The 57,671-nt window shown below is 30.2% G+C and carries 32 protein-coding genes, 2 tRNA genes and 2 pseudogenes (1 of these 36 running past the window's edge); 15 read left to right on the forward strand and 21 right to left on the reverse strand.

The window, feature by feature from the left end:
• Positions 1–42: 42 nt before the first annotated feature.
• The 14 genes from glyS to ERCISPPA3004_RS00755 form a co-directional block, all read right to left on the reverse strand.
• Positions 43–2,112: a glycine--tRNA ligase subunit beta gene (glyS, locus tag ERCISPPA3004_RS00690; RefSeq protein ID WP_157990224.1), complete on the reverse strand. Its 2,070-nt coding sequence runs from the start codon at positions 2,110–2,112 to the stop codon at positions 43–45.
• Positions 2,105–3,031: a glycine--tRNA ligase subunit alpha gene (gene glyQ, locus ERCISPPA3004_RS00695; RefSeq protein WP_157990225.1), complete on the reverse strand. Its 927-nt coding sequence runs from the start codon at positions 3,029–3,031 to the stop codon at positions 2,105–2,107. Before glyQ ends, glyS begins: the two co-directional genes overlap by 8 nt.
• Positions 3,032–3,620: 589 nt before the next feature.
• Complete coding sequence (locus tag ERCISPPA3004_RS00700) at positions 3,621–4,133, reverse strand: ClpXP protease specificity-enhancing factor (RefSeq protein ID WP_157990226.1); 513 nt, start codon at positions 4,131–4,133, stop codon at positions 3,621–3,623.
• A 948-nt stretch (positions 4,134–5,081) separates the two neighbouring features.
• Complete coding sequence (gene rpsI / locus ERCISPPA3004_RS00705; RefSeq protein ID WP_157990227.1) at positions 5,082–5,474, reverse strand: 30S ribosomal protein S9; 393 nt, start codon at positions 5,472–5,474, stop codon at positions 5,082–5,084.
• A gap of 15 nt (positions 5,475–5,489) precedes the next feature.
• Positions 5,490–5,918: a 50S ribosomal protein L13 gene (rplM, locus tag ERCISPPA3004_RS00710; RefSeq protein WP_157990228.1), complete on the reverse strand. Its 429-nt coding sequence runs from the start codon at positions 5,916–5,918 to the stop codon at positions 5,490–5,492.
• Between the two features lie 3,234 nt (positions 5,919–9,152).
• Positions 9,153–9,461 carry a thiazole biosynthesis protein gene (gene thiI, locus ERCISPPA3004_RS00715; RefSeq protein WP_157990229.1) on the reverse strand — a complete coding sequence of 103 codons (309 nt, stop codon included), beginning with the start codon at positions 9,459–9,461 and terminating at the stop codon, positions 9,153–9,155.
• 444 nt (positions 9,462–9,905) lie between these two features.
• On the reverse strand, positions 9,906–10,205 hold the full coding sequence (yfaE, locus tag ERCISPPA3004_RS00720; RefSeq protein WP_415017140.1) for a class I ribonucleotide reductase maintenance protein YfaE: 300 nt from the start codon (positions 10,203–10,205) through the stop codon (positions 9,906–9,908).
• On the reverse strand, positions 10,180–11,313 hold the full coding sequence (gene nrdB, locus ERCISPPA3004_RS00725) for a class Ia ribonucleoside-diphosphate reductase subunit beta (RefSeq protein WP_157990230.1): 1,134 nt from the start codon (positions 11,311–11,313) through the stop codon (positions 10,180–10,182). The genes yfaE and nrdB overlap by 26 nt, the downstream gene beginning before the upstream one ends.
• A gap of 66 nt (positions 11,314–11,379) precedes the next feature.
• Entirely contained in the window at positions 11,380–13,665 is a 2,286-nt protein-coding gene (gene nrdA, locus ERCISPPA3004_RS00730; RefSeq protein ID WP_157990231.1) for a class 1a ribonucleoside-diphosphate reductase subunit alpha, read from the reverse strand.
• A gap of 1,927 nt (positions 13,666–15,592) precedes the next feature.
• Positions 15,593–16,999, reverse strand: a complete 1,407-nt coding sequence (gene gndA, locus ERCISPPA3004_RS00735; RefSeq protein ID WP_157990232.1) for an NADP-dependent phosphogluconate dehydrogenase — start codon at positions 16,997–16,999, stop codon at positions 15,593–15,595.
• Between the two features lie 1,594 nt (positions 17,000–18,593).
• Positions 18,594–19,088: a pantetheine-phosphate adenylyltransferase gene (coaD, locus tag ERCISPPA3004_RS00740; protein WP_157990233.1), complete on the reverse strand. Its 495-nt coding sequence runs from the start codon at positions 19,086–19,088 to the stop codon at positions 18,594–18,596.
• Positions 19,088–19,861: a glycosyltransferase family 2 protein gene (locus tag ERCISPPA3004_RS00745; protein WP_157990234.1), complete on the reverse strand. Its 774-nt coding sequence runs from the start codon at positions 19,859–19,861 to the stop codon at positions 19,088–19,090. The genes coaD and ERCISPPA3004_RS00745 overlap by 1 nt, the downstream gene beginning before the upstream one ends.
• On the reverse strand, positions 19,862–21,139 hold the full coding sequence (waaA, locus tag ERCISPPA3004_RS00750) for a lipid IV(A) 3-deoxy-D-manno-octulosonic acid transferase (RefSeq protein ID WP_157990235.1): 1,278 nt from the start codon (positions 21,137–21,139) through the stop codon (positions 19,862–19,864).
• A gap of 2,087 nt (positions 21,140–23,226) precedes the next feature.
• A tRNA-Pro gene (locus tag ERCISPPA3004_RS00755) sits at positions 23,227–23,300 on the reverse strand.
• A 1,278-nt stretch (positions 23,301–24,578) separates the two neighbouring features.
• On the opposite strand from ERCISPPA3004_RS00755, the gene dnaK reads away from it, so the two are divergent.
• The 4 genes from dnaK (at position 24,579) to ERCISPPA3004_RS00775 (ending at position 29,663) form a co-directional block, all read left to right on the forward strand.
• Positions 24,579–26,495, forward strand: a complete 1,917-nt coding sequence (gene dnaK, locus ERCISPPA3004_RS00760; protein WP_157990236.1) for a molecular chaperone DnaK — start codon at positions 24,579–24,581, stop codon at positions 26,493–26,495.
• Between the two features lie 106 nt (positions 26,496–26,601).
• A complete protein-coding gene (dnaJ, locus tag ERCISPPA3004_RS00765) occupies positions 26,602–27,744 on the forward strand; it encodes a molecular chaperone DnaJ (protein ID WP_157990237.1) in 1,143 nt (380 codons plus the stop codon).
• An 820-nt stretch (positions 27,745–28,564) separates the two neighbouring features.
• Positions 28,565–29,305 (forward strand): bifunctional 2-polyprenyl-6-hydroxyphenol methylase/3-demethylubiquinol 3-O-methyltransferase UbiG, encoded by a 741-nt coding sequence (ubiG, locus tag ERCISPPA3004_RS00770; protein WP_157990238.1) that lies wholly within the window; start codon positions 28,565–28,567, stop codon positions 29,303–29,305.
• A gap of 282 nt (positions 29,306–29,587) precedes the next feature.
• Positions 29,588–29,663 (forward strand) — tRNA-Asn (locus ERCISPPA3004_RS00775).
• Between the two features lie 647 nt (positions 29,664–30,310).
• On the opposite strand, the gene ispB is transcribed toward ERCISPPA3004_RS00775, so the two are convergent.
• Positions 30,311–31,285 carry an octaprenyl diphosphate synthase gene (gene ispB / locus ERCISPPA3004_RS00780; RefSeq protein WP_157990239.1) on the reverse strand — a complete coding sequence of 325 codons (975 nt, stop codon included), beginning with the start codon at positions 31,283–31,285 and terminating at the stop codon, positions 30,311–30,313.
• A gap of 257 nt (positions 31,286–31,542) precedes the next feature.
• Here ispB and rplU point away from each other — a divergent pair, with 257 nt between their 5' ends.
• The 7 genes and pseudogenes from rplU (at position 31,543) to ERCISPPA3004_RS00815 (ending at position 42,561) form a co-directional block, all read left to right on the forward strand.
• The gene (gene rplU / locus ERCISPPA3004_RS00785) at positions 31,543–31,893 is read left to right on the forward strand and encodes a 50S ribosomal protein L21 (RefSeq protein ID WP_157990668.1); all 351 of its coding nucleotides are present in this window, start codon (positions 31,543–31,545) and stop codon (positions 31,891–31,893) included.
• A complete protein-coding gene (gene rpmA / locus ERCISPPA3004_RS00790; RefSeq protein ID WP_157990240.1) occupies positions 31,883–32,149 on the forward strand; it encodes a 50S ribosomal protein L27 in 267 nt (88 codons plus the stop codon). The genes rplU and rpmA overlap by 11 nt, the downstream gene beginning before the upstream one ends.
• Positions 32,150–33,364: 1,215 nt before the next feature.
• Positions 33,365–34,399, forward strand: a pseudogene (cgtA, locus tag ERCISPPA3004_RS00795) (Obg family GTPase CgtA); the annotation flags it as partial.
• Between the two features lie 530 nt (positions 34,400–34,929).
• Positions 34,930–36,486 (forward strand): TerC family protein, encoded by a 1,557-nt coding sequence (locus ERCISPPA3004_RS00800; protein WP_157990242.1) that lies wholly within the window; start codon positions 34,930–34,932, stop codon positions 36,484–36,486.
• Between the two features lie 913 nt (positions 36,487–37,399).
• Positions 37,400–38,944, forward strand: a complete 1,545-nt coding sequence (murJ, locus tag ERCISPPA3004_RS00805) for a murein biosynthesis integral membrane protein MurJ (RefSeq protein ID WP_157990243.1) — start codon at positions 37,400–37,402, stop codon at positions 38,942–38,944.
• Positions 38,945–39,527: 583 nt separating this feature from the next.
• A complete protein-coding gene (gene lolA / locus ERCISPPA3004_RS00810; RefSeq protein WP_157990244.1) occupies positions 39,528–40,145 on the forward strand; it encodes an outer membrane lipoprotein periplasmic chaperone LolA in 618 nt (205 codons plus the stop codon).
• Between the two features lie 679 nt (positions 40,146–40,824).
• Entirely contained in the window at positions 40,825–42,561 is a 1,737-nt protein-coding gene (locus ERCISPPA3004_RS00815; protein ID WP_157990245.1) for a proline--tRNA ligase, read from the forward strand.
• Positions 42,562–42,901: 340 nt separating this feature from the next.
• Here ERCISPPA3004_RS00815 and ERCISPPA3004_RS00820 read toward each other — a convergent pair whose 3' ends face one another.
• The 3 genes and pseudogenes from ERCISPPA3004_RS00820 to clpP all read right to left on the reverse strand — a co-directional run bounded on the left by ERCISPPA3004_RS00820 (position 42,902) and on the right by clpP (position 46,436).
• Positions 42,902–43,576, reverse strand: coding sequence for a DedA family protein (locus ERCISPPA3004_RS00820; RefSeq protein ID WP_157990246.1), 675 nt, complete (start codon positions 43,574–43,576; stop codon positions 42,902–42,904).
• Between the two features lie 817 nt (positions 43,577–44,393).
• Positions 44,394–45,659: pseudogene (clpX, locus tag ERCISPPA3004_RS00825) on the reverse strand (ATP-dependent protease ATP-binding subunit ClpX); the annotation flags it as partial.
• Between the two features lie 153 nt (positions 45,660–45,812).
• On the reverse strand, positions 45,813–46,436 hold the full coding sequence (gene clpP / locus ERCISPPA3004_RS00830) for an ATP-dependent Clp endopeptidase proteolytic subunit ClpP (RefSeq protein ID WP_157990248.1): 624 nt from the start codon (positions 46,434–46,436) through the stop codon (positions 45,813–45,815).
• A 1,233-nt stretch (positions 46,437–47,669) separates the two neighbouring features.
• Here clpP and ubiA point away from each other — a divergent pair.
• A complete protein-coding gene (gene ubiA, locus ERCISPPA3004_RS00835; protein ID WP_157990249.1) occupies positions 47,670–48,542 on the forward strand; it encodes a 4-hydroxybenzoate octaprenyltransferase in 873 nt (290 codons plus the stop codon).
• 537 nt (positions 48,543–49,079) lie between these two features.
• On the opposite strand, the gene ERCISPPA3004_RS00840 is transcribed toward ubiA, so the two are convergent.
• Positions 49,080–50,189 (reverse strand): glycosyltransferase, encoded by a 1,110-nt coding sequence (locus ERCISPPA3004_RS00840; protein WP_157990250.1) that lies wholly within the window; start codon positions 50,187–50,189, stop codon positions 49,080–49,082.
• A 13-nt stretch (positions 50,190–50,202) separates the two neighbouring features.
• Positions 50,203–51,333, reverse strand: a complete 1,131-nt coding sequence (locus tag ERCISPPA3004_RS00845; protein WP_157990251.1) for a glycosyltransferase family 4 protein — start codon at positions 51,331–51,333, stop codon at positions 50,203–50,205.
• A gap of 1,304 nt (positions 51,334–52,637) precedes the next feature.
• On the opposite strand from ERCISPPA3004_RS00845, the gene pgm reads away from it, so the two are divergent.
• Positions 52,638–54,281 (forward strand): phosphoglucomutase (alpha-D-glucose-1,6-bisphosphate-dependent), encoded by a 1,644-nt coding sequence (pgm, locus tag ERCISPPA3004_RS00850; RefSeq protein ID WP_157990252.1) that lies wholly within the window; start codon positions 52,638–52,640, stop codon positions 54,279–54,281.
• 1,160 nt (positions 54,282–55,441) lie between these two features.
• On the opposite strand, the gene galU is transcribed toward pgm, so the two are convergent.
• Positions 55,442–56,353, reverse strand: a complete 912-nt coding sequence (gene galU, locus ERCISPPA3004_RS00855; protein ID WP_157990253.1) for a UTP--glucose-1-phosphate uridylyltransferase GalU — start codon at positions 56,351–56,353, stop codon at positions 55,442–55,444.
• A gap of 326 nt (positions 56,354–56,679) precedes the next feature.
• Here galU and ERCISPPA3004_RS00860 point away from each other — a divergent pair, with 326 nt between their 5' ends.
• On the forward strand, positions 56,680–57,039 hold the full coding sequence (locus tag ERCISPPA3004_RS00860; RefSeq protein WP_157990254.1) for a Grx4 family monothiol glutaredoxin: 360 nt from the start codon (positions 56,680–56,682) through the stop codon (positions 57,037–57,039).
• Between the two features lie 550 nt (positions 57,040–57,589).
• On the forward strand, positions 57,590–57,671 hold the start of the coding sequence (gene yfhb, locus ERCISPPA3004_RS00865) for a phosphatidylglycerophosphatase C (RefSeq protein WP_157990669.1). Its footprint extends 557 nt past the window's final position; the window shows 82 of its 639 coding nt (coding positions 1–82); the start codon lies at positions 57,590–57,592; its stop codon lies beyond the right edge, outside the window.

Below are 57,671 nucleotides of genomic sequence, written 5' to 3' on the forward strand. Positions count from 1 at the left end.
AATTAAATAAATATTACAATAATAATGATAGAAAATTTTAGTTTACTTTAATAAAGAGAGATCAGCAATCTGTAGAAATAAATTTTTTAACTGATTTAATAAAGTAAGGCGGTTTATACGTAACTCTTTTCTTTTTGTGTTTACCAGCACTTTAGAAAAAAATTGTTCGATGTCTTTATGAAGTGGCGTGAGAGCAATCAATGCATCCTGGTAACGCTCTTCAATTAAGAATAAGTTTAAGCTGGTTTTGATAGTTTGAATACGAGTGTCTAACTGAATTTCTTCTTTTTCATACAGTAAAGAATGATATACATTATGATTCAATATTTCTTTAGATTGATTGAGAATACTAGAGATACGTCTGTGAGCTGCTGATAGTCTCATTGAGTGCTTCATAGAACAGAAGTATGTTACAGCTTCTATGCGTGTATGAAAATCTATTGGTCTAGTAGGGTGACATGCCAGAACCGCTTTAATGACGTCATTTTTGTAACCGATTTCTTGATACCAGGAACTTAAACGACCAAAGAAAAAATTTATTATATCTTCTGCTGTATTGGCATTTGACAGTCTTTTATCATATAGCTTTATAGATTCTTCAGTTAGAGATTGTAAATCTATAGGTAGTTTTTTTTCAATAATAATACGTAAAACGCCAAGTGCAGAACGACGTAATGCAAATGGATCTTTATCTCCTGTCGGGTGTTTAGAAATTCCAAATATCCCTACTATTGTATCTATTTTATCGGCTATTGCTAGCGCACAGGATGTAGGGTTCGAAGGAATAGAATCACCGGAAAAACGTGGTTTATATTGCTCCATTAGAGCAATAGCTACTTCTTCTGTTTCACCTTGACGTCGAGCATAGTGCATACCCATAATACCTTGAGTTTCTGTAAATTCACGCACCATATGAGTCATGAGATCACATTTAGCAAGCAATCCAGCACGTGTTGCGTTCTGAATATTACTATTTATCTGTTTTGCCACCCATCCTGATAGTTTCTTAATTCGATAAGTTTTATCGAGTAGATTACCTAGATTTTTCTGAAATAATACGCTCTTGAGACGTGGAAGATAATCATCTAGATGATGTTGACAGTCTTTGTGAAAAAAAAAGGCAGCGTCTTCTAATCGGGCTTGGATAACTTTTTCATTACCTAATATAATATTCTGGGGATTACTAGACTCAATATTACTCACAAAGATAAAATAAGGTAATAACGTTCCTTTTTTGTTATAAACTGGAAAGTATTTTTGATGATCCACCATGGTGTGTACTAATGCTTCAGTTGGTATTTTAAGAAATTTTTTGTTAAATTTAGCCATTAAAATCACTGGCCACTCTACCAAAGAAGTGACTTCTTCTAGAAGGTCCTCTTGTAAGTCAGCAAAACCTTCAATGCGTTCTGCTATAGCGGTCGCATTGGCGATAATGATTTTTTTACGCAAGGAATAATCTGCTTGGACTTTTCCTTTTTCTGACAGAACTTTCAGATAATTGTCAGCATGATTAATAGTAAGACTCGATTCTCCCATAAATCGATGGCCTTGAATAATACGAGAAGAGAAAATACCAAAAATATTAACAGGAAGTAATGTATCGCCCAAGATTAGCGTCACAGTATGCACAGGGCGTATAAACTGAAGATTAGATTCTCCCCATCGCATTTGTTTAAGATTTGTTAGCTTTTTGATAGATGTAGAAATGATTTCTGGCAGTAGGAGGGCCGTCTTTTGTCCGCTTTGTTTGGCGCAGAACACAAGCCGCTGACCTTTGTGAGTTTCCAAGTAATTAGCATTCTCAACATTAATATCGCAACTACGAGCCCAGCTTATAGCAGCTTGCGTAGGAGTTCCGTTTTTATTAAAAGCTGCTCTTATTGTTGGTCCGTATTTAATTATCTTGCGATCAGGCTGAATGAGGGTAAGCTGGCGAACGAATAAAGCTAAACGCCTGGGTGTTGCAAACCAACGTATCTCTTGATACGTCAAAGATGCATTTTTTAACTCAGAAATAAAGTTTTTTTCAAACGTTTCAGCTAAGTAACGTAGTATTTTTGGAGGTAATTCCTCCGTACCAATTTCTACTAGAAAATTTTCTTTAGTCATTTTTATGGATTAAATATTTTTTACAGCGAGGAAATCCTAGTATCTCTCTAGAGTTTAAATAGGCCTGAGCTACATTTTTAGTAAGCGCCCGAATACGCAATATACAGCTCTGACGCTCAGTAGTTGACATGGCTTTACGTGAATCCAATAGATTAAAATTATGTACTGCCTTCAGAATACGTTCATATGCTGGGATTGGTAGAGGCTGATCCAGTGTTAAGAGATATTTAACTTCTTTTTCATGTTGTTGCAAGCAAGTCATTAGAAAATTTATATCAGCGTGTTCAAAGTTATATATAGATTGCTCTACTTCATTTTGATGAAATATATCACCATAGGTGATTGTACTTGCCAGACCTTGATTCCAGACTAAATCATAAATGCTATCTTCATCCTGAAGGTGCATAGCCAGTCGCTCTAAGCCGTACGTGATCTCCCCGCTCACTGGTTTACACTCTAATCCACAAATTTGTTGAAAGTAAGTAAATTGCGTTATTTCCATACCATTAAGCCACACTTCCCAACCTAGGCCCCATGCACCTAGGGTTGGATTTTCCCAATTATCCTCAACGAATCGGATATCGTTTATCGTTAAGTCTATATCTAATGCTTTTAAAGATTCCAAATAGAGCATCTGCATATTAGGAGGAGATGGTTTAATAAGGACTTGAAATTGATAGTAATGCTGTAAACGATTAGGGTTTTTACCATAACGACCATCACTGGGTCGTCGTGATGGTTGTACATAGGCTATGGAAATTGGTTCTGGACCAATAGCGCATAAACAAGTCATCGGGTGAGATGTCCCGGCGCCAACTTCTAGATCTAAGGGTTGTATAATACTACAACCTTTTTTTGACCAGTAAGCCTGTAAACTCAAAATTAACCCTTGAAAGGTTTTAGAATTAAATTCTGTCATATCACTCTATTGATATTACCAGTCACAATCTATGGTTTATAAGTTATATTGGTTTGTTTAGTGACTTTTATTTTAAAATATTAGCATATATTGCGGTTTGTATAAAACATATAGTCTACAATACTTACAAGTATTATACTATAAAACATTATGAAGCTAACAAGTGGACATTAAATATAATATCTCTAATTTTTAAAAGAGATATATATGCAATTAATATTTTTTATTAAAAATTATCTTAGTTAATTTTTAATTTCTATAGAATATTGTATTATTTTTAGTAACATGTGAAAAAGTAATCTATGTTTGTTAATTGTATATGAATTATTATTTTGTGCAACACATGCATTTTAAATGAATAGTAATTATCAGTAGAGTATTTTTAAAGTGAATTGGACAGGATATCAATTTTGATTTCTTAACGTTATACTCATTATTGCATTAAATTTTAATCAACGCTACATAATCTACATATATATTTATTTAATATATTCATATATTAAGATAAAAATAACATGAATAAAAAAATAAATTATATCAAGACACACATTTCACCGTCAGCTTTTATATTAAAGAGAAGAATAATATCTTATTGAACAAGGTATAAGCCTAAATAATTTTTATCTTCTGTGGATGTTTTTTTGTCATTGTTATCTGGACTGTCATTTAGCATGTTATATTGATTTTTATAATCATTCTCAATTATAGATAGCGTTGTATTCTCTTTAATTGGCGTAGTGTAGTTATTTAAAGATGGAGATTTTTCTATCGTGTGCTCCATCCCTTGTTCAAAGACCATCCCCTCGCCATTTTCACGAGCATAAATCGCTATTACAGATATTGGAGGTATTGAAATTTTTTTTAAAAGACCACTAAAACAAGCTGTAAAAAGGATTTTATCATTGCGTAATTCAAGATTATTTACTGCAGTTGGTGAAATATTTAAAACAATCTGACCATTCCATGAATTTTCTAAAGGAACTAAAACATTAGGTATATGTATATTGATCACTAAATGTGGCGTGAGGTGATTATCAATTAACCATTCATAAAATGCACGTATGAGATAAGGACGACAAGAAGTAAATTTAGAATTTATCATTTTATATAGCTCCGTAGTTATATTATTATGTTACATTTTAATTTTATGAGAGTATCACAAAAAATGATATTCAAACATGCTGCTCAATAGTTGTAGTTTTTAAATGAATGCTGTCAAATAAGTTTTTATTGAAGTAGGCGATATAGTAAAGAAACTAAAGAAAATATACTAAGTGCGATTTTTACTCAAAAATAATTTTTATTTACAAAAATAATTCTAAGATCGCCTATAGTTCCTTGTATATTATTTTCTTAAGGTGTTTTTTCTAACGAAATTGATTAAGATTTTTTTATCTGGCATATAAGATTTGACCAATTTTAGTGTAATACATCGTATTATATAATATAAGTAGCAGATAATTTAATATTAGATCTAGATAAAAATAATATTCCTCTATGTATATTATACTAATATGAGACTAATATGGTGTCAATTGCCATGGATTAAAAATCGATATGATGTGAGAGCCGGTTCAATATTAATAAATCTATAGTAGCTCAGTGATCTTGTTTTCTTATACAGCAACATTCTCATATATCTGTGTTAATATATTTTTTTATTTAACAATTCAAAAAATCATTTAAGTTAAAAAAGTAGTGTTGAATAAGAGAACTTTAAGTGATCAGAGACTATTACATGTTCTTTAATATGATGTGAAAAATTATAATAGTTTTAGGTTTTTGTATTTGTTTTATTTTGCTTTAGTTAGCAGATTAGTTGATTATCGACTTTATGAATGATTAAACATATATAACATCAAGATATTCATATATATAAAAGTATATATATGAATATATGAAAAATAGGAAATTATTATTAAGTTAGATCTTATAATCTATACCAATATTTAATTATAAAACAAAAAATACAATAAAGATTCCAACAAAAATTATTTTATTAAAGACCCAGCGATTAGCACTGGGTAAGATTTTTTAATAATTTTAGAAGTTATCGTTTGGAAAATTGCGGGCGACGACGAGCCTTTCGAAAACCAACTTTCTTACGCTCCACTTGGCGAGCATCTCGCGTTACAAACCCTGCTTTACGTAATTCGCTACGCAATGACTCGTTGTATTTTATTAAGGCTCGTGTAATACCATGGCGGATAGCGCCCGCTTGTCCTGAGATACCTCCGCCTTTTACAGTAATATATAAATCAAATGCATTTACCATGCCTAATAGTTCTAGTGGCTGACAAACTACCATACAAGCAGTTTTGCGACTAAAGTACTCTTTTAAAGAACGCTGGTTAATAGTGATACCACCGCTACCTGTCTTGAGAAAGACACGTGCAGAGGCGCTTTTTCGGCGACCAGTTCCATAGTTTGTCTTCTCAACCATTTTCTAACATCCTAATTATATGTCAAGAACTTGTGGTTTTTGTGCCGTGTGCTTATGTTTATCACCGGCATATACTTTGAGTTTTTTGTACATCTGACGACCTAATGGACCTTTTGGTAGCATGCCTTTTACTGCTATTTCAATTACTTTTTCAGGGTAACGATTAATCATCTCTGAAAAAGTTAGTGTTTTGATACCACCAATATATCCAGTATAATGATAATATATTTTATCATTAGGTTTATTGCCAGTTATAGCTATTTTTTTAGCATTGAGGACGATAATATAATCACCTGTATCTACATGTGGAGTATACTCCGCTTTATGTTTTCCGCGCAATCGAAGGGCTAGTCCTGTTGCTAAACGACCTAAAGTTTTACATGCTGCATCAATAACATACCAATTATGCTGGACCGATTCTGCCTTAGCTGTAAAAGTTCTCATCTAAATACGTATCCATGTTAAATTGTATACTGATAAAATCTAAGCGTTAATATAATCTTTATAGATTTTATTAATCTATATAATGCATTAATAACTTCACCTCTGTCTTTCTTAGACGTTTAGGTCATAGAGCATAGAAGATTTTAATTATAAGCTTAATAAACTTATTATTATACTTAATGTACAGGATTATTAAAGAGGTAATTTATAAAAATCGTATATTTTTTAAGAGATTGCTGAGATTCAGATTAATAGAGAATTTTTATTTATTTATTTTTCAAAATAAAACCTGAGGTAAGCATAGCGTTATTTTTATTTCTTAAGACGAAAAATTTTATTTTGAGATAATAGTGACTGAGGCATATATTTATTGATCCATTTTATTATTTATTTTTATGGCTTATATGATTAAATATATTGTCTTGGGGTTCTAAGTGAGGATTTTATATACGAAATGTCTTAAAGAATGGGTATATAGAGCACACTATATACTCGTATATCAATCATTATGAATAATAGTTTCATATAAAATAATCTCTAAACATGTATAAGTGTGATAATTTATCTTAAAATTATCATATTTTATTCTTTTTTATAGCGTAACTATTAATTCTATAATTTTTTAATATTCTATTAATAGTAATGTTAGTGTTAGATAATCTCAATGAAATCTTACGTGCTGCGTTAATCCTGAGTAACGCTTATAGTATTATGTTAAATTTTTGCTAGAATATACATTCTATATGAAATAATCGTCTGTTATAGATTTATCATGCTGTTTTTAGAAAAAATTTTTAATAAATCTTATGTTTAATTACTCAAATAATTTTATCGTCAGGGTCAATAAAACTCAAGTGTATTTCACATACACCATGGAGACTAATAAAATTAGTATTTAGGCTTTCGAATCTAATTGACTTATTATAGCGTATTTTAATAATTATATTGTAATAGCGTATAGATCATTGGATATGCGCAAAATTATAGCTATCTGTCAATATTTAGCTGACATAGCTGACATAGTTAGCACAATTTTTATATGTAACATTACATATTATTAATAATATAGCACTAATGATTAAATTTAATGTCACCCGCATTATTAGTTGATGAAAATTTTTTTTATATTAGTTGGTTTTGTTAGAAATTTTTTCATCTATTAGAGAGACATATGTCGATATAGAGTATTCTCTATATGCGTATTACATCACAATTTATCAGATTCTAGATTTTTTTATAACTATAAGTCTGATAAGTATAAAATAATCACTATAGTTATTATGATTCTCAATTGTTTTTATTGACATAAATAACAGAATACTAAATATGATTGATTATTATAAGGTTAATGCATGAATAAGATGAAGGGCTGTATATATTGATAACAAGTTTTTTAGCATTGGTGTAGGGTTAATATGTAATAGTGATAAACAATGATAAATTTTCTTAATATTTTAATAATTTTTCGATGAGATCATACAAACATATAATTAATTTATAAATTAGCATCTTACTACTATTATTATCACTAGTCTTTTTTTAAGTCTGAAAAAAATATAGAAGAATTGTACTGCATGTTAGCTTAAATATGATATATTTTTTCGTTAGAATTTGAATTAGTGCGATTTATGTAATTTATGTCACAGAACAGAAAGCTAATTAGTCTTGAAAAGACAGGGTTTTATTGTATTTAATATGCTTAATTTAATAATTACTGTATTTTTATATATTTACTAATCTTTGAGATTGTAATATATTTGCGCATGCATTTATATTTATAAAAGTATACTAAATATGTATCAAATTAGTGTCCTGTAAATAGACTCTTTAATTTACTGTTTTTACATACGTTGTATACAAAAAAAAACACTAAAGATCTATCTAAGTTTATTATCTGCTTTTTGGTATAAGCATTTTTATACTAGATCTCTTTGCGGTCTTTCAAAATTCTATAGCAGAGGGATATATGGATAAAATTTTTTATCATGCATTATGATGTTGTCATATTATTATCTTCTATAATGAAGTATAAATTACACACTTTTGCTTGTTATATAATAAAAACATGCTTAACATTCATTTATGGTCTATTAATAGAGCATTAATTAAAGAGATTACGTGTGTATTATTAATTAGATTGGATGATTAACAAGAGCTATTTATTTGAATAACAATTTAGGATTATTAGTGATAATTAATATAAATATTATGGTGTTGTGATAAATAAAGAAATTATCCTTGGCGATATTCTTATTTATAAAATATAAAACATTGTTACTTATAATATATATATATTTATAAAACTGTATCAATAGTTAGATAGGTGTCGATGATTATTGAATATTTAAGATTTTATTGTTTATTGTTAATTGTTAATTTTTAATTATTAATTAGACAGAATAACATATTTTTGATAGAGATTCACATGCTATCTCTAGATAAGATAGCGCTAGAGATAAGTTTTTTAGAATACAAAATCAAAAAAGTTATAAGAATTATAGTTTTAAGTAATATTGAAAATAAAAAATAAAACAGATAAGCGAAGTATGATATAAAACAGATCTGGATTGAATTGTCTTTGGAATTCGTTACTAGTAATATGCCTCTGTGGTCGTGCTATGTTAGCCCTTCCATAGATCAAATTTCTTTTTTTTTAAAAATTATAATAGTACTACTTATCTAAGTTTTTTATTTAAATGATGTGGGGTAGACGACAAATCTAGTCAGCAGAAGCTCTATTAGAATCAAAAAAAAATATAATTTTTAATATCTGATATCTGATTAGAAGGTGAATATTAAAAATATGTAGTTATTTAAATATAAAACCTGCAAAGAAACATCTAATCAAGTGTGAAGATTTTTACCACGTGTTTAATCATATCATCATATAATGTGTTGCTACCTATACCTAAGAGAGATTATATCAGTTCTATATTTTGCATGAAAAAGACACATAAACCTACTTAGTAAAATTATTATTAATTTTAACACTATCAGATATTTGTTTGTTATTTTATAGTTATTTTTGTTTCTAGCTGATCTGATAGTATTGCTGCAATTATTCTTCTTTTTTCTGGTTCTGCACCACTTATGTGATCGATGTATCGTATTTATTGGTGAGCGAAACTTGTTTCTTGTTAGACATAATTTCCTATAAATATAGTGATATTAAAATATCTTGTTTTGTTAAATTTTAATTTAGTAATCTTATATTTTAAGATTCAATCTATTTATTTATGCACAATAGATTGAAACATTGTTAAACCCTTTTTCACGTAAAAAAAGCATCTGTAATCGGCTCATTAATCCATTATTGCAATACAAAAGATAAGATTTATTTTGATCTAAGGAGCTAAATTGGCTGTCTAGATAATAAAATGGTAAAGTTTTTACTAAAAAGTTGGCAAGCTCTAAGGGGTGGTCTTCTTGCTCATCTTGTGAGCGAATATCTAAGACAATGTATTGCTGATCGTATTGGAGCACTTGACTTGTTTGGTTCAGATTCTGGTTACTCTGCATGGTGTTTTTATAGGTATATATCATATGACTCTCCTAAATTGAGAACTATAATTCTCCTAGATCTATGTAAGGAGAGATCTCCATGTTCTTTTAATAACAATATTGTAATAGTTTTTAGGTTTGATCGCCATATATATGCTAATTCTTTAAATATTACAGCTTAAAGTTATCATCATAATTCTATGTTAATGTTTTTCTATAAAGCTTGCTTACAACTAATTCAGATACCAAGTAGTTCTCCTGAAGTGAAAGTTTGTAAAATTTTACATAAAATAACCTACTGCATTATAATTATCACTATTTATTACGAGAACTTATAAAAGTCATTGATAATATCGATTTCATATAATTCTTTTAATTTTAAAAATCAATTAAAATAAATTATTATTATTTTGACATATAAAATATCACATAAACAAGCATTTATACATGCGTTTTACATATTACCCAGGTCTTTATTAAAAATAGTTACTGATGAGGTATTGCAATTTCAATATTACTGCATACGTGACATATACAGGGGAGGATTTCACCGGATCGGATAAAGGTAATGGGCTGCGTTCTATATTTTACTAAGCCCTGTAATAAGCGTATACGGCATAAGCCACAATATCCTGCACGGCACTGGTACTCAGAATAGATATTATGTAATTCTAGAGTTGTTAGAAGATTGTGGTGCAGATCACACCATATTAATTTCATACCAGAAGGATTAAGTGTAATAATATTGTTTTTCATGAGATTAGAGCCGATAATCAATAAAATCATCTGTATTAACTTCAGAATCAATTTGGCCTACTAGATATGAGCTTACTTCTACTTCTTGAGGAGCTGCTTGCACATTATCTGAGATGAGCCATGAGTTAATCCATGGAATGGGATTGTAATGGGCTCTAAAAGGTAAATCTAGGCCAACAGCGTGCATGCGAATATTAGTGATGTATTCAATATATTGACATAAAATGGTTTTGTTGAGACCGATCATTGATCCGTTTCTAAATAGATATTCAGCCCATTCTTTTTCTTGTTTTGCTGCCAACAAAAACAAATCATAACATTGTTGTTGACATTCTTTAGCTATTTCTGCTGTCTCTGGATCGTCATCTCCATTTCGAAGTAAGTTCAGAATATACTGAGTTCCAGTCACATGAAGCGCCTCATCACGAGCAATTAGCTTGATAATTTTAGCATTACCTTCCATTAGTTCACGTTCAGCAAAAGCAAATGAGCAAGCAAAGCTCACATAGAATCGGATAGCTTCTAGGGCATTTACGCTCATCAAACAAAGATATAATTGTTTTTTTAGTATGTGTATATTGACGTTTATGGTTTTACAATGATTAATTTGGTGAACACCTTCACCTAAGAGATTCCAAGCATTTGTCATGAGAATGAGATCATCATAGTATTTAGAAATATCCTTAGCGCGTGATAAAATTTGTTTATGTGTAACAATATCGTCAAATATTAGTGCGGGTTCATTAACAATATTGCGAATAATATGAGTATATGAACGCGAGTGAATTGTTTCAAAAAACGCCCATGTTTCCACCCATGTCTCGAGCTCTGGAATTGAGATTATTGGCAATAGTGCAATATTTGGGCTTCTTCCTTGAATAGAGTCTAGTAGCGTCTGATATTTCAAGTTGCTAATAAAAATATGCTTTTCATGTTCAGGCAGAGACTGATAATCGATTCGGTCACGTGAGACATCGATCTCTTCTGGTCTCCAGAAAAATGATAGCTGTTTTTCTATGAGTTTTTCAAATATTCGATATTTTTGCTGATCAAAGCGTGAAATATTTACCGGTTGACCGAAAAACATTGGCTCCAATAGCTGATTATTGTTATGTTGAGAAAAGATTGTATAAGTCATTTTGTATTCCAAGACATTGAGCCAATAGTCGTAATTTCTTGCCGTAATTTACCCCTGTAATAATAGTTACATTTTACAAGCACCACTTTCACAGTCTTCATCCGGCGTAGCAGGTAAAAAGTCATCTTTTAAGTCTTCTGTTCCATCACGGGTATTTTGGTAGTAAAGCGTTTTAATACCAAATTTATACGCTGTTAGTAAGTCTTTTAAAAGCTGTTTCATAGGTACTTTACCATTTATAAAGCGCATTGGATCATAATGTGTGTTCGATGAAATTGCTTGATCAATAAATTTTTGCATTACGCCAACGAGTTGCAGATATCCGTCGTTATTTGGTATATCCCACAGTAACTCATAATAATCTTTAAGGCGTTCATATTCTGGTATAACTTGGCGAAGGACTCCATCTTTTGAAACTTTTATGCTGATATGACCTCGAGGTGGTTCAATACCATTTGAGGCATTAGAAATTTGTGAAGACGTTTCTGTTGGCATGACCGCTGAAAGTGTTGAATTACGCAGACCGTAAGTTTTTACTGATTTACGCAAACCTTCCCAGTCAAGTAATAAGGGGGTATTGCAGATAGTGTCTAGATCTTTTTTATAAGTATCAATTGGCATAATACCCTGAGCGTAAGTTGTTTCTGCAAACCACGGGCAAGCACCTTGTTCGATAGCAAGCTCGTTAGATGCTTTTAATAGCCAGTATTGAATAGCTTCAAATGCTTGGTGTGTTAACACATTGGCGCTACTATCAGAATAACGAACTCTGTGTTTTGCTAAGTAGTATGCATAATTGATCACACCAATACCAAGAGTGCGTCGTCCCATAGCGCCACGTCTAGCTGCTGGAATAGGATAATTCTGATAGTCTAGTAATGCATCAAGCGCTCGTACCGCTAGTGTTGCTAGCTCTTGAAGATCGTCGAGATTGTCAATGACACCAAGGTTAAATGCAGATAGAGTGCATAACGCAATTTCTCCATTTTCATCGTTTATATTTTGCAGTGGTTTGGTTGGAAGAGTAATCTCAAGACATAGATTTGATTGACGTACTGGTGCAATCGTGGGATTAAAAGGACTATGAGTATTACAGTGATCAACATTTTGAATATAGATTCGACCAGTAGAGGCGCGCTCCTGCATCATTAATGAAAAAAGTTGGATGGCTTTAATGCGTTGTTTTCGAATGTTTGCATCTCTCTCATATTTGATATAGAGTCTCTCAAACTCATCTTGATTAGCAAAAAAAGCATCATAGAGCCCTGGTACATCTGATGTACTAAATAAAGTAATATCTTCACCTTGAAGTAATCGCTGATACATTAGTTTATTTAGTTGTATGCCATAATCAATATGACGCACTCGGTTATCTTCTACGCCTCGGTTATTTTTTAGAACTAAAAGGCTTTCTACTTCTTGATGCCACATAGGGTAAAATAGAGTAGCAGCACCGCCACGTACGCCTCCTTGTGAGCAGGATTTTACCGCGCTTTGAAAATGTTTATAAAATGGAATACATCCAGTATGAAAGGCTTCTCCCCCGCGTATAGGGCTGCCTAAAGCACGAATACGACCGGCATTGATACCAATCCCAGCGCGTTGGGATACATACTTAACAATAGCACTAGCAGTAGCATTTATAGAATCTAGACTATCGTCGCACTCAATAAGGACACAGGAGCTAAATTGTCGTGTTGGGGTGCGCACTCCAGACATAATTGGTGTGGGTAATGAAATCTTAAAAGTTGAGATAGCATCATAAAAACGCTTAATATAATCTAGACGAGTGCTATTTGGATAACTAGAAAATAAGCAAGCGGATACTAATATGTATAAGAACTGAGCGCTCTCATAGATATCACCGTTAATACGGTTTTGGACAAGATATTTTCCTTCTAGTTGTTTTACCGCAGCATAGGAAAAGTTCATATCACGCCAGTGATCAATAAAGTCATCCATTTTTTCAAATTCATCTAAACTGTAGTCTGTTAAAAGATGGGCATCATATTTTCCCATAGATACCATACGTGTCACTTGGTCAATGAGCTTAGGCGGTTCAAACTGACCATATGCTTTTTTTCGCAAATGAAAAATAGCTAGACGTGCGGCCATGTATTGGTAATCAGGTGCGTCTGCTGAGATAAGATCAGCAGCTGATTTGATGATGGTTTCATGAATATCAAATGTACGGATACCTGGATAAAATTGGATACGAGAACACAATTCTACCTGAGATACAGAGACATTATGTAGATTTTCTGCTGCCCAGTTGAGTACGCGGTGTATTTTTTCTAGATCGATACGCTCAGTTCGGCCATCGCGTTTAGTTACAAAAAGACTCTGATTCATGTCTGGCTTTACCTATCCTTAACAAATAATTCCTATAGTCCTATACAGATAGATCTTTGTAGTTACCTTTTTGATCAATGTTACATATAGGTTGGGAGTGGTGGTAGTTTTAACCACAACGGATAATCATATATAATAAAATATATAATTATATACTATAATAATGAGTAGGCTTATAGCCCTAGCTTGCTGAACGAAGCTGGATCTTTAAACGAAACGAAACGTGTGCAAATTTTTAGTTCTTACCTCCTAAAAGTTTTTATGCTTTGGGGCTGATCATAGGATGACGCATGTTTTATTATCGTGATTCATGTTAGATATTCTTGTAGAGATGCAGCTAGTAATATTAATACAAATGATAATGCTAATATGAACGATTCATTGCACCATTATACGGATATGAATATGAAGTTAAGATATTATCTAACTGCTCTATTCTCTCTATTTTCAGAACTTTATGATGAAGCTTTAGATCTTAACATATGCTTTATTGTACCTAAGCAGTCAAGTGCAGATTAAGATAAGATATCCTCACAGTATCTGTGTACTCTAAGATGTAGTATTACTGCGTATCATTAGTTTTCTGATTTTTAGAAATAAGTAGCTCTGACTATTCACTTAGTTTGATCAACAAGTTGTTCGTATAACATAATAGTTTAATTAATATATTATTATCTTATATACATAATTATATGTACCATATAAAAATTGTTTTCTGAGATCAATATGGTTATTATTTTTCGTATATCATAAAGCTTTATTTGAAATTGTTTTTATATTTTTATTATTATTTTCCTTATTTCGATAATATCCATTGACATTGACATCTTCTTGCTAAGACTTGGCATTATTAGCATTATTAGCATTATTAGCATTATTAGCATTATTAGCATTATTAGCATTAGTGCATGTGCATCATGTTATTATCTATTTTTTTTACTTAACTAATGAGATTATATTGCATGTTACATTAATGCATGCATTAACTAAATATATTATCTTACATTCTAAGTATATATGCATATCATATTTTAAAGAGGAGAAATATCTTTTAAAAACCATACATTATCATGATTTTTGTTTTTTTTGTGTGTGCTTTCTTATATCTTATGATCTTATAAGTAATTTATGAATGGTGAGAGAGCATAGTTGTTTTCTATGTCATGTTGTTAGCGCTAATATTTCTACTACTTATGTGTTTCTAATGAGTCATTATTTATTATTAAAGTATATACTATGCTAGTACATCAGCATGATAAGTAGAATAAATATTTATTTTTCATACTAATCTTATTTTATCTGTACTCTTTTTTAAGCTAGATTAAAAATAGTTATTCATAAGTTCTATGCTGATTGTTTCTTGTATTTATAAGACTAAATTATTTTTAATTTTAGTAAAAAAATTTTATCGGTTGTATTACTTTTTCGCTTATACATTACGAGTAAGAAGTTGTTTATTTTGAGAGGGCTCTATAGTTAATAGAGTAAATATGTAGAAGGTGATATTATACTTTTCATAATTATTCGAGACTAAAAAAAACACTGTTTTTATTTTTTATATATTTTATTGTGATAGCCGTATCTTACATGCATTTTAATATTTCAAGTAAATATAATTAAAGTAGATATAAATTATTAACACATACTAATCAGATCTTATATCTATTCAATTATTTTTCATATTTAATGTTTTTATAACTTTTATATGCAAAAATACAGTATAAATCGTATGATCTATGGTAAAATAAAAAATTTTTTTATCACAATTAAGTGATTATTAGTGTATTTTAATTGATTAGAATAAAGCTTCTTATAGAAGATATCTCTTTATTGTTGATGTTATTTTATGATTGAATTTAAAAATAACATTTATTGAATTATCAGAAGCTCTACTAGGAAGCTCTGAGGATTATTTACCTGATATAAATCATATGATCCATTCTGTATGAAAGATGCCGCGTTTGTTTATTCTTTTGTAAGTATGCGCACCAAAGTAATCGCGTTGCGCTTGAATCAAATTAGCAGGTAATTTTTCTGTACGATAACTATCATAATAAGCAATAGCAGCAGAAAAGGTAGGCGCTGGTATACCGTTTAAAACTGAATAAGATACTATATCACGTAGTGATTTTTGGTATTTATTTGCAATGTCTTTAAAGTAAGGAGCTAAAATTAGATTGGAAATATTTGCATTTTCTTCATAAGCATCAGTAATTTTTTGAAGTAGTTGTGCGCGAATAATACAGCCAGCACGGAATATTTTTGCGATTTCACCATACTTGAGTTGCCAGTTATATTGCGTAGATGCAGTTTTTAGCTGAGAAAATCCCTGAGCATAAGAAATTATTTTTCCAAGATAAAGTGCTTTACGCACTGTTTCAATATACTCTTCTTTGTCAATGCTTATTGTGTTTAGTTTGGGTCCGGATAACACTCTGGATGCTTCTATTCGTTGATCTTTTAATAAGGACAGATAACGGGCAAACACTGATGCAGTGATCAATGATACTGGCTCATTGAGGTCTAATGCACTTTGACTAGTCCATTGCCCTGTACCTTTATGATCTGCTTCATCTAAAATAGAATCTAGGACATAATTACCATCTTCATCTTTTTTGGTCAGGATATCTTTAGTGATATCAATTAAGTAACTACTTAACTCGCCTGTATTCCAAGCATTAAATATTTGAGCTAAAGCTTCATTATTTAAATTTAGCGGACCCTTCAAAAGAGAATACGCTTCTGCAATAAGCTGCATATCACCATATTCAATACCATTGTGGACCATTTTTACATAATGACCAGAACCACCTGGTCCTATATAAGAAATGCAAGCTTTACCTTCAGATATAGCTGAAATCTTAGTTAATATTGGTTCTATAATCGCGTATGCTTCTTTATGGCCTCCTGGCATAAAGGATGGCCCGATTAAGGCTCCTCTTTCACCACCAGACACTCCAGTTCCAATTAAATATAAGCCTTTCTTAGAGAGTTCGTCCTGGCGTCTTATGGTGTCTTTATAAAATGCATTACCACCATCTATGAGAATATCACCTGGATTCAGATAGGGAATCAATGATGAAATGGTCGCATCAGTGGCTTTGCCGGCTTTTATCATTAGCATTATGCATCTCGGTTTTTCTAAAGAGCGAACAAAATCTTGTATCGTATAATATGGTACCAGCATATTGGTTGGATTTTTTTCAAGAAATGTGTTGGTTATTGTATTAGATCGATTAAATACAGAGACTAAATAACCTTTATTTCCAAGGTTAAGAGCTAAATTACGCCCCATGACTGCCATACCTATTACACCAATCTGTTGTTTTGACATGACATCCTCCTATCATAAATTATTTTGAGAAGTTTTTATTTACTTTTTTATATTTAATAGCAAAAGGTGATTTTATTATTTTCAATAAATAAATGTATGATTGCAAGAAAGTCTATGCAGAAAGCAATAAACAATGATACAGATTAAGATCTTGTATAAAAAAATATTTTTTATGCATCAACAGTCAATATATATTGATTAGTAAGGGAATTTTTCTTATTTAAATAAAACTAAATTATCGTAAAGTTAGTGTCTGTCAATTTAATGTTTGTTTATAATATATAAACATATTTGTTTTTAATATATAAACATATCTTGACAATTTTGTGAATTATAGATAGCAATCGTTAGGTAATACATTTAGATAGATATTATAGTAATTTAAATATTGAATTTTTTAAAAGAAAATAATCTCTAGTGGAATTATAAAGTTATACACTAGATACTTTTATATCGTGCATACTTAATGTAATGATAAATAATTAATTATAATCTATTTCTAGGTTGACGTCTATGTTTTTATCATTAGTGGCATTTTAAAGGGTTATAAAATTAAAGATATTAATTGTGTATAAGTATAAGTTATTCTGATAAGTGATGTAATTTTTAGTTAATTTCTTTACATAACATCATCATTGTAGCACTATAGTAAGAATTATTATTCAAAATGTTATTTATAAGGATTATAGCATAACAAGGATAGCTAACTGTATTATAATTTTATAAAAAAATAAAAATATAAATGGTCTTTGATATATCGTCTTTGTGCAGTAGACATATTCTCAATATACTTTACTAGACCTAGTGACGCTGTATTGGGGGGGGATTTATTTTTAAAAGCTGATTAATTAAAATTATAGTTTATATTTTTATTTTTTTATAAATATAATAAGGATAGTTACTATTTCAAGAGAAATAAAAATCTATTACGTTATATATATTATATGCTAGATAAAATATCAATAATAAAAAAATTAATATAGTTCTAATTGTAATTACAGATTGTTATTTAAACGTGATTAATTATTTTAAATAATTCAAAATAAAATTACGATTCTTATGTTAGTTTGTTAAGATGAGACGCGGATTTTTAAGTAAATTAAAATTCAGACACTCATTATTCGCTAAAATGCAACTTAATTCCGTCATTATAGCTATTTATAAAATGTATTTTTGTAGATTTTTTATATAATTTTTATTATATAGAGGTTTTTATTGATAGCGGAACGCTTTTTAATTATGATATAATTTTAATTATTGATAGTACTTATTAATAATAATATATTCCTATAATATAATAATTATGATTTTGTTATAATTACCTATATTGTTATTATAAGATTCAAGTGATAATATAACTATTAGTTATGCATTATCTGTATTTGTGAATTAGATTTTTGGCAGCTAGCTTTACTTATAAGATGTTTTGTTAATGCTGACACCTTCTCTCATTAGAATCAAATATGATTTTAGAAATATTTTTCCGAAATATATCTATTAATTTAGATTAAATATTGTATTAAACTAAAGATTGCATTATGTAATTTTAATAAAATTGAAAAGGAAATTTTTTGGTAGAGCTTATGCGATATTCTTAACGGTCTGTATTCATGAAAAGACGTACTTTAAATGCTTGATGTACCGGCGTTGGTAGAAGTTCTTGTACATCAGCACCATGTTCAGCTATTTCTTTAATTAATGATGAAGAAAGATAAGCATGTTGTGTTGTTGTCATAAAAAAAATACTTTCTATATTAGGAGCTAATAAATGGTTTATAGCAGCTATTTTTCTTTCATATTCTAAATCAGATATTGTTCGTAGACCGCGAATCAGTATGTGAACTTTTTGTTCTTTAGCAAAGTTTACTAATAAATTGCTATATTTTATTACTGATACATTTGGAAGATGTTTGACTGTTTCTTGTGCTAAGTTTTCTCTTTCTTCAAGAGAAAACATTGTCTTTTTTTTTGGATTATCTGCAATTGCAAGAATGATTTTTTCAAATATTTTTGCGGCGCGTGTAACTATATCAAGATGACCATTTGTTATTGGATCAAAAGTTCCAGGATAGATAGCTTTCTCTCTCATTAGTTTTTATCCCTAGAGGTACAATTAAGAGCCCATAGGGCAGTATATTTATTAAAAGTATATTGAAAAACAACTATCGCTAGTAACCAACCGCGAGTTCCATCTAAAAAACTTCGACGAATTAATAATGTCCTGATAAATGACCAGAAACTATGATAAAGAATTTTTATTCTACCATAATGTTTACCTTGTTGATAGCGTTGTTTAGCCCAAGCCCTAGCATAGGTACACTGTTTAAACTGAAAGTCGCAAAAATCTCTACTCGTTACATGCAATAAATCCCCATATAGTAATTGAATGGGTATTTTTGATACATTTAAAGATTCATGAACTAAGTTATCATTATAGACACAAAAGGATGGATATAGACGGATGACGCGATCTGGATACCATCCCCCATGTCGCATAGCCTTTCCGAGAAATAGATTGCACCGTGCTATACTATATACGATTTTTTTTGGCGGTTTTTTTAGTATTAGGTTAATTGATTTCTGTAACTCTGGCGTTACTCGCTCATCACTATCAATCATTAAAATCATGTCATGATTAGCATAATTTTGCGCAATTTGTCTCTGCTTACCATAGCCATACCATACATTAGAGTGATAGATTATCACTCCATAACGAACAGCAATATCTAGAGTTTTATCACTACTTTTAAAATCTAAAAGAATAATTTCATCTGCCCAGTTTACTGATTCTAGGCATTGAGCTAGTACTTCTTCTGAATTATGAGTGATAATTACTACCGATAGTTTTTGTATTTGTTGCATTCAATCATCTTCTTGCGAAAGGTAAGGTTGAATTAATTGTAGCAAATGCTTTAATGCACCTTTGTTCTTATGTAGAACATTGAATGCATATAATCCAGCATTGAGGCGATAGCTTTTATCAGTGAGCAATGCGGTAATTTCATCACTTAATGATTCAGCATCAGTAACAGTAATTAAAGCATTGCTCTGTTGCAAGAGATGACAAATATCTTTAAAATTAAAGGTATGCGGACCCATTAAGATTGGAATGGTATGCGCTGCAGGTTCTAATGGGTTATGACCACCATGTTTAACTAAACTACCGCCAACAAACGCTAGATCTGAAATAGCATATAATAACATTAGTTCACCTATAGTATCTCCAATTACCACTTGTGTACTATCAGAAGGTGTTTGACCATTGCTACGCAAAATAAACCTTAAACGGTATTGTTGAGTCAAGTAACGTACGCTGGAAAAACGTTCTGGATGCCTTGGTGCTAAAATTAATAAAAGGTCTGGAAAACGTTCAAGAAGTTTAGAATGTGCTTTTAAGATTATCTGCTCTTCACCATGATGGGTGCTTGCGGCAATCCATATAGATCTCTTTTGCAGTATCCAGTTACTTTTTAACTGGATAGCTTTTTTAGTCAATTCTGGCATAATAGTAACATCAAATTTTAAACTGCCTGTGACTACTACGCGAGATTGTTGTATACCTAGATTAATAAAATGTTCGCTATCTTCTTTGCTTTGGGCGGCAACTAGAGTAATGCGCTGAAATAAAGATTTTGTAAAGGTTCCAAATATTTTATACATTTTAGCCGAGCGCTCTGATAAACGGGCATTAGCTATGATGAGAGGAATGCGACGTGTATATAATAACGTGATCATATTTGGCCAAAGCTCGGTCTCCATTACTATCACTAATTTTGGACGAATAACATCAAAAAAACGGTTCATGACTCCAGGAAGATCATACGGTAAGTATACATGAGAAATCATGTTCCCAAGAGAAGATACAGCAAGATGTGAGCCAGTTGGTGTCATGGTGGTGATGACAATGGGTAAATGTGGATAACGATGATTTAGTTCTCGTATAAGTGGAATTGCGGTGAATGTTTCACCAACGGATACAGCATGAAGTAAAATACCTTGCGTTTTAACTTTTCCTGCACAGAATCCGTATCGCTCTCCCCACCGTTGGCGATAAGCGGCGGAATTTCGACCACGGATCCAAAGACGGACCCAGATAATAGGTTGAAAAAAATATAGAAAAGCTGTATAAATAATAAGCATAATGTCACTTGTCTTGTTAGGGCAGCAAGGATAGTAAGTTGATTAGGGGGTATATTGATTAGATCTGAGAAGTTATTAGACTTTAAAAACAAACAATAAATAAGTGGTAACCTAAAAGATTATTTCGATTGTTTTTACTCTATCTTTCTAATAAATCCATAATCCTGATGTAAAAAATTAATTAAGTATATTATGTTGGTTAAGAGGTCGGCGAAAGAGTCTATTAATATAGCGTTGCTTACCTTAGATTTTACGAAAAATTATATGTATAATTGTACATTTTTTTTCTATTGTCAATTAATAATAAAAATTATTAAGTGGATATAAATGAAAATTAAATATCTATTCAGATAGGTTTTATTTATTAATCATTAATTAAAACTAATAATTAACTGTATAATTTATAACAAGATTAAGATTATTCATATTATTTCTGTATATCATATAATAGTGAATGAATAGTAGAGTAATTTATTCTTATTTTTTTATAATTTTTTTATATGATTTCTTACTTAATAACTTATATTATCTCTATAAGCTATATCTAAACTAGAAGTCTAGATAATAAGTAACAGATATGATTTCATAAATAGATAAATAAATTGATTATATAAATTTTAATTATATGAATTTTAAATATAAAGATCATTTAAAATAAATGAAATTATCAATTTCTTTTGCATATAAGATGTAACGATATCAGTATAAGATATAAATATATAAGATTTATTATTTTTTTTATTATATTTTTATATATGACTGATATTAAATTATCATTTTGTACATAAATACAGAATTTATGCATTTTTTTATTCTCTATAGCTATATATTTTTTATTAATTTATAATTAAATTTTTATTAATTTATAATTAGAATTTAATTTGGTTAATTGAACTATATTTTTAAAAACAATGAGAGATTATCACATAAAACTTATTTTGACATTTTAATTAGAGTATATATTAACATTTATTAATGTTATGCTAGTAATGACATGGTATTAAATTTTATTTCATAATTTTATTTGTTATATATTTTCTGTTTTTTTGCAAGACGGATACTAAATTTTATTTCGAATTTTATAATTAAGATGTGTAACCTTATATTGATATTATAAAGTTAAATATAGATAACATATATCCATTATATGCATTGTAAGATTTTATTTATATTTTTCATTAAAATGCTAAGATTATTTTTATTATAATTTTTGTTTATGTTATTGAAAAGATAAAATTTTTATTTTTTTATAAAGAAAATATTAAATATATTAATGATAATATGTGATATTTAATATCATTAAATAAATATATTATATTTTAATACTATTATAGTAAGCATATTAAATTTAAATAAAATTAAATAAAACAAAAATTATACTCATATATTACATATTATATAAAAAATAAAAATAGTTAAAAACTATTATATCTATTCTAAATAAAATAAAACATTATGTATTATATATAGAATACATTTTAAAATGAGCAGGATATCGTTTATCTCTTAATTTAATAGTTTAGGTCTAATGGTTAAGAAAAAATCTTCAATATCTTAAAATAAGATAATTAAACTAATTTCGTAGAATATATTAAGATATTAGGTAAAAGTACAATTTTTACATTTTGTCTGGTTTGTACAAGTCGCTTGTATTAAGATTTTTTTTGGAAATACTTTTAAAAAATATATTGGATTCTTAGTGCTTTGTTATTTATCATTGGTCAGTTTGAAAAATATTATGGGTAAGTTTAAAAAGAAAGAATGAATTAAAGAAAGAATAAGTATTGTTTTATAATATTAAAAATTATTTATTAAAAATATTACAATCATCACTATTATGTATTGATGCATTGATATATACATGTTATGTAATTTGAATTATGTAATGATTAATATTTAAATTATGTAATGATTAATATTTATATGATAATTATCATGATATGCAATATATTATGATTGAATTAGGATTCAGTTAGGGTATTAAGTTATCGTTATCCTGATTGTTATCAATAACATCGAGAATTAATTAAGGATGGTCCTATTTAGAATATTTATAATAAATCTTAAAAATTATATAAATATTTTGATCGGCACGAGAGGATTTGAACCTCTGACCCCCGCCACCCCATGACGGTGCGCTACCAGTCTGCGCTACGTGCCGAGTATTTATTATATATTATATGTGATATCATTCAGATATTATTGCAATAAATTATATCTAAAATTATTAGATATTCTACTAATTACATGCCTAATTATACGCTAATAATATTAATTATCCTTTTATAGTAAAAGCTATGTAAGATTATATCCAGAATCAACCTATCATATGATGTATGAAATTAATATGCAAGATCTTTAATGATTCTAGTCTATTTTATGATACAAAAAATATACACATAATATATAGTAATGCGTAGTAATGCGAGTAATGTAGTAATTCATTTATCATACAATTCATTATTTTCATTATTAAATTTTATTAAAAAATATGTATAGTATAATTACATTATATATAGTTTAGTCATTTGTATCATATATTATATATTTTATTATTTGTTGTTTATCAAAAATCAAATTTTATATTATGTATATAATTTTAATGTTTAATAATTTAACAATGTTTATAGTTTATACATTTTTTATATCAAACACCTTCCGATATCTGTCATTTTTGTTTTTATTTTATAAATTCATACTATCATTTTATATAAAAATAAGATGTAAAAATAGGGTTTATTTGATATATAATTAAATATATAATTAAATAAATTTTAATATCTAAAAATAAATTTTTATTTTTATTAATTGTTTTATTAGTATACATTAAATTTATTTATTAGTATAAATTAGAGTTAATTTTTTTATTTTAATCTATAAGTATTTTATTTTTTTGATGTTTTGTTATATCTCATTTTTAGATATTTAAATAATTTTTTTAATTTGAGCAGTGAATATTATTTTATTTAAATAAATTTAAATAATAAATATATAAAAATATATATATAAATATATAAAAATATATAAAATTAAAATTAATATAATATATTTCATATATTATTATGAAGTATTAAATAAATATTTTTATAATTTTGAAATATATTAAATATTTATTAAATTATTTATTATTTATTATTTATTATTTTGTGATTTATTAAAAAATTATTATTTATTATTTTGTGATTTATTAAAAAATCTTAATTGGTTGTAGTTGAATCATTGATATTTAATTGTATTCATAGAATTTATAATAAAAAAATTTTAAGGATAATTCTGGATTATATTTTATATAAAAAAATTATATCTTATATAAGAAAAACATTACAAAAACAGTTGAAATTATAACATATGCCCGCATTTAAGTTTTAAAGAATAATATAATTATACATACATCTAATAATGATCAGATGATGATTAGAATTTAGTGGGAGATATTTTTATGGGTAAGATTATTGGAATTGACCTTGGTACAACAAATTCATGCGTTGCTATCATGGATGGTGGAAAGGCACGTGTATTGGAAAATTCAGAAGGCGATAGAACCACACCTTCTATTATTGCTTATACTCAGGATGGTGAAACGTTAGTTGGACAGCCTGCTAAGCGTCAGGCGATTACTAATCCACAAAATACTTTGTTTGCTATTAAACGTCTCATTGGTCGTCGTTTTCACGATAAAGAGGTGCAATGCGATATAAAAATTATGCCATTTAAAATTGTTAATGCTGATAATGGTGATGCTTGGCTTGATGTTAAGGGAAAACGTATTGCACCACCGCAGATTTCTGCGGAAGTCTTAAAAAAAATGAAGAAAACCGCGGAAGATTACTTAGGGGAAGAGGTTAGCGAAGCAGTTATAACAGTACCTGCGTATTTTAATGATGCACAACGGCAAGCCACGAAAGATGCTGGACGTATTGCAGGTTTAGATGTTAAACGCATTATTAATGAGCCTACTGCCGCTGCATTAGCTTATGGTCTAGATAAGAGTCAAGGTAATCGCACAATTGCTGTATATGATTTAGGTGGTGGTACTTTTGATATTTCGATTATTGAAATTGATGAGGTAGATGGTGAAAAAACCTTTGAAGTATTAGCAACTAACGGTGATACTCATTTAGGTGGTGAAGATTTCGATAGTCGCATGATTAATTACCTTGTGTCTGAATTCAAGAAAGATCAAGGAATTGATTTACATAATGATCCTTTAGCTATGCAGCGTTTAAAAGAAGCCGCTGAAAAAGCTAAAATAGAGCTTTCTTCTTCTCAACAAACTGATGTTAATTTACCGTATATCACAGCAGATGCCAATGGTCCCAAACACTTAAACATTAAAGTGACACGTGCAAAGCTAGAATCTTTAGTTGAAGATTTGATTATCCGTTCAATTGAGCCATTAAAAATGGCTTTAAAAGATGCAAATTTATCTATATCTGATATTAATGATGTGATTCTTGTGGGTGGTCAAACCCGTATGCCTATGGTGCAAGTGAAAGTGGCTGATTTTTTTAGTAAAGAGCCGAGAAAAGATGTTAATCCAGACGAGGCAGTAGCTGTTGGCGCTGCAGTGCAGGGTGGTGTTTTAGCCGGAGAAGTAAAAGATGTCTTGTTATTGGATGTGACCCCGCTCTCTTTGGGTATTGAAACTATGGGTGGTGTTATGACGTCACTAATTAGTAAAAATACTACAATCCCAACTAAGCATAGTCAGGTATTTTCTACAGCAGAGGATAATCAATCTGCAGTGACTATTCATGTAGTACAAGGTGAACGAAAACGTGCGGTTGACAATAAGTCTCTTGGGCAGTTTAATCTTGATGGTATTCAAAATGCTCCGCGTGGAATGCCGCAAATTGAGGTTACCTTTGATATCGATGCAGATGGGATTCTACATGTATCTGCAAAAGATAAGCACACCGGTAAAGAACAAAAAATAACCATTAAAGCTTCTTCAGGTTTAAATGATAGAGAAATTGAAAAAATGGTGCATGATGCAGAAGTTAATGCTGAGTTAGATCGTAAGTTTTCAGAGTTGGTTCAAACCAGAAATCAAGGTGACCAGATAGTACATAGTACACGCAAGCAATTAAGTGAAATGGGTGATAAACTAGCAGAAAGCGATAGGGCAACTATAGAATCTGCGCTAAATGCATTAAATACAGCATTGAAAGGTGAAGATAAATCGGAAATTGAAGCCAAGATGCGGATTTTGATGGAATCTTCTTCTAAGCTTATAGAATGCGCTACACAACAAGCAGAGTCTACTAGAGGTTCCACAAGTACTACCAAAAACACTAAAAAAGATAATGACGCTGTTGATGCTGAATTTGAAGAAGTGCGCGATAACAAAAAATAATTATTTTAAAATAGTAAGGCGTCTCGTCGAAAGTACCGATTATAACTGCACGGGCGTGGATATAATCCACATCCGTGCGTGTTTGTTAATGTCAGGATAAAGAGCAATGGTGAAAAGAGACTATTACGAGATTTTAGGTATAACTCAATCAGCAGATGAGCGTGAAATTAAAAAGGCTTATAAGCGTCTAGCAATGAAATTTCATCCTGATCGCAATTCTGGGGACAAGGATTCTGAGGCTCGATTTAAAGAGATTAAAGAAGCTTATGAGGTTCTCACGAACACACAGAAACGTAAAGCTTATGACCAATATGGTCATGCTGCTTTTGAGCATAGTGGTTCAGGTGGAAGCGGGCAAGGTGGTTTTAGTAGTAATGCTGATTTTAGTGATATCTTTGGTGATGTATTTGGTGATATCTTTGGGGGAGGACGGCGACAACAGCGTGCTACGCGCGGATCCGATTTTCAATATAATTTAGAGTTATCATTAGAAGAAGCAGTACGTGGTGTATCTAAAGAGATTCATATTCCAACTATGGAAGACTGTGTCAAATGTCATGGGAGTGGAGCTAGAGCAGGAACTAAACCAAAAACTTGCTCCACTTGTCATGGTGCAGGTCAAGTTCAAATTCGACAAGGTTTTTTTACTGTTCAACAGGTTTGCTCGTATTGTCAAGGGAGAGGGGTAATAATCAAAGATCCATGCCAAGTTTGTGGTGCAAAGGGTCGGGTTTCTAAATCGAAAACTTTATCAGTTAAAATACCAGCAGGAGTAAACACCGGTGATCGTATTCGCTTAAGTGGAGAAGGTGAGCTTGGTGAAAAAGGATCTCGAGCAGGTGATTTATATGTTGAGATTCAGATGCTAAAACATCACATCTTTGAGCGCGAAGAAAATAATTTATACTGCGAGGTTCCAATTAATTTTATAATGGCGGCATTAGGTGGAGAAATTGAAGTACCTACTCTAGATGGGCGTGTAAGTTTAAAAGTGCCACCTGAAACACAAACTGGAAAACTATTTCGTATGCGAGGAAAAGGTGTCAGATCAGTGCATGGTGGTGCTGCAGGTGATTTGCTTTGTAGGATAGTAGTTGAAACTCCTGTGAATTTAAATGAAGATCAAAAAATGATATTACGTGCATTAAATGATAGCTTTGTTGGATCTTCAGAGGGGAGGCATGGTCCGCGTTCTAAAACATTTTTTGATGGTGTCAGGCAGTTTTTTGATGATTTGAGGCGCTACTGATATGCATAATGGAATAATTAATACTTAATAATGTAGCATTAGTATATTTATTAGAAAGAAGTGCATTTGATCTATTTTGATGATGTTTTTAGTTATGTTCAAATGAATGATTTGAAAGGAGTTTTATTGTTAGAATAAGAAGTGATCTATTAGCCTTATGTTATGATGCTGAATTATATTTACATAAACATAAAAGTAAGAATCATTAATCGAAAAATATACTTTTAAGTGTATTTTTATAAAACGTTTGTAATAGTACATATAAAAAATAGTATTTTTAAGTATTTTTTATTAATTGTGTGTATTAATAACATCTGAATATTTATTATAATCGTTAGATTGTAAGTGTTTATGTATTTATATAAAAATAATTATTGTTGAATGTTCTGATAAAAGGTCTTCATTTATCTTAAAAATATTTCCTTAATGAAATTAAATTAGTAAAATAACTAAAACAAGCGCGATCACTATGATAATCACCAGGGTATCATAGTGATCGCGATAAAAAAATTTGCATGATTGGCATCATATAGTGATTTTAGGTACTTCTGAAATTAGTTATCTTTTTAATTAAGAAAAAATAACAGCAGTACATGCTGCTGATTTTACGAATAAAATGAGATATTTTTATTATATTTTAATATATAAAAAGAAGTAGGCATTATATCTAGTTTCTAGATAAAAGGAATTATTATCATCTAATAATGGCACAAAATAAAGAATGGATGGGATTATTAGAATAGCTAACGCCGTGTATGATTAGTGCATGCTAATAATAAGTGGATGTTTAAGTTTTAGCTTTTTCTGGAGTAATTAAAGCATGAATCAAGAACATCTAGAAGGCTCGTGGAATATTGATCGCGATGAGATCAATAAATTTTCACGTTTAGCGTCGTCTTGGTGGGATTTAAAAGGTCCATTTCGGCCTCTTCATAGCATGAACTTAATACGTTTAGAGTGGATTATAAAACATACGAATGGTTTATTTGGTAAAAATATTTTAGATGTTGGTTGTGGCGGGGGCATCCTGGCAGAAAGTATGGCTCGAGAAGGGGCAAGTGTGACTGGTTTAGATATCAGTGAAGAATTATTACAAGTCGCACGTTTTCATGCTACGACAAATAACATAAAGATATATTATATTAAAAAAACAGTGGAAGCGTATGCTGAGCAGTTTTCTGGTCAGTACGAGGTTGTAACTTGCATGGAAATGTTAGAGCATGTTCCTAATCCATATTCAATTATTTATGCTTGTGCTAGGCTTGTTAAGCCATCTGGAAGTGTCTTTTTTTCCACTTTAAATCGTACGAAAAAATCTTGGTTCATAGCAATTTTAGGTGCAGAGTATATTTTTAAAATTTTACCTCGCGGAACGCATAATATAAAAAAATTAATTCGCCCTAATGAATTGTTAGAATGGATTGATGCAACACATCTTTGTGTATATGACATGATTGGGTTATGTTATAATCCTCTTGGCAATTATTGTCGATTAACCTCTAATGTTGATGTGAGCTACATGGTTCATGCACAATATGATATTAATCATAAAGTGATTTAAAGATATTAAGTAAAATTATTATTTTTATGTTATTTTTCATATCTTAGTTGTCAGAAACATGTATTTTTTATTTTTATCATTTGTTGTAAGTAGATTACAGACAAATTTTAATGTTTCACAGATTTATAAAATTTTTTTTGGATACATTGGACAATGCAATCTGCAGATTAGATTTTGAATATACTTATAATAAATATTATTGCACTATAAACTATAAAAGTAATCAGTAGTATTTGACATATTGCAGTTTATAGGTTAAAATTTAATTTTTATTTCCAGTAATCCTCTGTAGTTCAGCTGGCAGAACGGCGGACTGTTAATCCGTATGTCACTGGTTCGAATCCAGTCAGAGGAGCCATAATCCCATTAGATATATATTTTCTATTGGTCTGAGTGAATAAATCTTAGTAAAGAACATAAATTTTTTCAAGCAAAAGTAATTATATACTAATAAAATTATTAAAATTCTCAATTATTTTCATTAGAAAAATAATATTTAAATATATCTATCTCAGAATTTATAATAATTTATTTTTATAAATTGATATGCTAAGAATATAAAGATTCAAAATATGTAATATATCTCTTATCTATTGATATTTTTAAAATTAGATCAATGATTCGATATTAATGAGGATTAGCTTATGTAAGGTTTATTTCTAGTAAGCATTATTAATGGATTGAAATTTCTTGTATCTAAAACATTATTTATATTTAAATGCATTATCATTCGTTTGTTTATTTAAATATTTTTATTGTTTTTATTAAAAATGCCATGTATTTGTAATAAAAAGACAATTTTTTAGAATAAATTATTAAAAATATTGTTTTTATCTTTAATAGGTATAGTTGTTACAACATAAAAAAATAGTTATCTTGATCATGGTATGTGTCTTGTATTTAGTATGGTTATTTATCAGAAGTGATAATTTTATAGTTTTTAAAAAAAATTTAAAATAAAATTTATTATTCAAATAATAATTGAGTTTTATCATATTAAAGATATTAACTTATGCGCTGCATTGAAATATGTACTAATGCTTCTAATGCATTACGCCATGGTGATTGAGGAAGGATTCTTAGTGCCGTAATGGCTTTATTAGCTTCTTTCTGAGCGGTTTTTCTAGTACATTCTAGAGAACCGCATTCTTTTATTGTTGATTGAATAATATCAAAAAAGTGGCGACCATTTCCTTTACTGATTACTGAACGAATTAAGTTAACTTGTTCCAGGGTTCCATGACGCATTGCGTGTAATAAGGGGAGAGTTAGTTTTCCTTCTTTAAGGTCAGCACCTGTATTTTTGCCTAATATTTTATTATTAGAACTATAATCTAATATGTCATCAATAAGTTGAAATGCAGTACCAAAATAACGCCCATAAGCTTGTAAAGCTTGCTCTTGAGCTAGAGTAGATCCAGCTAAAATCGCAGAAGTTTGTGCTGCAGCTTCAAAAAGGCGTGCTGTTTTATTATAGATAATATGCATATACTTTTCTTCAGTGAGATCTGGATTATTGCAATTGAGTAATTGAAGAATTTCTCCTTCAGAAATGACATTAACGGCTTCTGAGATTATTCTTAGAATTTTTAATGATCCAAGATTAGTCATCATGTGAAATGCACGAGTATATATAAAATCACCTACTAATACACTAGCTGCATTCCCAAAAGCCATATTAGCGGTAGGTTGCCCTCTACGAGCTTCTGATTGGTCAACGACGTCGTCATGTAGCAGGGTTGCGGTATGGATGAATTCAATGAGCGCCGCCATAATAATATGTTGTTTTCCTGAGTAACTGTGAATGGCCCGTGCTGCTAATAATGTAATGATTGGGCGAATACGTTTACCTCCGCTGCTAATGATGTAGCAACTGAGTTGATTAATCAGAGGAATATTTGAGTTCAGCTGTTTGTTTATGGCGGTATTAACATCTTCCATATCGTGTTTAATAAGTATGTTTATTTCTTCTAAGTTCATGGTTTTTTCGTTATCACCTAGTTTTTATTGCGACGGAAGTTATAGATGTATATTTATATTATGTATATATACAATAAATCATACAGTATATAATATCGAATTATGTATTGAGAAATATTTACTTTTTTGTGTAGTGTTTTATTTTGCATTAATAATAAATGCTTGTTTTTAACAAAGAGTTTTGTATAATTATATATCTAATAAAACTTATAGCGTAGCATTATATTGCTCAGGAAGGCGCAGAAATGGAGTTGGCTATGTATGCGGTTTTTCAAAGTGGCGGAAAGCAGCACCGAGTGAGTGAAGGTCAGGTGGTTCGACTAGAAAAGATAGATAGCTTGATTAGTAACATAGTGGTATTTAATCAAGTTCTTATGATCGCCAATGATGAGTATATTAATATAGGTTCGCCTTTTATAATAGGTGGAACAATACACGCAGAAATTATCGCTCATGGTCGTAGTAAAAAAATAAAAATTATTAAATTTCGTGCTCGTAAGCATTATCGAAAACATCAAGGTCATCGTCAGTATTTTACTGACGTTAAGATTATTACCATTAAAGATTCAGTTAGAGTCTCCGGAGATTACTTAACACATGGCGCATAAAAAAGCAGGCGGATCCACACGTAATGGTCGAGATTCCCATGCAAAACGACTGGGAGTAAAACGTTTTGGAGGAGAAACTGTATTAGCAGGTAGCATTATTGTTCGGCAGAGAGGAACGCATTTTTATGCCGGTGAAAATGTAGGGTGTGGTCGCGATCATACTCTGTTCGCGACTGCTAATGGTCAAGTAAAATTTGAAATTAAAGGAGCAGACAGAAAAAAATATATTAGCATAGTTTCGAATTGTATCGATTAGTATCATAGTATGTATTTCTATAATGTATTTTTAAGAAATTTTAAAAATAAAATTAAGCACTCAAAAATAAAGATTTGTATAAATTTCATACAACATAGATTTATGGTAATTTAAAATATTACATCTGACATTAGAGAGAGTTTTTGATAGATGAAAACACATCTAAAATATTATTTATTTTAAGCATAAAGAGATTAGTTGTGATATTTTAGTATAAATAATATTATAAATAATATATAGGTACTACTAATTATGGTAGATAGTTCTCATTAATATGATATTGATTTAGCAATTCATTTTCCCATAAAATAAAGCATATCTTAGTAGCATATAAAATATATACACTTCCAACCAATATTTAAACTATCTTTTAAATCTAAACCGTTTTAACTATAAATTAAAATTAGAAGATTGTCGCTTAGCATCTGATGTAAATGTGTGATTTTATTAATTAGAGTCACTATTGAGATGTTATCATTATTTGATATCCTATTTTTCATCTGTATAAATATGTTATTAGGAAGAGTGCTTATCACACACTACTACTAGCAATAGTTAAAAAATTTTATATATTTTTATATATAAGTGAATTTTTAGTTAAGGTCGGTTAAAAATAGAATTTTTACTATTGGTGATTTTTTTACTAACTAATGGTTTTGTGTGTCGAGAAGATAGCTAACCTATAGAGATAAATGCAAGTTATTCGATTGAGAAATAGGGGGATGTGGTTTATTTTATTTATACATTACAGCATTAAGATAAAATTTAATTTTACCATAATACCATATTATCTAAGATTTTCAGCAGGGTATATATAAAAATGCCAAATTTTTATATATGGAATAAAAAATTTAGATTATCATCAAGAGTGTAGTTGAGTTGCTTAGATAGTTATTTTATTTTAGAATATTAAGTAATGATATCGTCAAACTATTTTTTTATGAAATCAGAGCGTTATATGACTTATTTTTTACTGACAAAGACTGATGAAGATAGATGTGTATATTGAGTTAAGCGCATAGTCTTTAAATAGTAGAAATCAATAGGTTTTTATTTCTTGGAAATTAGCAAATCGCTTTATAGTATGCGGAGTGTTAATTAAGTGTGAACATTTTATTTTTCATGGTCAATATTTATTTAGGGTTATGTACTCGCTAGCTTTGGATATTACCCATTCTGGAATATACATGGTTGTATCGATAGTGGAGTAGTTAAATGCAGTTTGTGGATGAAGCAAAGATTCTAGTTATTGCTGGTAACGGGGGTAACGGTTGTGTTAGTTTTCGCCGTGAGAAGTATATCCCTCGTGGCGGCCCTGATGGTGGTGATGGCGGTGATGGCGGTGATGTATATATACAAGCTAATGAGAATTTGAATACATTAGTTCAGTTTCATTTTAAAAAAACTTTTTGTGCTAATAATGGGCAAAAGGGTCAGAGTGGTGATTGTAAAGGAAAGCGAGGAAAGGATTTAGTGATTCATGTTCCTATTGGAACTAGAATCATTGATTGTGATACAGCTCAGGTACTAGGTGATATGACCTGTCATCTGCAGATAATGATTTTGGCTAAGGGTGGTTGGCATGGCATGGGTAATACGCGGTTTAAGTCATCAATTAATCGCGCTCCACGTCAAAAGACTATGGGTACATTGGGTGAAAAACGTAATATACAGTTAGAAATAATGTTATTAGCAGATGTTGGCATGTTAGGGTTGCCGAACGCAGGTAAATCAACTTTTACCTGTACAGTATCTGCTGCTAAATCAAAAATAGCTGATTATCCGTTTACAACATTAGTTCCTAGTCTTGGTGTAGTTCGATTAGACTATAATAATAGTTTTGTGATTGCGGATATACCCGGTTTAATTCATGGAGCTTCTAATGGTTCAGGGTTAGGTATTCGTTTCTTAAAGCATCTTGAACGTTGTCACTTATTGTTACATATTGTAGATATAGCATCAACAAATGAAAGAGATTTGGTGAAGGATATTTCTATTATTTTATATGAGTTAGAGAGATACAATCTGAATCTTCTTCAAAAATCTCGGTGGTTAGTCTTTAACAAAATGGATCTTATAGATTATAAAGAGGCACAGTTACGTATGGCTGCTGTTGTTAAAGCTATTCAATGGACTGATAAGTATTATCTAATCTCTTCATTGAATAATACAGGTATAAAGGGATTGTGCCTGGATATTTCTTTTTTCATAAAAAATATCAACATGCAGACTGATGAAAAACTTGATAAGGTAGAGGGAGTATAGAATTCTAAGAAAAGTTTAAAGAGGTGGGCAAGAGAGGTAATATGCTTAGCATAAGAGTTACGATGTTAGAAGCAGATTATTTATATATTAGCAATAATTGTCTATTCTGATAACAATATAATATTGTATTGCCAAGATAGCGTACATAGATAATAGTGTACTATGAAAAAAGAGATCGTTCGTGTAAGTTTTGTTCTAATAGTCTAGAAATTTTATAAAAACTTTATTTTGATAGAATCAAAATCATCTGTATTAATATATAATTAGGGTGATCAGTATAAATATGATTACTAGTAGGTATTACTTTGCATACCGAGATATTAAGAATAGTAACAATTTTTACAATATAAGAATGTAGGGATTCCGATCCAAGATGTATTGTTATTATATTTTTTATTAGTTAAATGATTGTTTCGATGTTTTTTTAATCTCGGCTCATGCTTTAATAAAAACTACTCATAACTTATCCATGCAAGTATTACTAATGCTGTCCCGTGTCTTTTCCGGAGCTGTTCATGTCATTTCTTTTAGATCCTTCAGTTTTTGCGGGTCTTTTTACTCTCATTCTTCTTGAAATTGTCCTGGGTATTGATAATTTAGTATTCATTGCTATTTTGTCCGATAAGCTCTTACCAAAACAGCGTGATAAAGCTCGTCTAACTGGCCTATTGCTAGCCATGGTGATGCGCTTAGGTCTTTTATCCTTAATGTCATGGATGTCTACCATGAATCGCCCACTGTTTAGTGTAGGTGATTGTAGTTTTTCTGGCCGTGAATTAATGTTACTTATGGGAGGTATTTTTCTATTATTTAAAGCTACGACAGAGTTGCACGATCGCTTAGAAAATCGAGATATTCATGATCTAGACCATAAAGGCTATGCTAGTTTTTGGTCAGTTGTAGTGCAAGTGGTTGTTTTAGACGCAGTATTTTCTCTTGACGCAGTGATTACTGCAGTGGGTATGGTAAATAATTTATCCATTATGATGCTTGCGGTAATTATGGCTATGAGCGTGATGGTTATCGCTTCTAAACCGTTAACTGACTTTGTAAACACTCATCCAACCGTAGTGGTCTTATGCTTAAGTTTCCTGCTAATGATAGGTTTTAGTCTCTTAGCTGAAGGTTTACATTTTAACATACCGAAAGGTTATTTATATGCAGCAATTAGTTTTTCAATTGTAATTGAATTATTCAATCAAATGGCGCGGCGTAATTTTATGCGTCATCAAGAAAGACGCCCTATGCGCGAGAGAACTGCGGAAGCTATTCAACGTTTAATGGGAGGACACAAGCAACACGTTAGTCATAGAATAGAAGATGGTACTGTAACGACACTATCTCCAAAGGAAGCGTTTAAAGAGGAAGAGCGTTATATGATGAACGGAGTGCTAACTCTTGCTGCTCGTTCAGTGCGTAGTATAATGACACCACGGGGAGAAATTTCCTGGGTCAACTTAACTGCCTCGTTAGATGAAGTGCGTATGCAGTTACTAGATACGCCACACAGTTTATTTCCGGTGTGCAGTGGCGAACTAGATTCTATCATAGGTGTGGTGCGAGCTAAAGAATTGTTAGTGGCCTTAGATCATGGTGTTGATGTTTTTGCTTTTGCAAGCGCTACACCGCCTATTATTATACCAGATACTTTGAATCCATTGAATCTTCTTGGTGTACTGCGCCGAGCAAAAGGTAGTTTTGTTGTTGTAACTGGTGAATTTGGCGCGGTGCAAGGGCTTATCACGCCATTAGATGTATTAGAAGCTATTGCCGGTGAATTTCCAGATGAAGATGAGACACCAGATATTGTTCTTGATGAAGATGGCTGGTTGGTTAAGGGTGGGGCTGATTTGCATTCATTACAGCATTTATTGAATAATAAGGAATTAATTAAACCAAAAGATCATAATGCATCGTTAGCCGGGCTAATTATTGAGCATATAGGTAGATTGCCTAAAGTTGGTGATATTATTAATATTCATCCTCTTAGATTTCAAATTGTAGAAGCTACTGATTATCGTATTGATTTAATACGAGTTACAAAACAAGATAATAAAAAAAATAATTGTTAATTTCTAATTAATGGATAATTTTATATTAATTTTATACCATATAAAATATAATAGCATCGTTTCATTTTTGATTCTTACTAGATATAAGACACAAAGGGCTCTTATTAAAGAAAGGCGCGATGTATATTTATTTTTATGATTATAAATGTATGTATTATATATAAGAACTTATATATTATATATTATAATTAGAATAATATGTTAGAGATTATATATTAATATATTTTATAATTACATCTCACAATGAATTTTTGTATTTTTATCAAAATAATGATTATCTGTGAAAAATATGATATGTGTGTTTTATTTAGTAAACATCACATAGTTAATGTACATCATAGAATGATTTTATAATTAGTATTATAATCCTATTATAGGTGATACAGGTAATGGACATAGCTCTTATAGAGCTGAACTTATATGTATTTTGAGTATAGTAGAGGCATATTAGTAGTAATAATAGAGATTATAGAGATTATGAGATAGGTGAAACCCCGATAGGGATTCTATTAAGATTGTATAGTTAGTGTAATTTTTTAAATATGTAGATATTACTTAAACATAACGACTATCACCGAAGATTATAGAATTGAGATATTACTTTGATAGTTATGGATATTCGTTAATTGCTCTATAATTATAATACAGATTAAATTACACAAGAGTTAATGAGATATGTTATTAACATATCTTATCATTTTAGACTCAAGATGAGTATCTTGCATATCTATTTTATATTAGAAAATAGCATCCAAGTATTATATTATTCCTATTTAAAATAGCTCTGACTATATATAATCAATGTTTTAATATTATAACAGCTTCGGTTTATCCTACGATAGTTATCACTAATGCAGTTTTTAGTATATTAATTAATAGGCTAGATTATTTAAATGCTGAAAGCAGGACATACATGAATCCTTTAAAATCATTAGCAGCAGTTAGTTTTGTAACTTTGTGTTCACGGATTTTAGGTTTTTCGCGCGATTCTCTTATAGCTTATATTTTTGGTTCAGGTATGGTTACTGATTCTTTTTTTGTTGCTTTTAAGTTACCTAATCTATTGCGTCGTATATTTGCTGAAGGTGCGTTTTCTCAGGCTTTTGTTCCGATGTTAATTGAGCATAAGAACCAAAAAAATATAGAGTCTACGAAAATTTTTATACAATATGCATCTGGTCTTCTTATATCAACGCTATCATTAGTGAGCTTATTTGGAATTTTTATAGCACCTTGGTTTATTATTGTCACTGCACCTGGTTTTTCTGATGATATAGAGCACTGCAGCATGACATTATCACTGATTCGTATTATATTTCCTTATATATTATTTATTTCCTTGGCGTCATTAGCTGGATCCATTCTTAACACGTGGAATTCTTTTATAGTACCCGCTCTATCGCCTATATTTCTTAATTTTAGTATGATTAGTTTTTTATTGCTTGCGACTCCGTACTTTCATCCACCTATTATAGCACTTGCATGGGCCGTATTGGTTGGTGGCATTCTTCAATTTTTGTATCAATTACCTTTTTTAAAAAAATTGGGATTATTAGTTTTACCACGCTTTGATGTACACAATCATGCTATGCGACGACTTTTTTATCAAATAACATTAGGAATTATTGGTGTTTCAGTTAGTCAACTGTCTTTAATGATTAATACAATTCTAGCTTCTTTTTTAGAAATAGGTTCTGTTTCATGGATATATTATGCTGACCGATTGATGGAATTCCCTATCGGAGTGCTTGGCGTTGCACTAGGAACTATTCTTTTGCCAGCTTTATCTAAAAGCGTCATGCTTGGTCAGAAAGAGCTATATTCACAGATAATGGATTGGGGATTACGTCTCTGTTTTCTTTTAGCTGTACCTAGCTCTGTTGCACTTTGTATTTTAGCTAAGCCACTTACTATTGTTTTATTTCAATATGGTAAGTTTACATCCTTTGATGTAATTATGACGCAGCGTTCTTTGATAGCCTATTCAGTAGGTTTAGTAGGGTTAATTGTCATGAAAGTCTTAGCGCCAGGTTTTTATGCTAGGCAGGATATGCATACTCCATTTAAAATTGCCATATTAACGCTTATAGTAACGCAGGTTATGAATTTAGCTTTTATTGGTCCTCTAAAGCATGCTGGTTTATCGCTATCCATTGGATTATCTGCTTGCCTTAATACCGGACTGCTTTATTGGCAATTACTTAAAAAGCGATTTTTTGTACCAAATCCAGGATGGATGAAGTTTTTTATACGTTTATTGGTTGCTGTTCTCGTTATGGGTATAGTCTTATTTGAAGTATCTAATATGGTTCAGGACTGGACTATAGGAAATATGCCAGAGAGATTATTAAGATTAGTAGTTGTATGTTGTATTGGTATTAGTGTTTATTTTTTGATGTTATTAATCGTGGGTTTTCGCAAACGTGATTTTTCTCCATATAACGTAGATTTATTATAGAAAACTATACTATGGTTTAAAAAATAACTAGGTAAGTGGTTACTAATAATTGTAGATAATTTATATATTTTATGTGTTGACTAGATTAAGAGAAGCAGGGTTATGTGCGAAAAATAATTTATTAATTTTTTGAACAAAGCTTTTAATAGTACATTGGATAATGACTAATTTTTATATAAATCAAGAGAGAAATATGTAACTAGTGTTAATAGTTATCTATAAGATTAGGTAGCAGCACTAGATAATTAATCTCTTCATCTTGCAGTTTTTTTCCTATATGTAGATAATATGTACTGATATTTTTTTTGAGTGAATTAAGTGGATAGGGTAGTAAATTTTAGCCATTCATGAGATCTTCCTGCAGTATAGGTTAATTGATGATATTCTAAATTATGAAAAATTATAAGAATTATTTTTAGATGATTAATTTTTTCTTAGGTTAATTGGGTTTTGAATAGTTTTAATGCAATTGTTAGTATGTTAATTTAATGCAGAGTAAGATAAAATGTTTAATATTATAAGGATCGCATCCTGCAGTAGTGCATGCATTAAGAGTTATAGTTTTATTGATAAAAGCTAAAAAATGATCAATAAAATATTGATTTTTATTTGTTTATTAATAATACCTTGTTTTTCTAGTGGCATTCAGCATGATGTAGTCACTACTTTGCAAAAGCGTCTTGAGAAAAATAAAAGCTTTCAGGCTGAGTTTCATCAAAAGGTAATTGACAAAAATAATATTTTGATTCAAGAAGGCTATGGTTATATATGGCTACATCGACCGAATCAGTTGTATTGGAAGATGCTTTACCCTGATCAAAGTGATTTCATATCAGATGGGAATACATTATGGATTTATAATCCATCCATAAAACAGGTTAGTATCTATTGTATGAAAAATATTCTTCAAGATACTCCATTCATGCTAGTGATATGTAATAAGCCAAATGACTGGAAACAATATCATTTACTGCAGAAAGGTGATAAGTTTATTTTTACTCCTAAAGAATTATATAGTAATATTAAAAAATATACTATAAATGTCTTAAATAATGGAAATATTAATCAGTTTAGTATCTTTGAAAAAGACGGGGTATGTATTCGTTATATTTTATCTAAACAGAATTCCATTCCCATTAATCCTAAAAAATTTCAATTTAGTATACCTTTAGGAGTTACAATAGACGATCATCAAAAATAGATTATCAAGATAAGAATTCTATATATTCAATGCTTATTTGATTATCAAATTCTTATTTAAAACAAGAAGAGTTATTGATGTATAGGAGTAATTATTGATATGTTTAGAAATGATAGGTGAGTGATTTTATTAGTAAAAGTTACGTCACTAAATTAATGGTTAATAACCATTAAGCATTATGAATAGAGTGTGTTATATTTTATCGCTTTAAGATGCTGATTAAATTTACAAAAAACACATTTGTGAGAGATACTTAGGTTATATTTTATATACGTAATATTATTAAGTCTTTTTAACTTTAGACGATAGTTATAAATGAAAGAGCAACAGTAACAGTTTTTTGATATCGCAAAGAGTTTAAAGTGGCTTTTTCATGTAACACAGTACAATGGTATATCAAAATATAGCTTCCATTATATATATTATAAATATTAATATCTTAACATTTATAATATTATTATTTTTAATTAACAATATTATAAATGTAGACGTAAAACTGACTGCGCTATTTAAATTAAAATATTTTTATTTTAATTTAACAGTAATATATAATGTTAAAAGTGCTGTAGATGATATTTATATGAACATAATATATGATATGGTATCATTTTTATATGATATATAATATTAGCTTTTGATAGCTCTAGAGCCGATTAACTCACGTGAATCTATAAAATCCATGCGTACTACTCAATATATGCTTGCTACTCTAAAAGAAAAGCCTTCTAGCGCTGAAACAATCAGTCATCAACTTATGCTACGCGCTGGGATGATACGCCAATTAGCATCAGGACTATATACTTGGCTACCAACTGGGTTGAGGGTAGTACAAAAAGTCAAAGCTATTGTACGAGCAGAAATGCAACGTATTGGTTTTTTAGAAATATCTATGCCAGTTGTGCAGCCAGCTAGTTTATGGCAGGAAAGTGGGCGCTGGGAGCAGTATGGATCTGAATTGCTCAAATTATCTGACCGGAATTGTCGTTCTTTTGTTATTGGACCAACACATGAAGAAGTTATTACTGATTTGATTCGTAACGAGATTACCTCTTATAAGCAATTGCCTGTAAAACTTTTCCAGATTCAAACAAAATTTCGTGATGAGGTGCGACCACGATTTGGTGTTATACGCTCTAGGGAATTTCTTATGAAGGATGGTTATTCTTTTCATGAAACACAGGAATCTTTACAGGAAACTTATTCTATTGTATATAAAGCGTACAGTAATATCTTACAAAAAATGGATTTAAATTTTTGTATTGTAGAAGCAGATACTGGATCTATTGGTGGTTATATTTCTCATGAATTTCAAGTCTTAGCGCCAAGCGGAGATAATATTATTGCATATTCTACAGAATCTACATATGCAGCAAATTTAGAAGTAGCTGAGGCGTTTCCTCCAAGTGATGTCTGGCAACCCGGTATACAAAAAAAAGCAAAATTTTCGACACCAAATATCACTACTATTCAGGATTTGTCTGAGAAGTGCAATATTCCAATAAAAAAAATAGTGAAAACATTAGTAGTAAAAGCAAATACAGAAAGCTCTAGCGAATTAGTTGCTCTTTTAGTGAGAGGAGATCATGTACTTAATAAAATTAAAGCAGAAAAGATTGATATCATAGCTTCTCCATTACACCTTCTTGGTGATCAAGAAATTCGTCAATATTATCAAGCTGGACTTGAGTCACTAGGGCCAGTTGGTCTTAATATACCTATTATAGCTGACCGCAGTGTTTCTGCGATGAGTGATTTTATCGTTGGTGCAAATATTGATGGTCAATATTTTATGGGTATTAATTGGGGGCGCGACCTACCATTTCCACGCATTGAAGATATTCGCAATGTAGTAGAAGGTGATGTGAGCTCTGACGGTAAAGGTACATTATTAATTAAACGGGGGATTGAGGTTGGTCATATTTTTCAGTTAGGCACAAAATATTCTAAAGCTCTTAAAGCTATTGTGCAAACCTCAAATAGATGCAGTAAGATTATTAAAATGGGCTGTTATGGTATTGGAATTAGCCGTATTATTGCCGCTTCGATCGAGCAGAATCATGATGAGCGTGGTATTATATGGTCATCAGTATTGGCGCCATTTCAAGTAGCCATATTACCAATTAATATACAGAAGTCGTCTCACGTAAGATCTTCATCTGAAGATCTTTATTGGCGGTTATTAGCTGAAGGTATTGATGTGATTTTAGATGATAGAGCAGAGAGATTGGGCGTAATGTTTTCAGATATGGAACTTATTGGGGTTCCGCATATTTTAATAATAAGCGAGCGTAATCTCCAAAATAAAGAAATTGAGTATCAATCTAGAGCACTGAATCAAAAAAGGATATTTAAAATTAGCGACATTATCTTCTATCTTAAGTCAGAACTTCATGATTCTAGATTGAATCTTAATTAATAAGAAATCCTGCTAGACTAGTGATCAGAGATAGATGTAAAATTGTAAAATAGTACTTTAATGGATTAATTTTGATGCGTTTTAGAAAAGATAATGTATGCGCAGGATGCGAATATTATATTTCTTTTATTTTTTTTGAATATGAGCATTTCATGAGATAGATTAGAGTGTCTTATGTTTATAAGGACCATTTACTAATATGTTAAGCCGGTTTGTTAATGATTTAAAAACAAATATAATATCATCATAAGTGTATCTTAAGACGATATAGCAATTTGGTTTTTGTAAAGTATTTCAGATAAAATGTTATGAAAAGTTCATATTGTTATTATAATAAAAACTATAAGTGAGTAGTCTTATTTTTTTGATGTGTTTTTTTATATAAGAAGTATAGTGTACTTATCAAACCGCATAGCATTAGACATATTGGTAGCAATATTAAACATAGCGTAAATTGAGGTTCGTAATAAATAAAAATTGGTGTTCTGCCAAATAAAAAACCTACCATAATTAATACCAGTACCCAAAGAAAAGCACTGGTCCAATTAAATAATTGAAATTTTACATTATCTAAACTAGAAAGTCCTGCAATAGTTGGCAATAAGGTACGAACAAAAGCAATAAAACGACTAATCAATAATGCCGACATGCCATATTGTTGAAACAATTTTTCTGCTTTTTTGTGATAATGTAATGGAAGATATAATAACCATTTCTGCACTCTCAGTGTATTTCCTAACCACTTACCTTGTACATAGCTTACCCAACAACCAAGAGCAGCAGCAATTGTTAAAACGCATAATATAAGTATGCCATTGATAACTCCTTTAGCCACTAAGATACCAACTAGTACTAAAAGACTATCGCCTGGTAAAAAAGATGTTGGCAATAAAGCATTTTCTAAAAATAAAATTAAAAAGAATATACAATATAATGATAAGACAAGAGATGGATCTGTAAGTGCAGTATAGTTATGTTGCCACAAGGCTTGAGACAGAAATTTTAAAATATCCATTATTGTAGTATCTCAGATATGATCTAATAGTTATTGCTACATTTAGCCTGCATATTAAGATTAGATTTTCTCTTATAAAGATTTTTGATAGAGAAAAATTTTAAACAATTGCCTGGACCTATCAGATAATTTGTTAGTGCTTCTAATGTATTGTATCATCACTGATGTAGAATAATCTTTACTTATTTGGATTAAAGTTTATTAAAGCGATCATATTTAATGACGTTCAGAACATAAGGTCTTTAATATGTAATCATTAGGGTATATCAGCATCTCTTGCATTACATGGTCTGTGTGAAATTAATAGATATTATGCTATATTTTAAAGAGGAGTCTGATTAGAATGCATATCTTTACGTTTTTTTCCAAAGAGAAAAATATATATACTCATATTTTTAATTAATCTGAGAGTAATATTTTGTTTTTAACTCGGAAGATTATAAACATACTAATTTATTCATGAAGGTTAGCAATATATGAAAAATCCTTTGAATAATTTTATATAGCATAGATAGGTGCAGTCTATGGATAATATTTTTATCAGCAAACTGCAGAGGTGTATGCTTGTTTACCAGTTTTAATATACCGCATTCATTACTGTAATATTCATATAAGGCCTAAGTGTTACTAGAATCTAGTGATAAACGAGACACTTCACATTAAGTAGTATTTAGTAATAATTTCAAATATAAAGTAATTTTACAAACCATTGCTATCCATTTAGTATTAAAAATTAATTTTTGTCATTCTCAAGAATATAATGAGATGTCTTTGAGCTCTCTATGGGTAATAAAGGGTTTGTTGTTAATAAATTGTCTGAATTTTGCATAGGTTCTTTTTTTCTATAGATTTTGATTGGTTCATTTTCTCCAGTAATGACCGATTTATTAATAATAACTTTTTGGATGTTATGTATCGAAGGTAATTCATACATCGTATTTAATAGGATGTTTTCTATGATAGATCGCAATCCTCTAGCGCCAGTTTTTCGTCGTATTGCTTGATATGCAATTTCTTTTAGTGCCTCTTTTTGAAACTCTAGCTCTACGCTTTCTAAACTAAATAAAGCTTGATATTGTTTTGTTAGTGCATTCTTTGGTTCATGTAAAATTTGAATTAACTCTATTTCATCTAGTTCACTAAGTGTTGCAAGTACCGGCAAGCGTCCAATAAATTCAGGAATCATCCCAAATTTAATTAGATCTTCTGGCTCAACTTGAGATAAAATATTATTTTTTTCTGTTTTATGTGACTGGCTGCTCAATAATGCACTAAAACCAATCCCAACTCCATTATCTACTCGTTGTGAAATCACTTTATCAAGTCCAGAAAATGCTCCTCCGCAAATAAATAAAATTTTAGAAGTATCTACCTGAAGAAATTCTTGCTGTGGGTGTTTTCGTCCACCTTGAGGCGGAACTGAGGCTATCGTTCCCTCAATAAGCTTAAGTAAAGCTTGTTGTACGCCTTCACCGGAGACATCCCTCGTAATAGATGGATTATCTGATTTACGTGAGATTTTATCGATTTCATCAATATAGACAATACCCCGTTGAGCTTTTTGTATATTGTAATCACATTTTTGCAGAAGTTTTTGAATAATGTTTTCTACATCCTCACCAACATACCCTGCTTCAGTAAGAGTTGTAGCATCTGCCATGGTGCATGGAACATCCAGGAGACGAGCCATGCTTTCAGCTAGAAGAGTTTTACCGCTTCCTGTTGGCCCAATTAATAAAATATTACTTTTCCCTAGTTCAATAACATTACCAGCATCGCTGTTATGTAAGCGTTTATAATGGTTATAAACAGCCACTGATAGTACTTTTTTCGCTTGACTCTGCCCTATCACGTATTCGTCCAAATGAGTGCGAATCTCTTTTGGAGTGGGCAAAGAACTACAATTAGCAGGAGGCGTCACTTCCTGACTCTCCTTGCGAATAATGTCGTTACATAAATTCACACATTCATCACAGACACACACTGATGGTCCAGCAATTAATTTGCGAACTTTATACTGGCTTTTACCGCAAAAAGAGCAGTAGAGGATCTGCCCTGAACCGTCTTTGCGCTGATCTGTCATTTACTTCCCTCTCATTTTTATAATAATGTTGACTGTTCCCAATAGAGTAAATAAAATTAAACTTTTACTTTTATTATCACATATATCGATAAGTCGTACATTATGTAACATCACTTTTTGCTGATTTTGTTGTTATTAAGATGAAGTAGTTAATTAATCACGCTTAAAAAAAATAGCATCTACCAATCCATATTCTACAGATTCTTTTGCTGATAAAAAACGATCTCGATTAGTATCCTGCTCAATGGTTTTAATGGTTTGACCGGTGTGCTTAGACATAAGTTGATTCATAATGTTTTTAGTTTTAATAATTTCACGTGCATGAATATCGATATCAGAAGCTTGACCTTGAAATCCACCTAGAGGTTGATGGATCATTATACGTGCCTGAGCTAAACAATAGCGCTTACCCTTTGTACCTGCAGCTAACAAAAACGCTCCCATGGAACATGCTTGCCCCATGCAGATTGTATTAATATCTGGCTTAACAAACTGCATAGTGTCATAAATAGACATACCAGAAGTAATTACCCCACCCGGAGAATTAATATAAAGATGAATATCTTTTTCTGGGTTATCAGCCTCTAAAAATAAGATCTGAGCTACAATCAAATTAGCCATATGGTCTTCAATTAGTCCAGTTAAAAAAATAATACGTTCTTTAAGCAGACGGGAATAGATATCATATGAACGCTCTCCCCGTGAAGTATGTTCAATTACCATAGGAACTAATGTTATATTCGATTGATTTATCTTATTGTTATTACTATATACCATTTTTATCTCCTAGTAAAATGCTTGCTCTATAATGAGGTTACTTGAGAGTATTTTAGTATATTTTAGTTTTGATTGATCATTTTGTGTTAGTTGTATGTTATCTCAATTATATGGGATATATATTATATATGATATAGAATAGAATGTACTTAGTATAAAATTATTTATTATATGGATTTTTTTCTAGTATATTCAAGAATCAGCTGATTGTAATTAATATTGTAATATACTGATAAAAGCCATTCTTAACTATAAAAATAATTTCCTAAAACCTAGGTGTAATAAAATGCAATTAACTAGTAAATTTTGTAATATAATTATCACTATCATATTATTACTTATATGATTTATATCATTACCGATAATTATTGCCTAATATTAGGTTAATCTGTTAATCTAGAGATCCGTTCTAATATTAAGAAGATACATGACTTCATTATTTTATTTTTTAAAATTTCAACAATGTTACCACTAGATTTAATTAATTTAGAGATACTCGTTAAGTAACAACTCTCATTATGCTAGCATCTGTATTCTGCAGAGTCTAGTTAGTTACATATTTAAAATTATCTGATAGTATTAATGTTCTGTTTTTTAGAAAAAAAAATTACAATATAGCAGTATAGATTAATAACAATTGATCATATATCTATGATATATGATATTAATATTAGTAGTGTAATATTAAATTATTACAAATTTCTAACATTTCGTGGTAATTGAAAGGTGTACTATAAATAATATTAAAAATATTTTATAATTTAATTTTATAATGCAGAATAATTAGTGTGATAAACATATTTACGAGTGAGTAATTAAGAGTTAATGTTTTTATTTAAAATATAATAACTTTCTTCAAAGATAATTAATAATTATTATATTATAATAAAAGGAACATTACAAGAAATTATTATGGTTTTTAAAAGTAATTTATGTTTTGACAGATTACATTTTAATTATTTTCACTAATATAATAATTAATATTATATTGAATTTTACAACAATGATCAATAATATTTTAAAATATTATATGTAGCGTATTGTGTCTATAATTTTTTAGATTTCAAAATTCTCAGCTTACTCTAAAACAATAACTAACTCTAAAACAATAACTATAAAAATACTCTTTGAAGGTATATCAATGTATGTTAATTGTATCTGAATAATTCTTTATTACTGTTTATAAGTTTTTTTATTTATCTTTTGATAGAGAATCTCACAGGAGAATATTATATGGTTGACATATTACTAATGCGTAATCTGGTAACCTATTGTCAGTTAATGCGCATTAACCAACCCGGTGGTTTGTTTTTGCTATTATGGCCTACTTTGTGGGCATTATGGCTTTCCGGTATGTCAGCTCCGCCACTTAAAGTTTTATTTTTGTTTACACTTGGGGTCTGTTGTATGCGCTCGGCAGGTTGCGTAATTAATGATGTCATTGATCGAAATATTGATGTCTATGTTCAGCGCACAAAAAGTCGACCATTACCTGGTCGAAAAATTTCTACTCAAAAGGCAAAACTATTGCATGTAAGTTTACTATTTATTTCTTGTTTGATTGTGTTAAACATGAGCATGACAACAATCTTATTTTCTATATTAGGATTAGTTTTAACTTGGGTTTATCCCTTTATGAAACGATATACTTATTTTCCGCAGGTATTTTTAGGTATTTCGTTTAGTTTATCCATCCCGATGGCTTGGATGGAAATAAGTAATAAATTACCTATTACTTGTTGGTTGCTATTTTTCGGAAATTTTTTTTGGGTAGTGTCTTATGATACACAATATGCAATGGCCGATCGTTCGGATGACTTAAAAATAGGTATTAAATCTACTGCAATTTTATTTAATTGTCATGATAGGATTATTATTGTTTTTTTACAATTATTATCGTTAATGTTTCTAACATCGGTTGGCTTGAAGTTAGTCTTGCATCCAATTTTTTACTTTGCAATTTTAGGAGCATTGATATTATTTATTTATCAACAGTTTTTGATCGCGGATCGTCAGGCAGATCGCTGTTTTAAGGCGTTTTCGAAAAATAATTGGGTTGGTTTAATTATATTTGTCGGTATAGTGCTTAGTACATCCTCCTTTTGATAGAAATGATTTGTGTATTTTCAATCCATTTACCTCTCATATATCATATCATCTGATTGCCATTATATTTTATTTATAATAATATGATGAATATTTTATGTATTAGTAAAAAATATATAGAAATATATCAAAAGTAGTGTAATACTATAATAATATTGTTACTATTATGCGGAACAAAAATTATCGCATCATAGTAAATATATCACGGCCTTGATCGTAAGATTGACGCAGGAAATATGAAATTTGAATATGATTTAAATATCACACTAATTACACTGCATAATGTATCTTTTTGAGGGTATATGTAAAAAGGATGTTATTATATATATAAAATATAAATTTATTATTTTTTGCGTGCCATATAGATGAAAATTCTTGCGTATAATTGGGTATAATTTTTTATATATTTATTATTATTTTTTCCTGTTTATTAATCCATTACTATCTATTAATCATGAATTATTGAAAGTATCATACAATATTGTATATAACAATGATTGTTTAATTTGTGGTACATTATTTATATTTGCAGATTTTTTAAGCGTGTATCGCAAGCCTTAAATATTGTTGACAAATACTTTTACAATCATAAATTTTTAAGTGTTTGTGATCAATCGGATTAGGTGGAGAGTCATAGATTTTGACCATTTTTTTTGCTAAAGAATCACTGTTTAAATCTGTTAAAACATCTCCTATGCCAGCATTTTCCAGAATTTCAACTGGACCGCCTGGACACCGGGTGCTTACTACTGGCGTTCCACAGAGTAAGGCTTCTATTAGAACATTACCAAAACCTTCACTATCTGAACTAAGAATCAACATTTTTGCATGTTTTATCAGAGGATATGGGTTGCTTTGAAAACCTACAAAAATCAACCGTTCTGTAATTTTTAGTTTTTCTGCTAATTTTTTTATTACATCAATTTGTTGCAGACTTCCAGAACCTGCTAGCACCAATTTAGCTTGAATACCTGATTTTGCATAGGCAGAGAGCAGACGATCGTGACGCTTATGAGAATGGAAACGACCTACATGGATAAGGTATGGTGTTTTTGGTAAATTAAATTTTTTATCTGCTTGCGTAAGGATATGTTTAATCTGCAAGGGATTATTAATAATAACTAATCTACTAGGCTGGACAGAAAGATCGATGGTTAAGTCTTTTGCTACAGCACTGGATACAGATACAATATTTTTATTAGTATAGATTTTAGTAATTGTTCTCTTTTTCCACCAAAGATCTAGAGTATGACGATGCTCAAGATGAGAAATGGATAACATTCCGTGAATGCAAAACCATATTTTCTCTACAGACTCCAAATGAGCTTGAGAGACGATACGGTCAGTATTATGCAAATGGGAAAAAATTAGATTATATTTACCTTGTTTCTTTTCATTGATCTTAATGAGTTGACTGAGCGCATCAGCAAAGTGAGAACGCTTTATAAATTTTTTATAGAATGATCTATACTTTAACCTATCAAGTACCTGATAATTAACGCCATTAGGTAGCGGATATTGACAGATATTACGTAATGATAGCAGTTGTATTTTGTGCCCTAGTTGATGCATCTCCTGACAGAGAGTAATCACAACTTTTTCAGCCCCTCCGCCAGGCAGTCCATCAATAATCATTAATATACGCATGATTTTAATCAACTTAATGAAGAATTTTTTTATAAAGAGATAAAAGTTGTTGGGATAGGTGCTGATAGGATAGATGTTTCACTTGTGAGCGTGCATATTTACTAGCTGAACTATTAAACGTCCATGAAGGTAGCGCCATGATAGCATCTGCTATAGACTTAATATCCATTGCATCGCAAATATAGCCATTTTTACCTGGTAAGATAAATTCACTCCCTCCGCAAGTAGTAGAGGTAATAATTGGTAAACCGCAAGCCATTGCCTCTAAAATAACATTAGGGCATGGATCATATAAAGTCGGAAGAAGCAATCCATCAGCCGCCTGATACCATAGAGACATATTAATCTGTACACCAACAAAAATTACGCGATTAAAACAAGAAAGATCTTTAGCTATATTATGGTATTTTTTTTCTGCTTTGTCTCGTCCCACTACTATAAGGTAATAATGAGTTTTAGATATTGCATAAATAGCTGATTTGAGTCCTTTACGTTCAAAACCAGAGCCAACATAGATTAGAAGCGAAGCTTTTAATGGTAAAGAAAATAGTTTTCTGATCTTGAGACGTTGAAGCTCATCGGCCGGAAAAAATTCTTTTATATTAACTGCATTATAAATAACGTGAATTTTATTTTTATCTAAACCAAATTGATCTGAAATTTCTTTTTGAACCATACGTGAATTACATATAACTGCTTTGAGTTCTGGAGCTTGATACGTTAGTTGTTCCGCTTTGATTACATAACGATGGTAGGGACTTAGGAATAATAGTTTTTGATGCCATTTTGGAAGAACACGGCTGCGTTGTTCTAGCCAGATTTGGTGTACACCATCCCCCGCTCGATATATATCGCACCCCGCAATACGCTCATGACTCTGTACAATATTAAAGTTTTCGCGTTGCCAAATTGCACGTGCGGCACTAGCAAATCTATGTTCACGGCTAATTCTATTCCATTGCATAGGATCGCATTTATGTAGAGTTAAGCGTTCTTTTTGTTTGTACTTCCACTTACGGGCAATAATATTTAGCTCAATGGTTCCTAATAATGCTAGAGCTTCTAGCGTATAAGAAATAAATTTCTCTGCTCCTCCATCTGGGCGATATTTTTGTCGGACGATTACAAATCGCATGGTATCCATGATAGAAGATCCTACGTATTTATGATATTTAATATAATTAGACCAATATTAACCTGATAAGATATTTATATCCGTATTTATTTATGTCATGTTTATATATTGAAATATATGATAATAAAAGAGTAAATTTTATTTATGTGATTATTAATATTAAGGAATATTAAAGTTAGTTTAATAGGTAATACTATTTCAGTTATATGATTTAAAAATTTTCAGACCTTAATGTCTTAATAAAATATATTAGTATAGAGTTATTTGAATAAAAAATTTTAATACAAGATTTAATATATACAATACGTGACATAATAGAGTATATAATCAATATAGCAAGACTAAAATATTCGTATTAGTTAATAGTGTAGGTGAATTGTACTAAAACATTTTGTATCTTGAGAGTTGGAACAAAATGTATAAATCGTGATTCACGCACAGGATTATATACCAGAATATATATAATATAACTAATTACGAACTGTGTTGTTAGATTTTTAATCTTACTTTTTTAAAACTTACCTTATATTAAGATTGATTAAATAATTAAAATATTATAATTTTCTATGTAACGTTACTAACTGAATAATGTTAGTTAGTCGTCACGAAATAGATAAAGATATTTTAAAAGAGTATGATAATAATGAAAGTAATTATGGCTTAATATAAGTAGTGTCATGTTTTTCTGGATAAAAATAGTAATATTTTCTTTAATATGAATAATTATGTTTTTATCTGCATCTTTTAAAATCAAACTACTTCTAGTTATTATTATAAAATTATATTTTAATAGAGATTAAATTATTTTTATATCTACCATTGTATACTGGTGAATCTATTATAAATGCATAATTTGAAAAGTTTTTTCAAAGATAGATAACCATAATTATTACTTATTACTCGTTAAGTTGATTCAACTTATGCAGTAGACAATATTATAATATTAGTACACATAATATAAAAATTTTTAAAATTAAGAGAGGATTTGTTTCGCTTTCTGTCATTTGAATTAAAAAATTTAGGCTATCATATTCAGCATAAGGTCTATAAAAATTTATAAAAGTAACAAATTATCTTTTTTGAGGAGATAGAGTTGTAAAATAAGTGTTTTCTAGTTATTGCTAGAGAAGTTTTTTATTTTTAAAAGACTAATTTACTTATTGGATACGTTATAATCATAGGTACAGTAGACTGTTATGGGATAGTTTTAGCTTAGCTGGAGTGAGATATATATTTATATGCAATATTTTATGTGATTCTATTGCAACAGATAGATCATTCTTTAGCGTTTATATTTAAAGGAGGTGAGTTTTATGCGGTATCACTCCAGGGCTGGAAAACTTGCCCAGAAGAGTGATTTAGTTAATGTGGCGAGATTGACTTCTCAGTATTATGCGCTTAGCCCAAAGAAAGATCATATTGAGCATGAGGTTAAATTTGGCACTTCAGGGCATCGTGGTAGTTCTATGGATTATAATTTTAATGAAACACATATTTTAGCGATTACACAAGCTATTGCAGAAGAACGAGAAAAAAATGGCATAACTGGTCCATTATTTGTAGGGAAAGACACTCATGCATTATCAGAACCAGCAATGTTATCTGTATTAGAGGTTTTATCTGCAAATAAAATACCAGTGATTATTCAAAAAGAGAATGGTTATACACCAACACCTGCAATTTCTTATGCTATTATTCAGCACAATAAACACAGTGGCCCAAAAGCAGATGGTATTATCATTACAGCTTCTCATAACCCGCCGGAAGATGGTGGAATTAAGTATAATTTACCTAATGGTGGCCCAGCAAATAATCATTGTACTAAAATTCTAGAAACTCGCGCTAATGAGTTAATTCGTGGCGAGTTGAAAGGAATAAAAAAAATGACATTAGACAATGCATGGGCTAGTGGTTATTTGACAGAGAAGGATATTATACAGAAATATGTTGAGGATTTATTTTATATTATAGATATTCCAGCAATACAGAGGGCTAAATTAAAAATTGGTATTGACCCTTTAGGTGGTGCAGGTATTGCCTGCTGGGAGCGTATTGCAGATGTCTATCAACTAGATCTCACTATTTTGAATGATTCTGTCGATCAAACCTTTCGTTTTATGCATCTTGATTACGATGGAAAAATTCGTATGGATTGTTCATCACAATTTGCAATGGCTGGTTTGTTAGCATTACGTGATAAATTTGATCTAGCTTTTGCTAATGATCCAGATAATGATCGTCATGGTATTGTCACTCCTGTAGGTTTAATGCATCCTAACCATTATTTAGCAGTGGCCATTCATTATCTATTTAAAAATAGACCAAAATGGGGAGATCAGATTGCGGTAGGAAAAACACTAGTTTCTAGTGTTATTATAGATCGCGTAGTACATGATCTTAGGCGTCCGCTAATAGAAGTACCAGTTGGTTTTAAATGGTTTGCAGATGGTTTATTTGATGGAAGCTTGGGTTTTGGAGGTGAAGAAAGCGCGGGTGCTTCATTTCTTCGTTTTGATGGCACGCCGTGGTCTACTGATAAAGACGGGATCATTATGTGTTTATTAGCAGCAGAGATTACTGCAGTTACTGGAAAAAATCCACAGGAATACTACAATGAGCTTAGTAAACGTTTCGGAAAATCTAGTTACATTCGTATTCAAGCCCCTGCTACACCTAAGCAAAAATTGGCTTTATCAAAAGTATCACCTAGCAGAATTAATAGTGATATTTTAGCGGGAGAGGTTATTATTTCTCGTCACACAGGTCCTTTATTCCAAGAGGAATCTTCTGGAGGTGTAAAAATTATAACAAAAAATGGTTGGTTTGCTTTACGACCATCTGGTACAGAAGATTCGTATAAACTATATTGTGAAAGTCTCATCGGTATAGAGCATTGTAAGACAATAGAGAAAGAGGCTATGCAGCTTGTTCGTTCCATCTTTAAAGATATTTTATAAAAAATGTAAAAATCATTATAATGAGAGATGGTCTTTATGAATTAAAGTCAAGAAGAGCAGCTGCTTCTTTATTGTAATTTATTTATTTGATTGCGTATATTATATAATAAATAAGATTCAGATAATATAAAAAATATAATGGAATAATTGATTTTTTTTATTTTATCATATGTGTTTTTAACAACTAAGATAATTTTATAGAGAGCTAGATGACTAAAAAGTTACAAAAAATTTAAACAGGAGATAGATGCAGCTCTCGACGTGCAATTGAAAGTATGATCATGAATGGAAGTGTGAGTGTTAATAATAAATTGGCTATATTGAGGGGTAGAGCGGCACCACACCATTTACTGAAAATATGTATAGATAATCATGAAGTATAAAATATGGCTTCATTTTTTGCAGTAAAAAGCCGATAATAGTTTATTGCAAAACTAGATGGAGAGTTATGCACTCATTATGACAAAATAAATCGTCAAACTATTTTTGATCGCTTACCAAAGTTAGAGGGTAGTTGCTGAGTGTCGGTTAGGCGTTTAGATATTAATACTGCAGGTTTGCACTATTGACTACCGATGGTGAGTTGGTATACCGTTTGATACATCTTAAGTATTCCGTAGATTGTGAGTATATGTTTTTGGTTTTTTTGGTGGGGTAATTAATGATAAAAATTTAAGTTTGCGCATTCTAGTATCAGTCTAGGAGATAAATCTGTAAGATATAAAGTATATAAAGCCTTTAGAGTTATTTGTGAAAATGACATCAATTTTTGGTATAAAATGATTGTGGTAATGATTGTGGTAATAAGGACGAAATCGTGAGATACATCGCTTTTGGGAAGCATTAGGCACACCGGTTAGCCGTCTAATACGTCTGCATTATGGTAACATAGTTTTACTGAGAAATGTATTATGAGAAGATTGGAGAGAGTTAGATTTATTCTCTGTAAACTCTTTACATAATTATTTTGTTGGGTTGGAAACAATTAAAACACTATAGATTAATGATATTAGATAAAACTTGAAAAAATTTAAAATTTAGTTAAATTTAATCACCATTGATAGGTTTTTCTCAAAAATTAACAAAATTTTTAAGCTAAAATAATATACATAAATAAAAAAGTTTTTAGTTAAAATTTATTAAGTAGATTTTGCTACCTATTAATTATTTATATAATTTAAAGTTTTTTTCATCCAAATTCTAAAATCATTACCTAGTGTTTGATGATGCATGGCATGTGTAACGAAAGCTTTAATGTAACCAAATTTATTACCACAATCATAACTCTCACCTTTTAAGCAATAAGCTTGTACTGCTTCTTTTTCTATAAGTAAAGATAGAGCATCAGTGAGTTGTGTTTCTTCATTAGTTCTTTTATATATTTGAGTCAGCAAAGGCCATATTTTTGCAGAGAGAACATAACGACCTACTACTGCAAGATTTGATGGCGCTTGATTGATATTAGGTTTTTCTATTATACCAGCTATTATTTTACTATCACCAGGAGTCAATCTTTCTCCTAAGCAATCCACAACACCATAAGTCGTAACATTAATTACTGGTTTTACCATAATTTGGCTGCATCTAGTATGATGAAATCTTTTAATCATTTCAGCGAGATTGTCGCGTGATAAATCTGATGTACGCTGATCTAGAATAACATCAGGTAACATTATAGCGATCGGATGATTGCCAATTAATGGCCATGCACACATTAGCGCATGGCCAAGCCCCCTAGGTGTTCCTTGACGCACTTGCATAATATTAATAGATGGCGGGCATATGGACTGAATTTCTTGTAGAAATTTCTGCTTAGAGTGCTTCTCTAACATAGTCTCTAGCTCAAAATTAGCATCGAAGTGATTTGCGATTGAACTTTTAGAGGAATGCGTTACTAGTACAATATTGTTGATTCCAGACATAATACATTCATCAACAACATATTGAATTAATGGCTTATCCACTAATGGCAACATCTCTTTAGGGATAGATTTTGTAGCAGGTAACATTCGCGTTCCAAAGCCAGCGACTGGGATCACTGCTTTTTTTATTTTTAAGTGACAAGTAGGCATTAAATTTTTTCCAAATCTGTCATACATTAATAATGATTCGATACGTATATCATGAGAAAGGTTGCGTTATGTTATTAACATAATATTAGCTTTCTTATTTGTATATTATCTCATACTTTTCGCTGTACGTAGAATATGTTTGCTCAATATGAGTCTAATTCATATTACTTCTTTTGTATTTTATCTGGAAGATAATATTGCAATTATAATCAGGATTTGATTAAATAATTATTTATAGGTTTGTTTATGGTATAATATTAAGGATTTGTAGACATTAAAGATACTAATAAAAATATAGTATATAGTGTAACTTAAAGGAAAAGCTCATGAGTGTATTGGAAAAAATTCAACGTCAAATTACAGAGAACCCTATTATACTATATATGAAAGGTTCTCCTGAGTTACCAAGTTGTGGCTTTTCAGCTCAGGCCGTACAGGCTATTCAGGCCTGCGGTGAACGTTTTGCTTACATAGATATCTTGCAGAATCCAGATATCCGCTCGGAAATACCAAAATATGCTAATTGGCCAACCTTCCCACAGTTATGGATTGATGGTGAGTTATGTGGTGGGTGTGATATTATTCTTGAGATGTTTCAAAAAGGTGAATTGCAGCAGTTAATTAAGAAAATTGCGAAAAAATATAATTTTTCTACTGAAAGTACTCAAGATAGAACTAATGTTTAGTAAAAATTTTGTAATATTTAGCGCTATAAAATTTTAATGTAAGTAGCATACGTACTATTTATATTAAAGAGAATAAATACGATATATTTTATATATGAATAACTTATAAATAATTATAAAAAATTAAATAGAAATAAAGTGATTTTTATTGATTTATATATAGAATTATGGATATTTAAATGATTATCTTATTTTTTGATAAGATTAATCTATTAATTTTTATAGTAAGAAATCTATTAATTCTTGTAATTTATTTATTACCCATATTAATATAGTCAATATTAACTATTTATTTATTCTGGATTAAAAATCTTAAGTTATGTGTATAGAATGATAGTAATGAAATATTTTCATAGTTATTAGTATATGTATTGTTAATACATAATATGATTTTGTTATTTTAAAAGTTAACTTGTTTAGCTGTTATTATCTAAAAGATTTTGAAAAAATTTTTACAGAGTATATTTGATTATATAAAAATTCTTTCTTGCCAAAGAGTTAATTTCATAAAACCTCATAGGTTTCGTATAATTCTGGGGTAAAGTGTGTGATAACCTATCATAGACGACGTATAATATTTTTTGATCTTGATGGTACATTGCATCAAGAGGATATTTTTCGTTCTTTTATAT

The sequence above is a fragment of the Candidatus Erwinia haradaeae genome, assembly GCF_900698995.1.
GTDB classification, from domain to species: domain Bacteria; phylum Pseudomonadota; class Gammaproteobacteria; order Enterobacterales; family Enterobacteriaceae; genus Erwinia_E; species Erwinia_E haradaeae_C.

Bases quoted from the DNA above. Each gene is read 5' to 3' on its own strand.
- ispB (WP_157990239.1), bottom strand. From the start codon at position 31,285: ATGAACTTAGAAGAAATAAACATACTTATTAAACACGATATGGAAGAT.
- murJ (WP_157990243.1), top strand. From the start codon at position 37,400: ATGAATCCTTTAAAATCATTAGCAGCAGTTAGTTTTGTAACTTTGTGT.
- ERCISPPA3004_RS00820 (WP_157990246.1), bottom strand. From the start codon at position 43,576: ATGGATATTTTAAAATTTCTGTCTCAAGCCTTGTGGCAACATAACTAT.
- gndA (WP_157990232.1), bottom strand. From the start codon at position 16,999: ATGTCAAAACAACAGATTGGTGTAATAGGTATGGCAGTCATGGGGCGT.
- galU (WP_157990253.1), bottom strand. From the start codon at position 56,353: ATGCCTACTTGTCACTTAAAAATAAAAAAAGCAGTGATCCCAGTCGCT.
- glyQ (WP_157990225.1), bottom strand. From the start codon at position 3,031: ATGACAGAATTTAATTCTAAAACCTTTCAAGGGTTAATTTTGAGTTTA.
- yfaE (WP_415017140.1), bottom strand. From the start codon at position 10,205: ATGATTTTATTGATTATCGGCTCTAATCTCATGAAAAACAATATTATT.
- rpsI (WP_157990227.1), bottom strand. From the start codon at position 5,474: ATGGTTGAGAAGACAAACTATGGAACTGGTCGCCGAAAAAGCGCCTCT.
- nrdB (WP_157990230.1), bottom strand. From the start codon at position 11,313: ATGACTTATACAATCTTTTCTCAACATAACAATAATCAGCTATTGGAG.
- ERCISPPA3004_RS00840 (WP_157990250.1), bottom strand. From the start codon at position 50,189: ATGCGTATATTAATGATTATTGATGGACTGCCTGGCGGAGGGGCTGAA.
- nrdA (WP_157990231.1), bottom strand. From the start codon at position 13,665: ATGAATCAGAGTCTTTTTGTAACTAAACGCGATGGCCGAACTGAGCGT.
- ERCISPPA3004_RS00845 (WP_157990251.1), bottom strand. From the start codon at position 51,333: ATGGATACCATGCGATTTGTAATCGTCCGACAAAAATATCGCCCAGAT.
- ERCISPPA3004_RS00800 (WP_157990242.1), top strand. From the start codon at position 34,930: ATGTCATTTCTTTTAGATCCTTCAGTTTTTGCGGGTCTTTTTACTCTC.
- ERCISPPA3004_RS00815 (WP_157990245.1), top strand. From the start codon at position 40,825: ATGCGTACTACTCAATATATGCTTGCTACTCTAAAAGAAAAGCCTTCT.
- waaA (WP_157990235.1), bottom strand. From the start codon at position 21,139: ATGCTTATTATTTATACAGCTTTTCTATATTTTTTTCAACCTATTATC.
- clpP (WP_157990248.1), bottom strand. From the start codon at position 46,436: ATGGTATATAGTAATAACAATAAGATAAATCAATCGAATATAACATTA.
- ERCISPPA3004_RS00700 (WP_157990226.1), bottom strand. From the start codon at position 4,133: ATGATAAATTCTAAATTTACTTCTTGTCGTCCTTATCTCATACGTGCA.
- ERCISPPA3004_RS00860 (WP_157990254.1), top strand. From the start codon at position 56,680: ATGAGTGTATTGGAAAAAATTCAACGTCAAATTACAGAGAACCCTATT.
- dnaK (WP_157990236.1), top strand. From the start codon at position 24,579: ATGGGTAAGATTATTGGAATTGACCTTGGTACAACAAATTCATGCGTT.
- coaD (WP_157990233.1), bottom strand. From the start codon at position 19,088: ATGAGAGAGAAAGCTATCTATCCTGGAACTTTTGATCCAATAACAAAT.
- thiI (WP_157990229.1), bottom strand. From the start codon at position 9,461: ATGATATATACCTATAAAAACACCATGCAGAGTAACCAGAATCTGAAC.
- rplU (WP_157990668.1), top strand. From the start codon at position 31,543: ATGTATGCGGTTTTTCAAAGTGGCGGAAAGCAGCACCGAGTGAGTGAA.
- rpmA (WP_157990240.1), top strand. From the start codon at position 31,883: ATGGCGCATAAAAAAGCAGGCGGATCCACACGTAATGGTCGAGATTCC.
- pgm (WP_157990252.1), top strand. From the start codon at position 52,638: ATGCGGTATCACTCCAGGGCTGGAAAACTTGCCCAGAAGAGTGATTTA.
- lolA (WP_157990244.1), top strand. From the start codon at position 39,528: ATGATCAATAAAATATTGATTTTTATTTGTTTATTAATAATACCTTGT.
- ubiA (WP_157990249.1), top strand. From the start codon at position 47,670: ATGGTTGACATATTACTAATGCGTAATCTGGTAACCTATTGTCAGTTA.
- glyS (WP_157990224.1), bottom strand. From the start codon at position 2,112: ATGACTAAAGAAAATTTTCTAGTAGAAATTGGTACGGAGGAATTACCT.
- dnaJ (WP_157990237.1), top strand. From the start codon at position 26,602: ATGGTGAAAAGAGACTATTACGAGATTTTAGGTATAACTCAATCAGCA.
- rplM (WP_157990228.1), bottom strand. From the start codon at position 5,918: ATGAGAACTTTTACAGCTAAGGCAGAATCGGTCCAGCATAATTGGTAT.
- ubiG (WP_157990238.1), top strand. From the start codon at position 28,565: ATGAATCAAGAACATCTAGAAGGCTCGTGGAATATTGATCGCGATGAG.
- ERCISPPA3004_RS00745 (WP_157990234.1), bottom strand. From the start codon at position 19,861: ATGCAACAAATACAAAAACTATCGGTAGTAATTATCACTCATAATTCA.